Annotated in this window: 32 protein-coding genes and 1 pseudogene (1 of these 33 running past the window's edge); 8 read left to right on the top strand and 25 right to left on the bottom strand. The window is 37.2% G+C overall.

Annotation, left to right across the window (positions count from 1 at the left end; all coding sequences use genetic code 11):
* Nucleotides 1–70: 70 nt before the first annotated feature.
* From AC0KSB_RS09845 to AC0KSB_RS09760, 18 genes and pseudogenes are all read right to left on the bottom strand, one after another.
* On the bottom strand, nt 71–298 hold the full coding sequence (locus tag AC0KSB_RS09845) for a hypothetical protein (RefSeq protein ID WP_472308763.1): 228 nt from the start codon (nt 296–298) through the stop codon (nt 71–73).
* A gap of 6 nt (nt 299–304) precedes the next feature.
* Nucleotides 305–1,396 carry a glycosyltransferase family 4 protein gene (locus tag AC0KSB_RS09840; RefSeq protein ID WP_472308761.1) on the bottom strand — a complete coding sequence of 364 codons (1,092 nt, stop codon included), beginning with the start codon at nt 1,394–1,396 and terminating at the stop codon, nt 305–307.
* Entirely contained in the window at nt 1,393–2,019 is a 627-nt protein-coding gene (locus AC0KSB_RS09835; protein WP_472308759.1) for an acetyltransferase, read from the bottom strand. The genes AC0KSB_RS09840 and AC0KSB_RS09835 overlap by 4 nt, the downstream gene beginning before the upstream one ends.
* A gap of 74 nt (nt 2,020–2,093) precedes the next feature.
* Nucleotides 2,094–2,753 (bottom strand): sugar transferase, encoded by a 660-nt coding sequence (locus AC0KSB_RS09830; RefSeq protein ID WP_472308757.1) that lies wholly within the window; start codon nt 2,751–2,753, stop codon nt 2,094–2,096.
* Nucleotides 2,754–2,762: 9 nt separating this feature from the next.
* Nucleotides 2,763–3,884 (bottom strand): DegT/DnrJ/EryC1/StrS family aminotransferase, encoded by a 1,122-nt coding sequence (locus AC0KSB_RS09825; protein WP_472308755.1) that lies wholly within the window; start codon nt 3,882–3,884, stop codon nt 2,763–2,765.
* Between the two features lie 346 nt (nt 3,885–4,230).
* Nucleotides 4,231–4,848: a winged helix-turn-helix transcriptional regulator gene (locus AC0KSB_RS09820; protein WP_472308753.1), complete on the bottom strand. Its 618-nt coding sequence runs from the start codon at nt 4,846–4,848 to the stop codon at nt 4,231–4,233.
* A gap of 599 nt (nt 4,849–5,447) precedes the next feature.
* On the bottom strand, nt 5,448–6,056 hold the full coding sequence (locus AC0KSB_RS09815; RefSeq protein WP_472308751.1) for an SIS domain-containing protein: 609 nt from the start codon (nt 6,054–6,056) through the stop codon (nt 5,448–5,450).
* A gap of 91 nt (nt 6,057–6,147) precedes the next feature.
* Entirely contained in the window at nt 6,148–7,014 is an 867-nt protein-coding gene (locus AC0KSB_RS09810) for a D-psicose 3-epimerase (protein ID WP_472308749.1), read from the bottom strand.
* Between the two features lie 9 nt (nt 7,015–7,023).
* Entirely contained in the window at nt 7,024–8,028 is a 1,005-nt protein-coding gene (locus AC0KSB_RS09805) for an ABC transporter permease (protein WP_472308747.1), read from the bottom strand.
* The gene (locus AC0KSB_RS09800; protein ID WP_472308745.1) at nt 8,025–9,044 is read right to left on the bottom strand and encodes an ABC transporter permease; all 1,020 of its coding nucleotides are present in this window, start codon (nt 9,042–9,044) and stop codon (nt 8,025–8,027) included. Before AC0KSB_RS09800 ends, AC0KSB_RS09805 begins: the two co-directional genes overlap by 4 nt.
* A gap of 20 nt (nt 9,045–9,064) precedes the next feature.
* A complete protein-coding gene (locus AC0KSB_RS09795; protein WP_472308743.1) occupies nt 9,065–10,600 on the bottom strand; it encodes a sugar ABC transporter ATP-binding protein in 1,536 nt (511 codons plus the stop codon).
* A gap of 101 nt (nt 10,601–10,701) precedes the next feature.
* Nucleotides 10,702–11,853, bottom strand: coding sequence for a substrate-binding domain-containing protein (locus tag AC0KSB_RS09790; RefSeq protein WP_472308741.1), 1,152 nt, complete (start codon nt 11,851–11,853; stop codon nt 10,702–10,704).
* A gap of 154 nt (nt 11,854–12,007) precedes the next feature.
* Nucleotides 12,008–12,571 (bottom strand): 6-phospho-3-hexuloisomerase, encoded by a 564-nt coding sequence (hxlB, locus tag AC0KSB_RS09785; protein WP_472308739.1) that lies wholly within the window; start codon nt 12,569–12,571, stop codon nt 12,008–12,010.
* Between the two features lie 39 nt (nt 12,572–12,610).
* The gene (locus tag AC0KSB_RS09780) at nt 12,611–13,072 is read right to left on the bottom strand and encodes an RpiB/LacA/LacB family sugar-phosphate isomerase (protein ID WP_472308737.1); all 462 of its coding nucleotides are present in this window, start codon (nt 13,070–13,072) and stop codon (nt 12,611–12,613) included.
* Between the two features lie 357 nt (nt 13,073–13,429).
* Entirely contained in the window at nt 13,430–14,437 is a 1,008-nt protein-coding gene (locus AC0KSB_RS09775; RefSeq protein WP_472308735.1) for a LacI family DNA-binding transcriptional regulator, read from the bottom strand.
* Between the two features lie 730 nt (nt 14,438–15,167).
* Nucleotides 15,168–15,257, bottom strand: a pseudogene (locus AC0KSB_RS09770) (prepilin-type N-terminal cleavage/methylation domain-containing protein); the annotation flags it as partial.
* Nucleotides 15,258–15,269: 12 nt separating this feature from the next.
* The gene (locus AC0KSB_RS09765; RefSeq protein WP_472308733.1) at nt 15,270–16,643 is read right to left on the bottom strand and encodes an RNA-binding domain-containing protein; all 1,374 of its coding nucleotides are present in this window, start codon (nt 16,641–16,643) and stop codon (nt 15,270–15,272) included.
* A gap of 363 nt (nt 16,644–17,006) precedes the next feature.
* A complete protein-coding gene (locus AC0KSB_RS09760; protein WP_472308731.1) occupies nt 17,007–20,459 on the bottom strand; it encodes a hypothetical protein in 3,453 nt (1,150 codons plus the stop codon).
* A 709-nt stretch (nt 20,460–21,168) separates the two neighbouring features.
* Here AC0KSB_RS09760 and AC0KSB_RS09755 point away from each other — a divergent pair.
* On the top strand, nt 21,169–21,951 hold the full coding sequence (locus tag AC0KSB_RS09755) for a YlmH family RNA-binding protein (protein ID WP_472308729.1): 783 nt from the start codon (nt 21,169–21,171) through the stop codon (nt 21,949–21,951).
* Between the two features lie 18 nt (nt 21,952–21,969).
* On the opposite strand, the gene AC0KSB_RS09750 is transcribed toward AC0KSB_RS09755, so the two are convergent.
* The 4 genes from AC0KSB_RS09750 to AC0KSB_RS09735 form a co-directional block, all read right to left on the bottom strand.
* A complete protein-coding gene (locus AC0KSB_RS09750; RefSeq protein ID WP_472308727.1) occupies nt 21,970–24,321 on the bottom strand; it encodes a hypothetical protein in 2,352 nt (783 codons plus the stop codon).
* Nucleotides 24,322–24,342: 21 nt separating this feature from the next.
* Complete coding sequence (locus tag AC0KSB_RS09745; protein WP_472308725.1) at nt 24,343–25,368, bottom strand: DUF3137 domain-containing protein; 1,026 nt, start codon at nt 25,366–25,368, stop codon at nt 24,343–24,345.
* Between the two features lie 272 nt (nt 25,369–25,640).
* Entirely contained in the window at nt 25,641–30,119 is a 4,479-nt protein-coding gene (locus tag AC0KSB_RS09740; RefSeq protein WP_472308723.1) for an MBG domain-containing protein, read from the bottom strand.
* A gap of 196 nt (nt 30,120–30,315) precedes the next feature.
* Nucleotides 30,316–31,185: a D-psicose 3-epimerase gene (locus tag AC0KSB_RS09735; protein WP_472308721.1), complete on the bottom strand. Its 870-nt coding sequence runs from the start codon at nt 31,183–31,185 to the stop codon at nt 30,316–30,318.
* Between the two features lie 444 nt (nt 31,186–31,629).
* Here AC0KSB_RS09735 and AC0KSB_RS09730 point away from each other — a divergent pair, with 444 nt between their 5' ends.
* The 7 genes from AC0KSB_RS09730 to AC0KSB_RS09700 all read left to right on the top strand — a co-directional run bounded on the left by AC0KSB_RS09730 (nt 31,630) and on the right by AC0KSB_RS09700 (nt 43,612).
* The gene (locus AC0KSB_RS09730; RefSeq protein ID WP_472308719.1) at nt 31,630–35,517 is read left to right on the top strand and encodes an InlB B-repeat-containing protein; all 3,888 of its coding nucleotides are present in this window, start codon (nt 31,630–31,632) and stop codon (nt 35,515–35,517) included.
* 300 nt (nt 35,518–35,817) lie between these two features.
* Nucleotides 35,818–36,870, top strand: a complete 1,053-nt coding sequence (locus tag AC0KSB_RS09725) for a helix-turn-helix domain-containing protein (RefSeq protein WP_472308717.1) — start codon at nt 35,818–35,820, stop codon at nt 36,868–36,870.
* A 240-nt stretch (nt 36,871–37,110) separates the two neighbouring features.
* Entirely contained in the window at nt 37,111–37,722 is a 612-nt protein-coding gene (locus AC0KSB_RS09720; protein WP_472308715.1) for an MptD family putative ECF transporter S component, read from the top strand.
* A 2-nt stretch (nt 37,723–37,724) separates the two neighbouring features.
* Nucleotides 37,725–38,438, top strand: a complete 714-nt coding sequence (locus tag AC0KSB_RS09715) for an energy-coupling factor transporter transmembrane component T (RefSeq protein ID WP_472308775.1) — start codon at nt 37,725–37,727, stop codon at nt 38,436–38,438.
* A gap of 16 nt (nt 38,439–38,454) precedes the next feature.
* Nucleotides 38,455–39,966 carry an ABC transporter ATP-binding protein gene (locus tag AC0KSB_RS09710; RefSeq protein ID WP_472308713.1) on the top strand — a complete coding sequence of 504 codons (1,512 nt, stop codon included), beginning with the start codon at nt 38,455–38,457 and terminating at the stop codon, nt 39,964–39,966.
* Between the two features lie 120 nt (nt 39,967–40,086).
* Complete coding sequence (locus AC0KSB_RS09705) at nt 40,087–41,874, top strand: ABC transporter ATP-binding protein (RefSeq protein WP_472308711.1); 1,788 nt, start codon at nt 40,087–40,089, stop codon at nt 41,872–41,874.
* A complete protein-coding gene (locus tag AC0KSB_RS09700) occupies nt 41,867–43,612 on the top strand; it encodes an ABC transporter ATP-binding protein (RefSeq protein ID WP_472308709.1) in 1,746 nt (581 codons plus the stop codon). The genes AC0KSB_RS09705 and AC0KSB_RS09700 overlap by 8 nt, the downstream gene beginning before the upstream one ends.
* A gap of 49 nt (nt 43,613–43,661) precedes the next feature.
* Here the strand turns inward: AC0KSB_RS09700 and AC0KSB_RS09695 are convergent, their stop codons facing one another.
* From AC0KSB_RS09695 to AC0KSB_RS09685, 3 genes are all read right to left on the bottom strand, one after another.
* The gene (locus AC0KSB_RS09695; protein WP_472308707.1) at nt 43,662–45,998 is read right to left on the bottom strand and encodes a putative bifunctional diguanylate cyclase/phosphodiesterase; all 2,337 of its coding nucleotides are present in this window, start codon (nt 45,996–45,998) and stop codon (nt 43,662–43,664) included.
* A 174-nt stretch (nt 45,999–46,172) separates the two neighbouring features.
* Nucleotides 46,173–47,585 carry a sedoheptulokinase gene (locus AC0KSB_RS09690; protein WP_472308705.1) on the bottom strand — a complete coding sequence of 471 codons (1,413 nt, stop codon included), beginning with the start codon at nt 47,583–47,585 and terminating at the stop codon, nt 46,173–46,175.
* Nucleotides 47,586–47,679: 94 nt separating this feature from the next.
* On the bottom strand, nt 47,680–47,816 hold the end of the coding sequence (locus tag AC0KSB_RS09685) for a pyruvate formate lyase family protein (RefSeq protein ID WP_472308703.1). It continues 2,467 nt past the right edge of the window; only the last 137 of its 2,604 coding nucleotides appear in the window; the start codon falls outside the window, past its right edge — the gene reads right to left on this strand; the stop codon is at nt 47,680–47,682.

Raw genomic sequence — 47,816 nt, 5'->3', positions numbered from 1 at the left:
GATGAGAGAGAAACAGCAAGAAAAGAAGCGTTAGCAGAACGAGCAGCATACCTGCATGTTGTCACCTGATTCATGCAGATACCGGAAGACAATTTACACCAACTTTTTGGACTTGACTGTCATTCATCTTTAACCAGTTTATTTTTTCATTAAACGTTTTTGGATTTTTTATATTTAATGATTTCCCAAGCTTTAAGTAGTATGCAATTTTCAAATAATGCTTATCCGGCAGAAACCAAAACACATATACAAATAGCTTTTTAAAAAATTTATTTTTAAAAAATTTTTTATATTCCATCTACACTTACCTCACAGCTTTTTTAATTTCTTCTAAATAAGTATCAATTACTATTTTCCTGTCAAACTCCTTCTCTACTTTTGCTCTGCCAGATAAACCCATTCTTTTTTTTTCTTCATAACTTAATGATAAAAATTTCTCTATTTTTTTTATAAGATCTTTACTATTTTGTTGTTGAATCAGATATCCATTAATGCCCTCATCTACAATTTCTCTACACCCACTTCTATTAGTTGTAATAATAGGCCTTCCAGAAGCTGCACTCTCTAATAATACATTAGACATTCCTTCTGGATAATATGTTGGATGAATAGTGCAGTGTGATAACTTGTAAAATTTTCTCACATCTTTTTGCAGCCCATGATAAAATATTATTCCATTATCATTCAGAGCATTCAATTTTTCTTCATAGGCCTCTTCACAAAAGCCAATAACATGAAATTTAGTGTTTGGATACTTTTTCTTTATATATATGGCTGCCTCAATATACTGCTCAATGCCTTTTTGTCTCATAACTCTAGAAATAAACAAAAAGTTTATTGTTTCATCGCAGGGAAAATCTAATACTTTGTAATGCTGTAAGTTAACCCCTGATCCAGGGATTATTTTTTGTTTGCCTTTTATTATTCCTTTTATATTCATAAATTCAGCGTTTTCCTTATTTTGAAAAAAAACACAAGCTGCTTTTTTTAAAGCAATTTTGTATAAAAAAGTAGTTATGTTACTTAGCAAGCCCCTACTGTAAAAAGCAGATCCTAACCCAGTTATGTTTGATATGTACGGGGTCTTTGTAAATCTACACACTATTCCCCCATAAACGTTTGGTTTTATCGTATACGATAAAACCAAAGAGGGTTTAATATTGGTCAATATTTTTTTATATTTAACTATTAATTTAAAATCTACAATAGGATTTGTACCACGCCTACTAATATCTACAACTACAAATTCACAACCTAAACTAACAAGCTCTTTTACAAATTCACCATCAGGTAAGGCTATATACACTTTATTGTTCTTCAGTAATTCTTGGATTAATTCTTTTCTGAATTTATACAATCCGATATCATTATTGGCTAGTATCAAGATTTTTCTCACCTATCTACTCTCCTTGCCGGAACACCTATGTATGTTCCAGATTCAATAATGTCTTTAACAACTACAGCTCCAGCACCGATTTTGCAATCACTGCATATTTTTACATTATTACTTACAACACTACCTATTCCTAGCCATGTTCTTTCGCCAACAGAAACACCACCAGCAATTCTAACGCCGGGAGATACGTGAACATAGTCCTCGATTATGCTGTCATGATCTACACTGGAACTTGTATTAATGATACAGCCCTTACCAATTCTGCTTTCGCTGTTAATCACAGCGCCTGCCATTACTACCGTTCCATTGCCGATTTCCACACTATTACCAATAATTGCGTTAGGATGAATCAGTTTAACTACGGAAACACCTTCAACCGTCAATTTATCTTGTATTTTTTCTCTTGTATAATTATTCCCTATAGCAACAAAGACCACGTCTTCATGCTTATAATTGAAAGCATCAGAAGTTTTTCCGATGACTTCTAATCCCATCAATATTTTTATAGACTCATCATCATCTAGGAATGCTATTTTTCGCCATTTATTCATTTTTATTGCAATGTCAGCAACCACTTTACCATGTCCACTGGCACCGACAATTATAAGTTTTGATTTTACCAAGATTGCATTCCTCCTGTTCTTTTAAATGTGCTATTACAAGCAGCTTTTGATTTTATCTGTTTTAGAAGTATTTCCTATTGATTAAGCTTACTTCCTCTAAATGGCTCCATTGTTGTTGAGGTGTCAGAACTGATCCCGTCTTTTATAAAAACTTTCCTTATAGTAATCAAAATAATTTTCCAATCTCCTATAAAACTTATATTGTCAATGTAATTAATATCAAGATTGAATCTATCTTCCCAGCTAATACAATTTCGACCATTTATTTGAGCAAGACCAGATAAACCAGGCCTCACAGTGTGCCTTCTCTTTTGATGATTATTGTATAGTTCCAAATATTGAATAAGCAACGGTCTTGGCCCTACAATACTCATATCTCCTTTTATAATATTAAACAATTCTGGAAGCTCATCTAAAGAAGTAGATCTAAGTATCTTCCCGAATTTTGTTAACCTAACATTGTCTGGAAGCAACTCTCCGTTCTCATTTCTTTTATCTACCATTGTTCTAAATTTATACATAGTAAAAATTTTTTCGTTCAACCCAGGTCTGTCCTGTTTAAACAAAATAGGACTGCCTAGTTTCAGTTTAACAAGTATTGCAATTGTTATTAAAACAGGACTAAAAACAATAATTGCAAGCAAGGACAAAAAAATGTCCATCGGGCGTTTGAAAAATATTCTATATAAACCTTTTGATATTTTTATTTCGTTATCAGCTTTTCTCTCCGTCATATCTCCCACTTATTTCCATAAACATTTTATAATTTCACAAATCTTTTCAATATCTTCATCCATCATCTTCGTATCAGATGGTAAACACACACCATTTTCAAAAAGATTTTTACTTACAACCCCACCAATATAATCATACTTTTCAAAAAATGGCTGCATATGCATTGGTTTCCAAACAGGCCTTGATTCTATATTCTCAACTTCCAAGGTTTCCATTATTTTTATAGGTCGTATATTGCCTTTTAATGTTATCACACTAAGCCAATAATTTGGTTTATTCCATTCATTAATTGGCATAAAATCTATACCATCTAGCACGCCTAGCTCTCGCTTATAGTAATCAAAGATATATTTCTTTTTAGCTACTCTCTGCTCTAGTACTTTTAGTTGTCCTCTGCCAATACCGGCTACTACATTACTCATACGATAATTAAAGCCTAATTCACTGTGTTGATAGTGCCTTGCTGGATCTCTTGATTGAGTAGCCCAGAATCTTGTTTTTTTGATCTTTTCTTCGTCATCAGAAACAAGCATGCCACCTCCTGATGTAGTGATGATCTTGTTCCCATTAAAAGAAAAAACACCATATTTACCAAAAGTTCCAGTGTGTCTACCCTTATAATAGGTGCCTAAAGATTCAGCAGCATCTTCAATGACTGTGGTTTTGTACTTGTCACAAATATCCATGATTTTATCCATATCAGCAGATAATCCATATAAATGAACAACTATAACAGCTTTTACCTTGTTACCATATTTTTGAAAAGCTTGTTCTAGTGCTTCTGGTGACATGTTCCAGGTTTCATAATCACTATCTATAAATACAGGAGTAGCATTAACATAGATTATTGGATTGGCGGTAGCTGAGAAAGTAAGAGTTGGACAAAAAACAATATCGCCCTCACCGACACCGATAGCCTTAAGTGCAAGATGAATAGCTCCAGTTCCAGAAGTTAAAGCCGCTGCATTTCTTGAACCAACTTTTATAGCAAACTCTTTTTCAAACTCGTCAACATTTGGTCCTAGTGGAGCTATCCAGTTAGTGTCGAAAGCTTCTTGTATGTACTGCAATTCATAACCTTCATCACTCATATGTGGCGAAGAAAGCCAGATTTTTTTATTTTCAGACATTTGTGATTATCCTTCCTTATTTATGAATTTCTTATTTATTTCTTGACTTTTTTCTGCAACACATTGAATGTTGTATTTGAACACTCGTTCTCCACAATTTACGTTCTTTCTATTTTTTGTCATCTCACATTATGTAGCCCGTCTTGAACTATCAAGGATTCCTTTATAGTTTGATTTCTAACCCCCTCGTATTCAATGGAATTAGCATCTGAGTGAGGCTATTTTTCAAAATCTATCGAACTTCTTAGCACTACTTAATAGTTATTGAAAATACCCAGCACTATCCGGCACTACCCGGCACTATCCGGCACTATCCGGCAGTTAAAGCTATTAAAATACAAACTCACTAAAACAGTTCCATCAAACTTATTGGTGTTATATATTTTCTGTACTCTTCGCATAGTCTTTCATAGACTATATCTTGAGATAAAGAAAGGACTGCTGTTTTCCTATGTTTATTTACTTTGATCTTATTTTTCAGGTTTTCCGGACTTTCTTCCTGTTTGACTAAAACTATTGTTGCTGTCGGTTTTTTTGCTTTATACTCGGTAACTGCTTGTTTTATTATTTCTTCTAATTCATCCTCAGGACTTAGGATATAGATGTCTTCATATTGTGAATGCAGTTTTTCCAGGCTGTTAATTATGCGTTGTTTTGTTTCTTCTATTACCTGATAGTGTATTTTGACATATCTGACTGTTTTGAAGGCTTTTTCTGCTATGCCAGCTGGTGTTAACATATAGGCTATGCGGTTTGCTGGAATTAATTCCATTTTTACCAATCCCTGGCGAATCATTTTTTTTAGCAGGAGATTTACCGATCCGAGGGAGAGCCCTGCTTTTTGGGATAGTTCGCGCTGGGAAACGGTGCTGTTTGATTCAATCTCTTGCAGCAATATGTATTCTTTGTCTACCGCTGGTTGTTTTATTTTTGTTTTAGCAGTTTTATCCTGATCAGTATTCATTAAGCCCTCCGATCCTTTGTGATTTCTATCTTTTATAGTTTTCTGCTTTAGTGTTCATCTTTTGAACAGAATTATTTTATCATTTATTGTTTTATATTGCCAATGGTTTTATGCCGGGACACTCTGATAAAATAACAAAAAAGCTTAAAACTACTGTTATCACTACATCCTAGCCGAATATGAATACGACCCTTATCTGACACATGTGTCAATCAAGGTTGTTTCTTGAATCTCTGAAGCCGCCTCTAGGGCAACGAATTTCAGCAGTTGGGCTTTAAATAATGTCTGACACATGTGTCAGACACCTTTTATTCTCAAATCTTTGGGAAAGACTGATATTAGGCTTTTACCAGCGTTTAAATTATTTTATTTGAGTGTCCCTTCGTTTCGCATCACTTGCTTTATTGCAAAAAGTGTCCCTTCGTTTCGCATCGACTCGCTTTATCGACGAAGAGTGTCTCAAAAACCCGCAGTCTTGTGGCAAATCAAAGAGCCCCCGGCGGCCGAGTGTCCCTTTGACAGACGAGCAAAGAGGCGAAGATTTTTTGCTGAAACTTCGCCTCTTTAATAGATGAATTTGAAATCAAAAATGATTTTTCTTATTTTTGTATTGCTTGCTTTAGTTTTGCGCCTACAGCTCCGTGATTATGGTTGAGATAAAATAAGCGTTCGGAAAATTGCGATCCTTTTGTTAGTTCGTCGGCGATGGCGTCAAATATTGATATTATTGCTAGAATGCTGGCGGTTGGCAGCATTTTTTTGTGGTCTGATTCGATCGTATTTAGCTGTAGTACGATATCTGCTGCTTTTGCTAGTGGTGAGTCGATATTGTGTGTTATCGTTATCAGCTTGATTGACTTTTCTTTTATGGATTCGAGCAGATTTGTCAATTCTTCTGTTGCTCCGCCTTTGGAGAGCATGATCAGAACATCGCCTTCGGCGACTGAGCCAAATGCTCCGTGTGCGGCGTCGCCGGGCGAAACGTACCAGGACGGTATATTGGCAACGCAGAGCATGTGTGCGATTTTCCTGGCTGCGATTCCGGATGTGCCCATGCCCATTGTTGCAATACGGCCTTTACATTTTGCTATCATTTTGTAGATATCATTGTATGTTTGTGCATCTATCGTGTGAGCCAGATCTGCTATTTGCTCTGCATTTGCAGTCCACATTTGTTTTGCATTGCTGAAGATATCTTGATTTAACATCTTTGTTTCCTCTTTTTCCTGCGCCTTTTTCTGTGATAAAATAAGCGATTCTATATTGAATATTTGCCGTGTTTATAAAGTTCTTTTTGCTTCAATCAAGCATATATCTTTGAAATGTCAGAGCTTTTTGAGCTGCTATATCCATTTTCTCTTCATCTGCATTGTCTGAAATATCGCGCCATACCTTGATATCACTGCCTACTTCGCCGCCCATTTTGACAAAAGGTTCCATTACTACGGCGCCTTGATAGTTAATATCATGCAGTGCTTCTGCAATTTCTCTCCAGGGGGTTCTGCCTAATCCGGGTACACGTCGATTGCATTCGCCGGTATGTAGATGTCCCAGATATTTGCCTGCGGTTCTGATTGCTCCGCCTATGCTATCTTCTTCGATGTTCATATGGAAGGTATCAAGCATAACTTTCACATTGGGATTATCTACTTCTTTTACAAATTGAACTGCTTCTGCTGCTGTGTTTATCAGATAGCCCTCAAATCGGTTCAGCGATTCCAGACAGTATTCTATGCCTAATTCTTTTGCTGTTTTAGCAACTTTGGCAACGCCTTCGACACTTCTTTGCCAGTCTTCTATTTTGTTTAGCGGCTTGCTGTAGTCAACCGGCCAGTATGAGTACAGACCTCCGCCTATCAACTTGATGCCGCCTTTTTCCATGATTTGCAATAAGTTGGTAAAAAATTTCTCCGCGTTTTTTCTGATCGCCTGATCTGGTGATGCTATGTTCTGATCTTCTTTGGGTCCATAACCGCAGGTTAAAGTAATATTGTTGTCTTCTGCGCATTTTTTTAATTCTTTTATCTGTTCTGTACTGTAATTTGTAAGTGGAGCTGCTGATATTTCCATGATGTCAAAGCCTAATTTTGCGGCCTTTTTAATATAGTAAAGATAATCTGCCTGCCACTCTTTTTCCCAGTAGGCATAATAAATTCCGTGTTTCATTTGTATTCCTCACATTTTTCTAGATTTTTTCTTGTTGAGATAATGGTTTAGTACGAGCACACCAATCAGGGCAACGCCCCAGATCAGGTCGCGATAATAATTACTTATATTGGGGAACATGTTTAAGAAGGAGGATAGCACTTGCAGTATGATTACAGATACGGCTATTCCTGAAACTGAGCCGGATCCTCCATCTGGATTTATGCCACCAAGAACTGCGATCAAGATACTGGTCATGGTATAGCTTGAGCCGAAGTCTGCTTTTGCCGAATTGATTCTGGCAAGACTGATGAGACCTGCTATTGAAGATAGTATTCCTGAGATAATATAGACTTTTATCAGAATCATCTTCCTGTTTATGCCTGCGTATTCGGCGGCTTTGGGATTTGTTCCTACAAGATATGTCCTAATACCAAATTTTGTTTTGTTCATCAGCAAAGTTAAGACTATTGCTACCAGAATAAATATGATAAAAGCAAGTGGTACAAATCCGAAAAGCTGCATATTACCAATATTGGAGAAAGATGTCGGTAGTCTGCTGATGGTTGTTCCTTTGGATACTACTACTCCGATTCCCATGTAAAGCTGGAAGGTTCCCAGTGTTGCCAGCATAGGCGGGATATTAAACTGAGCGATCAGAAGACCGTTGAAAAATCCACATGTTATACCCACGGCAAAAGCTATCAGTACCGAGATAAATATATATGTTGTTTCTTGAGCTGGTGATATACCAGGCAGTATCATTGCTTTCATGAAAGTCGCTGATACGATACCGCTAAGATTGGCAATGTAGACGGTGGATAAATCTATTCCTCCGGAGATCATTGCTACACCTACACCAAGTGATAATAGTCCATATTCTACAAGCTGCTTCATAATTGACTGAATATTGGCAGAAGTCGGGAAATTATCAGGTTTTACGCTTGATGCGACTATCACTATTAAGAACAATGTCAGCAAAAGTCTTATCAGATTGCCGTCTATTTTTTTGAGAATTGATCTCTGGCTGTTCATGCTTTTACAACCCCCTTCTTTTGCCCTTGGCGTTTACTGCGATTGCTTTGCATAACAGAGATACCCGTTCCAACAATAATTATTATGCCGGTAAAAACCCGCTGCCAGTAAACTGGTATACCTATCAGAAGCAGGCTGTTTGTAACCATTACTATGAGAAAAGTGCCAAGCAATGCTCCGCGGAGTGTGCCTACACCGCCGTTCATTCTTGTACCTCCAAGAATAATAGCTGCGATTACTGTCATTTCAGCACCGGAAAATTCTGTAGGCAGATAGAACTGGGTCATAGTGGTATATGTCATTCCTGCTATGGCAGCAACGATGCCACTGGCACAAAAAACTCCGAATCTGATTGCTTTTACCGAAAAACCAGCTCTTTCTGCTGATATTTCATCTCCACCTATGGCAAAAACGCCTCTTCCTACCACAGTGAAATTAAGTATCAGATAGGCGACTATATATAAGCCAATTAGAATAAGGAAAGTAACAGGCATATTTGATCCAAGTCCTGTTTGTGCGTTTTTCACGGTAAATAACGATGATTTGCCAAAATTTTCCATGACAGCTGGCAGTTCCATTCTTTTTGCACCGAATACGCCAAGAAGAATACCGCTGAAAATGGAAGATGTTCCTAAAGTTACTATCAGACTGGGAAATTTATATCTAACTATGATAAAGCCATTAAGTGCCCCCATAAACAGACCAAAAACTCCGGCAAGGAGGAAAAGCCAAAATACCGATCCGCTATAGCCACTGTTTAAAGCGACAGTTGTTGCTCCGTAACTGCTTAATGCTGCGATCATCGGGAATGATACATCCGGCCCTGTGCTGATAAATGCCAGAAAAGCACTGATGGCATACATCGAAGGCACGATCATTGAGCGCAGCAGATCAACAATATTATTGTTGGTGAAAAACTGCCCTGATCGTATTTGTATGAAAATGCTAAGTGCGATAATTATTATCAGAACATAAAATTCTGTTTGCTTAAAAGCTCTTTTGAGTAGTTTATTCATTCTTCTTCACCCCCGGCAGCTTACATCGATGCTTCAGCCAGATTTTGCTGGCTAAGATCATTGTTTGACATTTCCCCTGTTATCTGTCCGCCTTGCATAACCAGGGCACGATTACAGGTGGAGATAATTTCAGATGAATCATCGGACACTATTATGATTGCTTTTCCCGATTCAGCCAGCACCCGCAGCAAAGCATGAATATCGTATTTTGCACCAATGTCCACACCTACAGTCGGTCCGTTAAGTATCAGTATTTCCGGCATGGTTGCCAGCCATCTGGCAAGAACAACCTTCTGCTGATTGCCGCCAGAGAGAGTCTGCACCGGTAATGAATCGTCTTTTGTCGCAATTGATATTTCCTTAATCCACCTGGCTGATTCATCTTCCAGCTTCTTATAATCAAGGCTGCCGCTTTTTTTTGAAAAGTCTGCCAGCTTTGTAACTGTGATATTACGCATGATTGATTGCGGCAGGAATAAGCCCTCAGTCAATCTATCCTCCGGCACAAGTGCAATCCCTAATTTCTGAGCTTTTACCGGATTTTTTATTTCTACCTGTTGACCTTTAACTTTTATTTTGCCGTCAGTAGGTTTAAGCATGCCAAAAAGACTCATTGCAAGTTCAGTTCTACCAGATCCTAATTGACCTGTAATACCAAGGATTTCTCCTTTTTGCAATTTGAAACTTATATCTCTAAATCCCGGAGCACATAAATTATCTACTTCCAGAACGGTTTCTCCTAAGTTGATTTGTTTGGTAGTGTTATTTTCCGGAAATTCTCTTCCTGTCATATGATAAGTGAATTTTTTCTCGTTCATTTCTGCTACAGGACAAGATATTACATTTTCACCATTTCTCAGAATTGTAATGCTGTCAGATATTTCAAAAACCTCGTCCAGCTTATGTGAAACAAATAAAATGGTAACTCCATTTGCTTTGAGATCATTGATTATGGAAAAAAGTCGATTAACTTCTTTTCTGGTCAGAGCAGTAGTTGGTTCGTCCATAATTATCAGCCGGGCATTATCAAGAAGAGCTCTTGAAATTGCGATCAGCTGTTTATCTGCCACAGGCAGAGTTTCTACCAAAGCATCCAGATCAACGTCAAAATTGATTTTACTTACAGCCTCGGCAGCAATCCTTTTAAATTCTTTTCTGTTGACTATTTTTTTCTTGTTTGCGATCACCTGATTTAATGCCAGATTTTCCAGAACAGTCATATTGGGGAAAATTGAGAAATCCTGATAAATAACCTGCACACCTGCTTTGATCGCTTCAGGTGGTGTAAGCGATGAATATTTAACTCCATCAAGCTCTACTTCGCCAGCATCAGGCTTATAAAATCCGGATATAACTTTTATCAGTGTAGATTTACCACAACCGTTCTCTCCTGCCAGACAATGCGTTTCTCCTCTTTTAATCTGAAGATCAACACCTTTTAAAGCACGAACACCGCCAAAAGATTTTTTTATATTACTTACAGAAAGAATATTATCCATTTTCTCCTGCCTTTCTTCCTGATTTTCTCTAAGATGAAAAAGAATCGCCCATCTCATTGGTCTGTTGCCTGAGATAGAAGAGAATCGCCCATCTCATCAATCTGGTGAAAAATAAGATGAGCGGAATCTCTTATATTATCTTTTCAGTTTCAGATTTATCAGAAATCGTATTCGTCCAGATTTTCTGCATTAATAGTAAGATCGCCTGAACCGGTCAGCTGATTAGTTGTACCAGCAACTATATTCATCTTTGTCCAGCCTTCAATACCTAGATCAACACCATCACCTACTGATTCTCCTCTGAGAATTTTTACCGCTAATTCACACATTGCGTATCCTGCTGCAGCTGGATCCCAAAGTTTAATCGCTCTGATTGAACCATTAGAGATATATGTGCTCAATTCATTAGGTGTACCGGTTCCTACTATTGCAACTCTATCTTCGATGCCAAGCTCCTCGGCAGCTCTAGCAAGACCAGGTGCATCAGTAGATGCTGCGCCTAAAACACCTGCTAAATCAGGATTTGCTTTATAAAGTTCTTTGGCACGTTCATATGAAACATCACGACTCTCTTCTGATTCGGCACCAGGATTCTGGTCATTAAGCAAGGTCATATTTGGATATGCTTCTTTCTGATGAGCTACTGCCGCATTCATCCAGTCCATATGCGAAGCTGATGTAGCATAACCAACCATTGTTGTGTATACGCCTTCTTCGTTCATTTCGGCAGCAAGAGCATCCATCAAAGCTGCACCAAACTGATCAGCTGTGAAAGCTTCGATGTTAAAAAGAGTATTTTCCTGTGTTGATGCTTCATGTGTTACAACAACAATTCCTCTTTCCATAGCAGCCTGCAAAGTAGGTTCCAAAGCAGCCGGATCTATAGGTACAACACAAAGAGCATCAACGCCCTGAGCCAACAAATCTTCTACAACCTGTACCTGCGAAGCAGCATCACCAGTTGCCGGACCTCTTTGAATAACATTTAGACTGGTTTCTTCTTTATACTGAAGAACGCCCTCTTCCATTCTGGCAAACCAGGCGGCAGTATTATCTTTAGTAACAACCGCTATTGTCCATTCGGACTCATCTTTATCAGATTTGAAATTAGCTGGGTCAAATAAGTCTGACGAATCATCTCCACCAGCAGGGGTTGTAGAATCATCACCTGAATTATCTGCTGTTGTTGAATTGGAATCCGCTGTAGTACCTGCTGTTGTATCTCCGGTAGAACCGCAAGCGGCAACTGAAATCAGCATAGCCAGCACCAGAATAAATGTTACAAATTTTTTCATCTTCATAGATTTCATGATTTTGTACTCCTTTCAAACTTCGACTTAAATACTTGTCTCCTTGGTTTTTTAGTTGGGTTGGTTTTTTAGTTGGGTTGTTTTTTTAGTTGGTTGAAATTTTTGTCTTGAAAAGCTTGTTGCAATTAACAATCAGCTTTTCTGGAAACTATATTTACTCTACATTTCTGTGACGACTTACCATTTCCTGTCTTGTTATCTGCATCTCTTCTCTCAGCATCATAATCAGCACATCAAATAGAATGAAAAGAGTCTGTTCAAACAGATTCCCCATTAATTGCTGCGACTTAACGAAATCACCTTTTGCCTTATAAGCTTCTGCTGGTATATTTACGATGGTGTCTGCAAGCTTAAGAATATAGCCTTCATTAGAAGCGGTTATTAAAGCAATTGTCGCTTCGCTGTTTTTAGCCATTTGGCAGATGTGATTCTCATGACCTACATCAGCAGATCCACAAGCACAGATCAACAAATCCTCCTTTCCAATAGCAGGTGTAGTATCGTCCCAGATCCAGTGAACGTTTTTGCCAAGATGCATTAGCCTCATTGCAAAAGTCCTAGCAGAAAGACCTTCTCGTCCCGCTCCAAGCACAAATATGTTCTCTTTGCTCTTGATCAGTTCCAGTAGTTCTCTCACGGTTGAATCATTGACAAGATTAAAAACCTGATTCAATTCCGCTAAGACAACACTGGAAATTTCGTTAATTCTCTGATTCATTTCGTTTCTCCTCGCGTGATTCTTTTATTTTTCTTATGATTATGGTTCAGATGTAATTTGCTCATAGTCTGAAATCAGACCCAGACCGTCATCATGATTACCGGCATATTTTGCAAATAACCAAGCTTCAATCATGCGTATTGCTTGAGGAACATCAATCATCCATGCCCCAGTGCAAAGAATATTGCCATTATTATGTTCTTTACTCATCACAGCCGGGAAAATGTCATAGCATAAAGTAGCTCTGATTCCCTTAACTTTGTTCGCAGCCATTGCCATTCCCTGACCTGTACCACAAAAAAGTAATCCGTAATCATATTTGCCAGCAGCTACCGCGTCAGCAACTTTTTTAGCAGAAATAGCATATAGTCCTTCTTTGGAAGAAAAACATCCAAAATCGTCTATGGTATAGCCTCTGCCACGCATAATAGCGAGTATCTCTTCTTTGAAATCATAAGCAGCAAGATCGCAACCTATTACTAGTTTTAATTCTGTTTCCACAATATACCTCCTAAGTTCTTATTTCGCTTCTATGTTGTTCTGTGTTGGGCTTTGTGTTGTTCTGTGTTGTTTTGGCGGGCTTCGGTGTTTTGGCTGTCTTTGTTGGCTTCGTGTGGACTTCGGTGTTTTTGCTGTCTTTGTTCGTGGAACCGGTTCCATGAATGGGAAATAAAAAAGCTTCCTATTTTTGTTTTTGCTTCTTTGTACTATTTATTTTTGTAACCGGTTCCATAGAGATCAAAAAAATTCTTTTCCCTGTTTTGCTTTTACTTTGGTCGAGTATACCTGTTTCGATGTAACTACTAATATGCATTTTGATAAAACTATGAATTTTGCTATTCTGTCTTTTCTGTCATTCTAAAGCTCTTTTATTCGCATCGGAGATTCTACTATTACTTTTTCCGGTGCTTTGTCAGGAAAAGCCATTCGCTTAATTAATAATTCCATTGCTTTTTTGCCAACTATAAAAGCGTCTCTATAAATGTAGTTGAAGTTTATAGACATTATGTCGAGAGCTTCTATTTTGTCAAAACCTATGCAGGATATATCTTTAGGTATGGATTTACCCTCCTCATACAAAGCCTTCAAAAAACCCATACTGGTAAAGTTGTTACATGTAAGCATTGCAGTCGGTGCATCAGGCATCTGCAGGCATTTTTTTGTAATCTCATATGACTTCTTCTTATCATATTCACCATCAAAAATATATTCGGGATTTACTTTTATTCCTGCATCCTTGAGAGCTTGTAGATAACCAGACTGTCTTGTTCTTGGCAAAACCCTGTCCGGCAGAGCGTTAAGCAAACCTATTTTCCTATGCCCTGCTTTTATAAAAGCCATGGTAGCGTCGTATGCGCTTTTAAAATCATCAAAGTAGACTCCATCTACATTTAAATAATCTATTTCTCTATCGACTAAAACAGTCGGAGCATGAAGTTCCTTGATTATATTAGTCAGGAAATTTCTTTCTTCTTGCGAACTATAATCAACTGCTGCTGTATAGATAAGACCTCTGATCCGTTGGTCTTTTAGCATGTTCAAAGCTTTCTTATCCTTCTCAGGAGAATCATCCGAATTGCAACAAATCATAGTAAGATTATTCGCATCGATAATTTCACTGGCTCCTTTAAGAAGTTCTCCAAAAAAAGGGTTGCTAATCTCAGGAACAATTATACCGATAGCAGAAGAGGTTCTTTTTGACAAACTCCTAGCTGTAGCAGAAGGAGAATACTTTCTTTTTTGAATAACAGCCAAAACACGTTCTCTCGTTTGTGGATCAACCGACCCTGAATCATTAAGAACACGCGATACTGTTGCTTTAGACACTTTAGCCTCAGTAGCAATATCTGTGATTGTAACTCTCAAAAGATCTCCCTCCTCTCCATTGGTATAGTGATTGTATTTCTTGTGCCGGTTATATTGTTTATGTGAGCCATAATGGTCGCTCCATTGATTCGAATCATGTTGCTTGTGCGAACCATAATGGTCGCTCCATTGATGCGAATCATATTGCTTGTGCGAACTACAACGCTCATGGAACCGGTTTCTTTATTTGAGTAGAGCTTAAGACAGAAAAGAGCTGTTGTCAAGCATTTTTTTGCGATGATTTATTATATTGTGCATAAAACATAATACAAACATTATTTTATATGGCAAAATCACCAAAAGAAAAAGCTTTCTTGCTTTGAAAATTTTTTTCAATAATATCTTTTGGCAATTACAGTTATTGGAACCGGTTCCTGTTTTGGTACAAAAGCGGGCACGTGATGTTTAATGTTAAAGGGGAAATAAATATAGAGATATTAGCAGATCTCTGGCTTGGAAAAGCTGCTGCTGCCGAAGCCGGGACACTCTGATAAAATAACAAAAAAGCTTAAAACTACTGTTATCAATACATCATAGTCTAATCTGAATACGACCCTTGTCTGACACATGTGTCAATCAAGGTTTTTTCTTGTATCTCTGAAACCGCCTCTAGGGCAACGAATTTCAGCAATTGGGCTTTAAATAATGTCTGACACATGTGTCAGACACCTTTTATTCTCAAATCTTTGGGAAAGACTGATATTAGGTTTTTACCAGCGTTTAAATTATTTTATTTGAGTGTCCCTTCTGCTAATCTTGGAGCAGCTATTACAGCAATAATTCCTAGTATTGCTATCACGATAATTAATTCTATCAAAGCAAATTCTTTTGATTATTTAACATCTTTGTCCTTAATGCTATAATGCGTATTTGTCGTTCTACCCACTCTCTCAAGAATCTCTTTACTTACCATATCTTTCAAAATCTCTCTTGCACGTCTTTCAGCGACATTCAGAACTAATTCTGCCTCTTTTGTTGTAATATGGTTCTCATTTGCCTTCAGATATTCAATAACCTTTTCTTCTTGATGTGATAACGCCGGAATATCATTAATTGCCTCAACGGCATCTATTGCTTCCCTATACAAGCTTACATCTACAAAATCGCCTTTCTCTAAAATCTCTGGTTCTTTCAAACCTCTTGCTTTACAGCTTGATTTTATTCTTCGAATACCGCTGCCCCACTGCTCGATATAGTTCAGTTCTTTAAAAATTCTGGCAATCACTTTATTTCGAATTTCTGACCTTCCTTCAAGAAGATCTGCTTGTGTAATCGTGCTAGGGAAAGCCCCCGGAGAAACAATGTTAACTATATCATCATAGATACCAACTTTGATATCTCGGCCATCATTTGAGTAATCTCGATGCACTACTGCATTAACCAGACTCTCCCTTATAGCCTCTATGGGGAGTTCATACTGATCTTCCCGTTGTAGACCTTTGATTTGGCTACCTAAGCGAATGTGATTTTTAATAAAGTTCTCTGTATTTTCAAGCTGTGTTAATAAATCACCATCATATTCTTTTCTATCCAAAAATACATCCATTGTGGTTCCTTTAAATCGACTGCATTTCATTCTAACGTGTTCAAACTTGCCAAGTAAAATCAGTAGACCATTTGATGGATATAAGATACCATTCTCTTCAATCACCAATTTAAGGTTTTTCATAGCCGACTTGTCTAATGATTTATTTACTTTAGTGAAGCGATCTAATATCGGCGAAAGATCCAAAGCATCAAAATCAACTTCTCTATTGGCTTCTTGATCATAGCTCAAGTTCATCCGTTGCCTTTCGAGCTCAAGAATGTTTTCATAACTGGCTTTTCGATTGGTAGCACCGATGCGGATATAGGTACCTTCACTCTTTCCATACTTCTTTAAATAGTATGGGAGTAGATTACCTCTATATACTTCAATCACTAAAAGCACTTTATTGTCTATTGTTGTTGTGTAAATATCTGGAAGAACATTCGGGTAACAATTGTCATAAATAACGGATGCAACCTTATCCTGCATTTCGAAAATGTCTACATCTGACTTAAGTCCAGTCACATTGCCTTGATCACTGACGCCAATAATGAGCTTGCCTCCTGCTGTGTTAGAAAAAGCAATTACTGTTTTTGCAATTGCTTGATTACCAGGTAGTTCTTCTTTAAATTCAACATTTTTCCCTTCACCACTTTGAATAGCATTCAATAAACTCATTTTAGGCCTCCTTTTATTTAATCTTCGGCACTCTTCGGCACTCTTCGGCACTCTTCGGCATTTTCTGGTATTGTAACATATTCAGAAGACTTCAACTCATCGAATTTTTCGAGTAATTACTCCAATCTACATACTGCATAACAAATTTTTTCCGGACTTTCTTCCTATTTGACTAAAACTATTGTTGCGGCTGGATTTTTTGCTTTATATTGCTAATGGTTTTAAGAATTAAATTCATATCTGTATTGAATTGATTTTATTTATCTTGTTTGCAACACTAAAAGAAGCCTGTTTCCAGGCTTCTTTTAGTGTTTATCATTATAGGTATTATCCAGTGTAAGAACAGTGTTTATTAGGCTGTTTTTATGTCTTTTGTCTTTTTACTATAGCTGATCGCGTTGTTATTATCGCAGCCATTGTTATAACTAAAATAATTATGTACATCTGAGCAGTTTTAGAGTTTTCACCTGCTTTTGTCATTTCTATAGGGTTTGTCTTAATAGTTTCTACTGCCGATGCTATTCCTGCTTCTGCTACAGGTATATCTAGTTGCAAAATTGCATATGGAGAAAAACTATCGGCTGTAAAGGTTATCCATCCATCTTTTATGACCGTTTCTAAAATTTCTACGGTTCCATTTGCTTTCATATGGGCAATTACAGTTTTTGCCGGATCATAATCATCTGGAAGAGGTATTGAAATGGTTACTTTTCCATCTATCGGCTGTACCGACTGGTTTCCTGCTATTGTTAAAAGATCTAGATCAAGTAATAATATCTTCTCAATTTTTCCTGCTTTTGTTATTCCGTTATTATTCTTTACTGCGTCTTCTAATACACGATTGATGGTTTTTTCTATTGTTTCTGCTATTTTTTTCCCTTCTTCTGTTGTTGTGTCAAGTATTTTAACAGAGAGTTTTACCGGCTCAGAATACACTGACTTATCCATTTTTGCAATAATTTCAGGTATTGATTTATCATGGTCTACTGGTAAAATTTCCTCCGTTTCAGAGATTTCAATTTCTGGTCTGCTATATTCAGTTTTTGTGCTTTTGTAAGGTGTAGTTATTAAAGTTGCACCTTTATTTGTTGTAGGCTGGGAAGGTTTTACTTCTTTTTGAACGGGAACTTCAGGCTGATTTTTATTTTCTGTTTCTGGGTTTTTAGGTTTTGTGTTTTTTTCCTCTACTGGTTTTTCTTCAATAATTCTTTGTTCTCCTATATAGAAGTTTTTATGTTCTGATGATCCACCAAAACCGTAAACAGACAAACTTATATTATAGTGTCCTGGTGCTATAATAAGCGGTTCACCATCCCAAAAGCTCTCTAAATCTATACTTACAAATCCATCTTTCATGTGACGCCTATCTGCGGCTATACTATAATATGCTTTTTGGGTTTTTACATCTTCTAGTTTTATTTGAATTATACTGTTCAAGAAGTCTTCTGACGATGTACTTATCTTTATATTGCTACCAATTTGAGTTAGTTTAATATCACTTGGATATGTCCAGTAATCAAAACTCAAAGGGATTCCTGTTTTTATCTCTAACCCTGAATAGTCATATTTATCTGTACTAAGCACTACAGAATAGATAGAAGGAATATAATACCAAATGCTGTTCACTAAATCTTTATAGCTAATTGTCGCCTCGCCAGAAGACAGATCTACAGAATTTATATAGTATTTATAATTATTAATTTTATCTATAATGTGTACTTCCTTAAAACCAGCAATATAATCTGTTATACTGTCTATTTTAATATATAAATCCCCGTTATCTTGCTGTTCGACAATTATATTGTCTGGAATTGTCGGCATTCCTAATTGCAAATCTGAAACACTTAACGATACATCTTGGTAAAAATATGCCGAGATAGTCAGATCAAGCTGATCTCCAAAGGCAAAACTGTTTTTTATAAGATTGCTATTTGCAATATATACATATTCTAAATAGTAATTATCATTTTCTTCATCAAAAGTATAAACTCTTTGAAAATCTAGAGGCAGATCTTCTCCATTATAGTGCATAATTACTTGTTTCATATTCATGAGAAAATCTTTATCATCTGAATAAAATTCAATTTTGAAGTCGTCAGTATTAACACTTGTCGTTACTTCAGCTTCTTTTAAAATCAATTCTTTGTTTATTTCAAATGATCCTTCAATATTTTCATGTCTATTTGATACTATCTGATAATCATATTCGCCTGTATCTGGAAGAACTCTTCTCACAAGATTATATGGAAGAATTATTTTATTATCTATTATTATTTGTTCGTAAAAATATGTTAAAAGAGTATAATTACCATCGATTAAAGTATATATATTTCTTACAGCGTTAACAAAGTCTTCTGCATTTTTTTCATTATCGAGATAAACCACAAGATCCCCGTCTTCATTTTCTTCAAAAATTACCTCAGAAGGATCTATTTCCAGGTAACCATTGGTGATCTCTATTGTACCTGTATAACTTTCATACCCTCCAGATTTAACTTTAATTTGATATTCTCCTGATTTGATTTTATTCTCAAAAATAAAGGATCTGAAAGTTGTATAAGGATTCCTTACTGGATCTAAATTATAAAGATGCAGCTCTGTTTCGATACCATTCTCATCTGTTAGCACAGCAACGTTTAAGTACTTAATAAATTCTTCATCGTCGCTTGCTATAGAAATTATCTGCTGTTTTTCATCATATTCTATTTGAATATCTGCAGGCACAGTTTTTGCTGAAGGTTCTGTATATGTAAAAGTTTCATCTATATAAAAAGTGCCGAAGAAAGTAGTATAAACAAAAATTTCATATTCCCCTGCAGTAATGTCCATCTGTCTGAGACGATTTTTATATTCAATAACATTATTACTGTTAATTATGTTTTTACTATCTATATGAAGGTAGTAATTAGCTGTTTCTGCATGAAAATTTATCGCATATATTGAGTCTACAACTTCTTGCTCATCTGAAATAATTTTCAAACCACCGTTGCCTAAATCTTGTATAGACAAGCTTCCAGACTCACTATAGCCTCTATCTAAAGTCATATCAAAACAAACAGGTTTATATCCTTGGTTGATTATTTTTACTTCATAATTACCTGAAGGCAATCTCATCTGACCAATTGTTTGTGCTGACATATAAATACTGTATTTAAAATCACCCTGAAAATGAGAGTATTCTTTATTTAAGTATTCAATGTTGACTACTTCACCATCTTGATAGAATTCAGCCAATAACGAGTCTGCGTTCATAATATAATTTTGAATATTTTCATGATCTTCATCAAAAAACAAGTGTACGCTTCCATCATAATAGGGAGAATCATTTTGTTTTTGTTCATATCGCTTAAGTGCAGGAGCTTCAAGAAGTTCATATGTTATTTCTAAATCTTCTTTCAAAAACCATAGCGTCTCCTGTTCTGCTCCTGTGTATTCTTCTTTAATCCTTAAAAATATTCTATAAGTTCCTTTATCCAGATTTGCGTTAACTTGAATGCCGCTTTGTGGCGTAAAAATAATTTGCAAATTATTTTCGTCTACTATAACTCCGGTTTCTTCATATTCATGATCTATATAATAATATTGATCTAAATGATCTTCACTAAGATAAATATTGATAGCATAAATTGCATCAAACTGTTCTTTTGATTCAGCCTGAAGTATCCAATTTCTATCTTCATCTACCGTTATAGATATATCTATTTCCTGTGTTATTGGAGCATTATCGTCTGCCAATATAGAAACTGGCAACAAAGATGAAATCAACATACTTACCCCAAGAATAAAAGCTACAAATATCTTTGTCTTTTTGAACATTACTAATTCCTCACTTTTCTTGTCATAAAATTTTATGTTCGTCTCTTAATGAATTAGTTATCGCAAAATATATTCCCCCCCTTACTCTGCACTTTGCATATATATTCATTAAGATACACAGATCAAGTATCAATTTATTGTTTATGATAATGTATCTTAACGAAACTAATTCATATTATTATACGAACACTTCAAGGAAAACTTTAATACAATTTGTTTTTATTTGAATTTCAAAAATTTTATGAGGCTTCGAAATTTTCTGGATTTTTCACAAAAAGGTCATTTTATTTAACAACAAATTTATCGACTTAATATCTATGGTTACAAATAGATAGTGCCAATTATATTTTTTGGTATCTTACCTATTAGCATCAAAGCAGTCTGGAAAAAGAAGATCAGGGACACTCTGATAAAATAACAAAAAAGCTTAAAACTACTGTTATCACTACATCCTAGCCTAATCTGAATACGAGCCTTGTCTGACACATGTGTCCCTTCTGCTAATCTTGGAGCAGCTATTACAGCATTAAGGACTGCTGTTTTCCTGTGCTTATTTACTTTGATCTTATTTTAACTATAGTTACTTTATTATTTTATAGTTACAGTTCAGTCGCTCTCAAATAATAGACCGCATCTAATACATGATATATAATTGATTTTTGAATTATTTTAATATTTTTCAAGTTGGCAATAATGGAGAGTAGTAATAATGGATCATTCTTTTCAGACAAGGGAGATGCGCGAGGTTATTAGTCGGATAAGTGATTTGGCTGATCAGGCTGATAGGCAGGGATTTATCACTTTTTCGGAGTTTCTGGCGCCACCGGAGAGGGCAGCGGCACAGGTCTGGCTGCGTAAGAATAAAGTTGAGCATTCTTTTTATGGTGGCTTTGAGGATGCGGAGCGGCAGATCTGCTTTCTTTTGCCGGATTATAAGAGCGGACAGGCTCTTGAACCTTCGGAAATTGCTGAAATTGTAGGTGCATTAGAGTTGAAAGCAACTGCTAAAGCTGCGTCATTGACTCATCGTGATTTTCTTGGCAGCCTTCTTGGTTTGGGTTTTCGCCGAAGCCAAATAGGGGATATTATGGTAAAAGATAGCTCTGCGGTTGTTGTTTGCTTGTCTTCTATCATGGATTTTATTGAGAATAATCTTTTGAAAATAGGATCTTATTCAGCTGTTATAAATCGTTTTAATCTGCAAGATATTGAGCCGCCTGTCAGAAACAGCGAGCAGATTAAAATCACTGCAGCATCACTTCGTCTTGATAAAGTTGCGGCAGGCGGTTTTGGAACATCACGTACACAAATGGCGGATTATATTCGCAGTGGACAGGTGATGGTAGACTGGTTGGAGGAGACTCGTCCGGATAGAGAAATTCGTCTGGGAATGACGATTTCTTTGCGTGGTCATGGTCGGATTATCATTTCTGGAGATGAAGGTTTTTCCCGTAAAAACAGACATATTTTGATAATTGAACGATTGATTTGATGTTCTTGTACATATTTTTCATTTTTGAACTAGAGACAGACTTTCCCATGACATTGATAGTATAAGTATATTCTCCCCTTCGGCATTTTTCCTGATACTTACATTATGGGTGCGAGTACTTTCTTGAACAATAGGTTCTCCAGTTTCAAAATAAAGCGTATGTGTATGATCAATGGTTACGAAATTGTCTGCTATGTTTCCCGATATATCATATCCATTACTGTAGTGTCCAAAATCTTGTAGCCATTCGCCTGTTACATTTCCTTTATCATCAACGGATAGAGATACCGCTTTGCCATTATATGTTCCAGCATATATGCCACTGATACTTTGACTTTTATCTGGCTGCTCTATATTTTCAGGGTTTTCTGTCGGTTCTTGTGTTGGTTCTTTTGTTTCTTCAACAGGTTGAGTTTCCTGATCTGAAATCAGAATGCGAATAGTGATACGGTCGCTTGCCAAAATCACATCTTCATATTGCTGGTTTACCAACTTGACCTCTGCATAAAAAACTGTGTTTTCTGTCAAATTCCTATATGTATATCTCCCTCCTGAAAGGACTAAATCCTCTTGCTCAGGATTAGTACTTATGCGCCTTCCGTCTCCGAAATCCCAGACAAACTTGTACAACCCAGCAGGTTCAGCTTGTGCATTAAATGAATGCGTGATCTGTGTCTGTCCTGACTCAAGCAACAAAGTCACTTCTCGTTCGCCTTCAAATCTGATACTAAATCGATCATCTGGTGGCACAAGTCCCCTGAGCATAAGCTGCTGATTATACCAGTCATCATCTCCACTGCTGGATAAACGAATGTCTAGCAACTGTTTAAGTGTATCTACATGTATTGTTTTATCATCTCTTTGATGCTCAGGCGTAAAATATCGATCCATACTTATATGTTCCCGTCCAGTATGGATAAGTGCTTCCTGAGTGTATAAAAAAAGTCTATCAAAAAATTGTTCCATGCTCTCTTCCGTACTTTTATGCCGCATCATAAGATTGTAGTTGAGTTCTGGAATTCTATCATCCTCATCAAGAAAAATATTTATCAGATCAGCTTGTTGTTTACGAATAGTTGCAAGCTCCCTCTCCTGAGAAATCCTCTTATCAAAAGTAGCTTTTATAGCTGCCTTTGCTTTTACTTCATCACTATCATATTCAATTATGACCTGCCTGCGCAAAGCTCTCATCTGTTGCCAAAGATCCTCAAAATCATTCTTTTCATTGTTGTATCCCCAGAAAAGATTACCCGAGCCGCCGTCACGATATGCTAAGTATGCCTTTTCAATTTCATTGTTTTTCCAGTAATCAATTTCTCTGCTTATTGCTTTCAAAGGAATTGATAACGCATTATTCAGTATATGATCACTCGAATAGTCAGCCAAATATGCAAGTGCTCCGTCAACATCTCCTGCTGATAATGCCCCTGCCGCACTAGCGGCAGTTCCGGTAAGTCCAGTAGTTGTTTTCAGAACACCCGATTTGACGTGATTGGCAATAACCTCACCTGCATGTTTACAAATATTACTACTGAGTGCAACCAAATCTTTTTCATATAAACTGACTATGACGTCGCCATATTTTTTATTGCCAATAACCATTTTGATGACATCTTCCGTTATTTCGTATATTAATTTTTGGTCATTGCTACCAAAGCCATCGATAAGTAGAGATTTGACCATCGGCTCAACAACAGCATTCAGATCAGTTGCAATATCCTTCCTGATTTCTGATCCTAGCTTTTCCATTGCCCACTGCTGACGACTACGCTGATCAAGATAGTTATCAATTCTTTGTGTTTGAGTCAGCTCAGCTGCTCCAAAAAGCCAATTATGATATGTTTCAATCACAATATAACTCTCTATTAGATTCACTTCTTTTGGCGAAAAGTAAGTCCAAGCATTATCGTCATGATAATGCACAACACATATACCTCCCAGATCACGATCGTCAAGCAAGTTATTTGAATCGAATTTTAGTTTAATAGTAACAGGCTCATCTGTACGCTGCTGATCACCAATAAACTCCACTTGATATATATCACTTAGAGGACTAAAAGCCAGGTCGTCATATTGTATTTGATGCTCTGGTTTTGACAGCCTTATTTGGGTTTTATTTTCGAAAGTATTATCAGGTATTTCAACCAAAATTCCATACTTAAATAAATCACCAATCACAATCCCTTCACCGGAAAAATTCATTTCCACCGGCTTCTTGATTGAATTTTGAGTTGGCCATAATCCTTTTTTACTCACTGATTTATCGGCAAAATTTCTCAAAGCAAAAACAATAAGCAGAACTGCTGCAATAACAAAAATCAAAACAAAAGCCGCTAGAATCAGTTTTATATGTTTTTTATCTTTAGACATCCGGGAAGCTCCTCTCTTTAGTTAATCTTCCTGCACAAAAGTAAAATTCATTTCACTGATGATGTCTTTAATAATTTTAAGGATAAAAAGTATATTTTCTGCATGCTTCGGATCTGCTACTGATTTGAAAGCGCTAAATTCAAAGAGACTCTTTTTTGTTGGTATGGCGATTAATATATTTTTCCCCAGTGCTGCTTCAATTCCCTTTTCTGTTCTAGCATCAGTACTGAGTTGAGAATCAAGTTTAAGTATGACTTTTGCCAGTTCTGCATTTAGTATTTTTGCCACTTTATCAGGATTATCTGCATAAACATTATATATTTGTTCGATATCGGAATCATTAATTGAAACTAGATCGAGCTGAGGACTCCCAAATGGAAATCGCGGCTTTCTTTTTTTACTCAGAAGAATAGTGGCTTTCTGGCTGACAGGAAAGTCCAGTCGTAAAAGCAATCCGCGAAAAGTTCTTGATATTGATTGGTTCTGTGGGTCTGAACCTCGACTTTCACTCAGATTGGCATCTGCTACCGAAAATCTAATACCATCTATTTTTCCCGTTAAATTATTTTGGATTTTAGCCTTGTTATCTTCATAAAACGGCAAAAGCCCCGCTTGGGCAAAGCTTTTTACCGGGAAAGATAAAGCATCCTCTGTATAATCCAGATTCATTTTTGGGCAAATTTGCTCTATTATTTTTATCTTTGCTTTATTTCTAAAACCAGAAAGATGCATGTATGGCACTAAAAACATAACGATTGTAATCGCCATTATGATTATCAGTGGCAAAAAGTCCCAGATTTCATTTACAGTAGAATAGACGTTTCCTGCATCTTGCAAAAAGGCCGCAAGAAGAACCAATCCTGCTGCTGCCGATATAAAAAATCCTACTATCGCTTGACGTTGCCGAAAAATCAACAGCTTGAGATGCGGTTTAATCTCTTTGTCAAAAAAAGTCTTGCTATCGCTGGTTATAATGTTTGAATCCTTGCTTGTATCGTTTGTACTGGCATGATCTTCTTGGGAATTGTTTTGATAATTGATTGACATAGCGCTCTCCTAAATCAAGGCAAAAACTCTTCTTGTTTTTATTATAACGGACAACCTTGCAATAATAAACAGGTTGCCACCTGATAGATTACCTACGATGCATTTAACCTAAAAGAATGAGAAGCTTGAATATCGTGCAAAAGAACTTGAAAAAACCCTTGTCTGAAATATTTGTCAGACAAGGGTTTAATTGACTGCGGCATTTACGCCATAAAATTTGTGACTCTAATAAATAAGCGTCTCCTGCTTCACTTTTTCAGGATAATTTTTTCTCAGCTTTCTTGTTCGCAACTTTTCTTTTTGTAGTTATATTTTACATTTATTAAGATAAACATTCCTGCTGCAAGAGATAGTAGTTTTAGCATATTAGAGCTTTCTCCTGTTTTGGGCAATGCTTCGGGTGCATCTCCTACTATTGCATAGACAGAAAAATGATTTGTCTTAAACTGCAGATACTGTATTCCGTCTCTCTCTACTATTTCTGTTTCAAATGCTGTTATTTCGCCTTCGTCATTTATATATATGACCTGTAGATTATTATAACTTGCGAATTGCGGCGGCAATGGTAGCAATACTGTTATTTCGCCTGTTATTTCGCTATTGTCTACTTTGCCGGTGGTTAATGTTCCGTCATTTCTGACGATTGTCTTGATCAATGAAATGTCAAAGGCCTGTAACAAAACTCTGTTTTCTTCTGAAAGCGTTTCCCGGGCAGAAATTACATATGGTTTGTTTGCCTGTTCCGGTTGCTCCACCTGTTCAACTGCAAGCTCTACGTGGACAAGATCTACATCCTCTTCTTCCATTTCTGGCAGAGTTACACTTTCAAGTACATTTTCTGCTCTTACTCCTGTTACCGTGTTTTGCGTGTTTTGTCTTATCTCTCTGCTGATGATGAAGTTCCCTGCTTCAAAGTTGACTAAGTAATTCTTGCTGCTCTTTAGACTTCCCTGATTTATGGCATACAAGCCTACTATATCTCCAGATTCTCGTGTCAAACTACCACTAAATGAATTTGTTATTGTGTCTTCATAAGCGAGACTTCCTGCTGGGATTGTCCAGGTCAGTGTGGGGTCTTGCTGTCCAAATATTTTATTTATATTTGCGGCTGTTACAGTGATTGGTTTAGGCAGGACGGTCAGATTAGAAGCTGTATAGCCAAGAGTGTAATTACTGTTTGCTGTTAAACTGCCTTGATTTATGGTGTAGCTGCCTACTGTATTTCCGGCGTCTCTTGTCAGGCTACCACTAAATACATTTGCTATTGTGTCTTCATAGGCTAGACTGCCTGCTGGTATTGTCCAGGTCAGTGCTGGATCTGCTGATCCATAAACCTTTGTCTTGCTTTCTGCTGTTACCGTGATTGGTTTGGGTGTAACAGTCAAATTGGCAGCGGTATAGCCAAGAGTGTAATTACTGTTTGCTGCTAAGCTGCCCTGATTTATGGCATAACTGCCTACCGTGTTTCCGGCAGATCTTGTCAGGTTTCCACTGAATACACTTGCTATTGTGTCTTCATAGGCTAAACTGCCTGCTGGTATTGTCCAGGTTAGTGCAGGATCTGCTGATCCATAAACCTTTGTCTTGCTTTCTGCTGTTACTGTGATTGGTTTGGGTGTAACAGTCAAATTGGCAGCTGTATAGCCAAGAGTGTAATTACTGTTTGCTGCTAAGCTGCCCTGATTTATGGCATAGCTGCCTACTGTATTTCCGGCGGATCTTGTCAGACTACCGCTAAATACATTTGCTATTGTGTCTTCATAGGCAAGACTGCCTGCTGGGATCGTCCAGGTTAGTGCTGGATCTGCTGATCCATAAACCTTTGTCTTACTGTCTGCTGTTACTGTGATTGGTTTGGGTGTAACAGTCAAATTGGCAGTGGTATAGCCAAGAGTGTAATTACTGTTTGCTGCTAAGCTACCCTGATTTATGGCATAGCTGCCTACTGTGTTTCCAGTTTCTCTTGTCAGGCTACCGCTAAATACACTTTCTATTGTGTCTTCATAGGCAAGACTGCCTTCTGGGATCGTCCAGGTTAGTGCAGGATCTGCTGATCCATAGACCTTTGTCTTGCTGTCTGCTGTTACTGTGATTGGTTTGGGTGTAACAGTCAAATTGGCAGTGGTATAGCCAAGAGTGTAATTACTGTTTGCTGCTAAGCTGCCCTGATTTATGGCATAGCTGCCTACCGTGTTTCCGGCAGATCTTGTCAGGTTTCCACTGAATACACTTGCTATTGTGTCTTCATAGGCAAGACTGCCTTCTGGGATCGTCCAGGTTAGTGCAGGATCTGCTGATCCATAAACCTTTGTCTTACTGTCTGCTGTTACTGTGATTGGTTTGGGTGTGATTGTCAGATTAGAAGCTATATAAGTGAACATATAATTACTATTTGCTGCTAAACTGCCCTGATTTATGGCATAGCTGCCTACCGTGTTTCCGGCTTCTCTTGTTAGACTACCGCTAAATACACTTGCTATTGTGTCTTCATAGGCGAGACTGCCTACTAGTATTCTCAAGGTTAGTGCAGGATCTGCTGATCCATAGACCTTTGTCTTGCTGTCTGCTGTTACCATGATTGTTTTACGCGTAACGGTCAGATTAGAAGCTGTATAACTGATATTGTAATTACTGTTTGCTGCTAAACTGCCCTGATTTATGGCATAGCTGCCTACTGTATTTCCGGTTTCTCTTGTCAGACTACCACTAAATACACTTTCTATTGTGTCTTCATAGGCAAGACTACCTAATGGCATTTTCCAAGTTAGTGCAGGATCTGCTGATCCATAGACCTTTGTCTTGCTGTCTGCTATCACTGTGATTGGTTTGGGTGTGATTGTCAAAGTTTGTAATGCTTGCGTAGGCAAATAAGCTTCATTGCCGACTTGTGTAGCAATTATAGTTGTTGTCCCTACACCAGTTATTTTTACTTTGCCATTTTCTATGACAGCAACATCAGAATTAGAACTTGCATAAGTTATAGGCAAACCAGAGCTTGCTACTGCATCGGGAGTGTATTCTTCTGCTCCATATACTAATGTTTTTGTCGCATTAAAACTAATGTTTTGTAATGCTTTTGGCATTGTTACAGCAACAACATTTGAATTTTGTGAAATTATTTCTCCATTTCCAGCTCTTACTCTATAATAATAGGTCGCACCTGGAGACAGGTTATCAACAAAACGAGTAGAATTATTACCAACATTTAAATTCTCAATTTCGAAAGTTTCAAAATTACTATCTCTTGAGACATCTAAATAATAATTAGTTGCATCATAAAGAGTCTGCCAGTTTGCGTAAAAAGAAGTTGTTCCTAAAATTGTAGCTGAGGTTGCAATTATTTCCGCCGGCTGCCACTGGGCGGTAACAGTTATATCTTCATTTGGCATAGTCTCTGGAAGTTCGGGACTCCAACCGTTAAACCTATACAAAATTCTGGTAGGAGTTGGGGCAATAACAGGATCACCATAATCTAATACAATGCTGTTTACAGAAGTTCCGCCATTACTATCAAAATTTATACTATATTGATTTGTCGTTTCAAACTCTACCGGATCAGGTATAAATTGAGTATCATTGTCATAAACAAAGACAATATATACTTTATAAGTTGTTCCTGGAAGCAAATCATTAACAACTATCGTCGCTGATCCCATTGCCGGTAAGTTAACAGTTCCGCTAGAAATTGGCAAATTCCCTTCTGCGTTCTGTCCATTGCGAATATTTTCTACTGAAGGCTCAGCTTCAGTTTCAGGAACTACAACATAATAGGCAGTTGCTGGATTTTGAGAATTTAGTGTAAATTGCATTGAATTATTTGTAATATTCTGTACTGGCTGAACACTGTCAAAAACATCCTGCACAATGCTATCTATATCAGCTGCAGCTCCAGCTGCATAATACCAATTAATAGTTTCCGACTCTCCTGGCTGTAAATCATCAAAACGCACATAAAAGGCATAGGAATTATCACCAAAAGTTGCAATAGGAGAGTCAACTGGATTTCTAATTATAATATTTTGCCAACCAAACCGGCTTCCAACTATATTATTCGCTTTGTCTGAATTAGTGAAAAAAAAGACAGCCTCATTCACATTGTCTATCTTTAATGCCTTGGACTGTTCCGAAGCCGCAGATATAGGCACAAAGACGCCATCGATAATATTACCTTTTGTTTTATTGTTGGAATCACTATTACCAACATAATCATCTTGTGTTCCAACCCAGTATCGCAAATTAGTCATGGGTTGGCTGCTTATATTTTTAAATGTTGATGTTACACTAATAAGTGATTTGTTTTCAGGAAGAGTATATATTGTCGTCAACTCAACAGCTTTACCATTAATTGTAAATGTACCAATTGTTTTAATAGTGCCGTAACCACCACCTGCAGTCTGTGTATAAAGACTATAATCAAAAGTCTGATTTTGCAGTGTGGGATTATAAGCAGAAGCTCCATTTATATTCCACCAATTACTGCCGTCTCCGCCTTCACGTATTTCAAAATCAAGCGGATAATCAGAAAAAGTTAATTGTCGCCATTGTCCAATGTTGTTTTGATAGAAAGGCTGCAGCAAATTACCTGATTGATTAATCGAATTTGCCGAGCCTGTACCAAAACGCAAACGCCCGTTGTTCAAAACAACCGGCGATGTAATATTTTCAGCAGCTACCATTATTGGTGCCAACAGTAATAGGATTATCAGTAAAAAAATAATGCTTGAGACCTGTTTTTTTCTAAACCCATCCATAAAATACCCCCTTGCCGTTTTCCCAATTCATGAATAACAAATTATTTTGTTAGCAGAATCAGTGACGACTTTTACATATTTTAACAAATTAAAATATGTGCTTATCATTAATAGTCAAATTATAGCAAAAACAACTCTATAATAGCTATATTTTATTAAAAAAAAGCAATGACTGGGCTTAAATTAAAAGTTAGGTTCAGCTCATAATCTCTTTTGTAAAAGCCAGCAACCTGGTCGCTTCTTTATCCAGTGCAGCTTCGGTTTCATGTTCTATCAAAGAGCGCCATACCTTTATGTCGCGACCTACTTCACCACCCATCATAACAAAAGGTTCTGAGACTATTCTTGCTTGATAATTAATATCTTTGAGTGCTTGGGCTACTTCCTGCCAATTTATATGTCCTCGTCCAGGTGCGGTTCTGTTATTTTCGCCGGTGTGGAAGTGAACCATATATTTGCCTGCATGTCTAATTGCATCGCCAATTGATGCTTCTTCAATATTCATATGATATGTATCAAGCTGCATACCCACCAGAGGATGGTTTACTTTTTTCACAAAATCTACTGCTTCGGCAGCTGTATTTAAGAGAACTGATTCAAATCTATTAACAGCTTCCACACAATAAACAATATTGTATTTATCTGCTGTCGGTAAAATCTTATCCAAAGAATCAATGCTTCTTTTTAGAATTTCGCTTTTGTCATTCACAATGAAATCTGGCGACCCCCAGCCTGCATAGTTTACTCCTGAGATAATCGCACCGTCCATCAAACCTATTTTCTCAAGTATTCCGGTCATATACTTAATACCTCTTTCGCGAATGCTTTTCTCCTCAGAGGCAATATCATAATGTGGATCAAGTCCCATACTGTAAGTGAGCTCTATGCCGCGTTTATCGGCTTCTTTTTTAATTTCTAGACACTTTATTTCAGACATTTCCAGCAAAGGCTGAGCCTGAAACTCTAAAATATCAAAACCCAGATCTGCAACTTTGTTAATATATTTCAAATGATCTGCTGCCCAGTTTTTTTCCCAGAAATTCATGAAAATACCTAGTTTGTTCATGTGATGTGCCTCCTTGTTATTTCTGTTGTCGCTGGCAATATTTAGCTTTTAGCAGATTTTGTTCATGGCAGCTAAAACAGATAAAAAACATTAACATCTTCTTTTTGTAAACACATTTTACTATTAATCGTATGTTTTGTCTGCTTGGATTTTTCGCTCCTTATTGAACAATGAAAAGGGAAAAAAGATATCTCAAAAATTTTGAGTATATCACATGAATTTTTCTTTATAGCATACTTGAAATTTATTTGATGCTTTGATTACTTAATTGCTTACAACTCAATATTATGATAAATTCTAACTATATTCATAATTATTATGCAAAAATTAAAACACGCATTTTTTCAACAAATATTGCTGTAAATATTTTGTTTCAGCAAAAGAACAAAGGCATATTTGTCAATAAAGACTAAAGTAGCAATCACATAACTATAGGGGGATATCATGACTTTTAAGAAGGTTCTATCATTTTTCTTAATAATCTGCTTTTTGTTTTCTATAACACATATTTTACCAAGTGATGTTAGTGCCGACAGTTTAACACCTGAACAGTATGTTGAACTTTTAACTCAAGGCAGTAGCGGCATATCTGATTTTTCTGATATTAATCTGGTAGGTATTAATGGAGTACAGATAGGGTCTTTTGATCAGACAAATTTTGGTGTGATAGGTGGATCTCCTTTGATTATGCCTCAGAGCTCTATGATGCTCTCTACCGGAACTCTCGAGGGATCTGGAACTGATTTGTCCAGCAATGAATATTACTCTGCCGGGGATATTGATGTGTTCAATGAATTAAACGCACATCCAGATTTTTCTTCAAATGCAACTTTGGATGCTGCATCGATATCTTTTAGCTTTAGTGCCGAACCCGGTATTCAATCTGTATTTTTTAGTGTAATTTATCTTACATGCGAAAACCCTGGAGACGAAGAGTATCTTGACGCAGCTGTAGTTATGGTAGATGGAGTAAATTATGCTAAATTTTCTGATGGCAGGTTGCTTTCCTACTACAACGATGATTTTTTGTATGAAAATACATCTGGATCATTTCAGTCTGCTGACGAAACTAAAGGATTTGAAAACATTTCTAAAACTCTGCGAATAACGGCGCCTCTGGATACGTCACTTAGCACGCATACAATCAAAATTGCAATTGCCGACAATAATGACCCTTTTGTTGATTCTGCTATTTTGATTTCTAGAATAACCGGCTCGACATCTACATCAGGTGGTATTTCTGAGGAATCTTTAACTTATTCAGTAAATTATAATGGTAACGGTAGCAGCTCTGGTGCTGTACCTGTTGATAATAATGACTATGAAGCAGGTGATTTGGTAACAGTTTTAGGTAATACGGGTAGTTTGCAGCGTACCGGCTATGCTTTTACGGGCTGGAATACTTCTGCAGACGGAACAGGTAACACTTATTATCCAGCAAGTACTTTTTCTATAGGCAGCTCTGATATTACTTTATTTGCACAATGGCAACCTATTCCAAATACTGCTTATACAGTTCGTCATTATCGTCAGGATGTGGCAGGCAGTGGCTATACTTTATTTGAGACGGAAAATCTTAGTGGTACTACTGATACAACCGCTACTGCTGTGGCTAAGATATATACTGGGTTTGCCGAAAACACTGATCATGCCAGCCGAGTTCCTTCCGGCAATATTGCTGGTGATGGTTCGCTTGAACTGGCACTATACTATGATCGCATTCTTTATGATGTCAGCTTTGTAGGTTTTAATGCTGCTGATCTTGGTACTCAGTCGATAAGATACGACGGTAGTGCTACGGCTCCTACTGCTCCTGTTGTTCCCGGCTATACCTTTAACAACTGGGACAATCCCTTTGATAATATTTCTTCCGATCTGACTGTTAATGCGGTTTATACTGCTAATGCAGATACTGCTTATACAGTTCGTCATTATCGTCAGGATGTGGCAGGCAGTGGCTATACTTTATTTGAGACGGAAAACCTTAGTGGTACCACTGATACTACCGCTACTGCTCTAGCGAAGTCGTATACTGGCTTTGCCGAAAACACTGATCATGCCAGCCGAGTTCCTTCCGGCAATATTGCTGGTGATGGTTCGCTTGAACTGGCATTATACTATGATCGCATTCTTTATGATGTCAGCTTTGTAGGTTTTAATGCTGCTGATCTTGGTACTCAGTCGATAAGATACGGCGGCAGTGCTACGGCTCCTACTGCTCCTGTTGTTCCCGGCTATACCTTTAACAACTGGGACAATCCCTTTGATAATATTTCTTCCGATCTGACTGTCAATGCGGTTTATACTGCTAATGCAGATACTGCTTATACAGTTCGTCATTATCGTCAGGATGTGGCAGGCAGTGGCTATACTTTATTTGAGACGGAAAACCTTAGTGGTACCACTGATACTACCGCTACTGCTCTAGCGAAGTCGTATACTGGCTTTGCCGAAAACACTGATCATGCCAGTCGTGTTCCTTCCGGTAATATTGCTGGTGATGGTTCTTTAGTCTTAAATCTTTACTATGATCGCATTCTTTATGATGTCAGCTTTGTAGGTTTTAATGCTGCTGATCTTGGTACTCAGTCGATAAGATACGGCGGCAGTGCTACGGCTCCTACTGCTCCAGTTGTCCCCGGTTATACCTTCGACAACTGGGACAATCCCTTTGATAATATTTCTTCCGATCTGACTGTCAATGCAGTTTATACCGCTAATGCAAATACAGCTTATACTGTACGTCATTATCGTCAGGATGTGACAGGCAGTGGCTATACTTTATTTGAGACGGAAAACCTTAGTGGTACTACTAATACTATCGCTACTGCTCTAGCTAAGACATATACTGGTTTTACCGAAAACACTGATCATGCCAGTCGTGTTCCTTCCGGTAATATTGCTGGTGATGGTTCGCTTGAACTGGCACTATACTATGATCGCATTCTTTATGATGTCAGCTTTGTAGGTTTTAATGCTGCTGATCTTGGTACTCAGTCGATAAGATACGGCGGCAGTGCTACGGCTCCTACTGCTCCTGTTGTTCCCGGTTATACCTTCGACAGCTGGGATAAGACTTTTGCCAATATATCTTCTAATCTGACTGTTAATGCGGTTTATACGATTAACAGTTATCAGGCTAGTTTTAATAGTAATGGCGGCAGCGCCGTTCAGCCTTTAAACGTTGAGTTTGATTCATTTATTACCAGACCAATAGATCCTATTCGTGCAGCTTTCAAATTTATTGACTGGTACAAAAATGCAAGCTTTACTGAGCGCTGGTCTTTTGTCAATGATAAGATGCCCGCATCAGATATTGTTTTATTTGCAAGGTGGCTGCCAACACCTGCAGCACCGTCTATGACCAGCAGAACCTCTACTTCGATTACGCTTTCGTCTACAGCTGGTGGAATCCTTGAATACAGGATAAATGGTGGTACATGGCAAAGAAGTGCTGAGTTCAAAAATCTTTTGCCGGATACGGAGTATACTTTTGAAGTCAGAGTTGCGGCAGAGGGTTCATTGCCAGCTTCTTATATAAGCGATGCTGTTAAATATCGTACAAATAAGATTATAATGCAAACACCTTCACCCGCTCCAGGAGAAGAACCGGGCGGCGGCTCAGGAAATGAAGACTCTGGTTCAACAGAAGATCCAGAAACAGCAAAACCTGTTGAAGGACCTGTTACCGGAGCAATTGTAGAAGCAGTTGGACAAACATCTTTTGATCCCAATACTGTTTTATCTGTGCAAAGATTAGTTAATATTATTGTTAAAGCTGAATCAGCTCCGGCAAAAGTTAATCTGGTTATTAAAACCGAGGGCAAAGAAATTGCTGAATTGTTCGATATAAAGCTTCTCATTGAAGATCAGCCAATACAGCCTAATGGTATTATCCGGATTCGCATTCCTCTTTCTGAGTCACTTTTGGCAATTGCTGACCAACTTGAGATTCATTATATAGATAATGAGGGTAATTATGAAGTTATGCCTAGTTTTGTTGAAGATGGCTTTATTGTTTTTGAAACTGACCATTTGAGCTACTATGCTATCATTGCTCCTTTATCTGCTGCCGAACCAGATGATACTGAGCAGACTATCGTCACAACACCTGGGCAAACTGAGCCTGTCGAAAATGATCCTACTGAACAGGAGAGTGTTGCCGAATCAGCCGAAGAGACTGCTGGCGAAAAACCAGAAATTGTTAGTGAAGCTATTGGTAAAACCGGCGAGACTGCAGATAAAATGCTGCAAGGGATGGCTCTGCTGCTGCTTTCTGCAACGGCATTTGCTGCTCTGAGTTTCTTTAAGAGAAAAAAATCTGAGATTTAATTGCAACAGCTAACTGATGTTAACAAATGAGTGAGCGGATAATCCCTGATTCTGACTGCAATGCAGTCATAATCAGGGATTTTTTCATAATCGCTGTGTTGCACCTAGTTTCACAGCAATAGTAAATTGATATGGATTCTGTGCCCTTCTGCTTAGACTAAAAAGATAACATTGTTATTTCGGAACTAATATGATAAATTTATATTAGTTTCATTAGGCTAACTTGTTTTAAGTTTTGTTAGCTAAATTAACCGTCGCTAAAAGCCATAATTTACAGATGTTAATTTGGGGAGGTTTTTTGTGGAAACGCTTATGGATAAAGCAATAAAAATTGATTTTGGCAATAATGTTATTGTTTCATCTGTGTGTACTGATCATACTCTTTATAAAATGATCAGCGAGAGTGGTGAAGGGGCAATGAGGCTTTATCATGTTTTCCCTGGTGTTGATCTTATCTATAATGATTTCCATATGGATTACTGTGTTTCAAAATTCAAGGCGGATTTACCTCTTATAGGAATTGATTTTTGCCGTGAGGGGCGAATTGAATGGGAAATGAGTGATGGTTCTTTTCTTTATCTGAAAGAGGGGGATTTGCAAATTTCTTCCAAACGCGATCATTCCAGAAGCTTTGGCTTTCCTGTCAGCCATTACCATGGTATTACTATAGGAATTTATCCAGATCATGTTGATGCAGCGACAAAGACGTTGTTTGAATCAATGAATATAAGCATTGAAGATATATATAAGCGGTTTTGTGATACTGATAAACCTTTTGTTTACCAATCAGAAGATATCATAAAATACCTTTTTGATGGCTTATACGCTATAAATTATTCTAGTGCTTTTCATTTTAATACTCATGGTAATTGTCCTGCTGATAATAACGTAATAAAATCTTCTCTTTCAATAAAGTCTCAAAATCCTGTTTCTTTTTTTCAGATAAAAATTATGGAGCTGCTGGTCATACTAAATTCACTTGAGCACCAGAGTCAGGAACATTCAAGTTATTTTCCGAAAAACCAGGTGAAGATTATTAAAGAAATTGCTGCTTTAATCACATCTGAACCTGACAGGCATTATACTATTCAAAATTTATCTGAGAAATTCAATATTGCTCCTACTACCTTAAAGATTTGTTTTAAGGGAGTATATGGCTCTCCTATTGGTCAGTATCTGAAAAAATATCGAATAAGTCTGGCTGCTAAATTATTAAGAGATACAGATGAAAGCATCGCTTGTATCTCTGGTAAAGTAGGTTATGACAACCAGAGCAAATTTGCAGCCGCCTTCAGAGCAGTTATGAATCTTTCGCCAAAAGAATATCGCAAATCCGTTGTCTTTTTGGATTAGGTTTAGTCCTTTTGGAGTTGTCCCAAAAGGATAATTTTTGTATATTTAGCTCGTTATAAGTTAGCTTCAGTTAACTGCATCTTTTATTATTTGATATTTGCTTTCAAGCTTATACTTTTAGTTTTCATCTTTTAACTGATTCTATTGATCAATCTATTGGTTCAATTGGTTCTGTCGCCTCTCTTTGAGCCAATTAAACCGGTAGATTATTTATTAGCATTTTGCTCAGGGGGTTTTGAAATGAGTTTGCAGCAAAATAAGGATTTGGCAAAAGACAGCAAGCTGAAAACTAGAGATTTGATTAATGTTGGTATTTTTACCGCTATATATTTCGTCGTGTTTTTTGTTACAGGAATGTTGGGGTATATTCCTGTTTTGATGTTGGTAATTCCTTTTTTGTGTCCTTTTGTGGCAGGAATACCTTTTATGCTTTTTCTAACCAGAGTTGAAAAGTTTGGTATGATTACTATAATGGGCGCTATTCTTTCAGCTTTAATGCTTTTTACAGGTCATCCCTGGGTAGTTGTACCTCTTGGAATTTGTATTGCTTTTATTAGTGATCTTATTTTCCGCATGGGCAATTATAGAAAATGGAAGCATATTTTAATAGGTTATGTTGTTTTTAGTCAATGGCTGATTGGTTTAATGGCACCGCTCTTTTTTATGCGGGAAACTTATTTTGCCACAATCAGAGCCGGTTACGGTGATACTTATGCGGATACTTTACTTGCGATTACACCGCTTTGGGTTTTCTTTCTAATGTTTTTATTTATCGCACTTGGTGGTTTTTTTGGTGCATATCTGGGTAGGTCTGTCTTGAAAAAACATTTTCGTAAAGCAGGTATTGTTTGAACATGATTACTTTTGGTGCTTCTGATCGGAAATTTTCCCACCTAGATCCACGCACTAAACTAATTTTAGTGTTGATTGTTAATGTAATTATGCTTGCAGGTGCTTTTGACGGCAAGGCAGGCATAATTCGTCTTTCGTTTGCTTTTTTACCATTATTGATGCTTTTATCGGAAAAGAAAATCAAGACGGCTTTGATTTATTTGCTTCTGATTATAATTGCTCTTCCTGTTGAGTTTTTCGTTATCCATCGTACCTCCGGACTTGCTAATCTTCTGTTGGTCATATTAGCTGGGATTATTTCAAGATTTATTCCCGGTCTGATGATGGGATATTATTTTGTTACAACTACAACGATTAGTGAGATGGTTGCTGCTTTGGAGCGCATGCGTTTGCCTAGGCAATTTATTATTCCTTTTGTAGTTATGGTTAGATTTATACCTACAGTAAGCGAGGAACATGCTGCGATTTCTGATGCTATGCGTATGAGGGGAATTCGTCTTGGTAGTGGTAATCTTATTAATATTCTGGAATATAGAATGGTTCCTTTAATGATATCTACAGTGAAAATAGGTGAAGAACTTTCTGCATCTGCACTTACAAGAGGTTTGGGAGTTTCTGCCAAAAGAACAAATATTTGTAAAATTGGCTTTTCGCCGGCAGATTTTATGCTGATATTTATAGCAGTAGTTGGGTTTATTGGTTGGTCGGTTTTATAAACAAGGATGTGCTTATATGATAGAACTTAAAAATATTAACTACACTTATAACAATCAGGATAGAATGGCTGGTGTGCAAAATATTAACCTTAAAATAGAGACTGGTCAGGTTGTTTTGCTTTGCGGAAAATCAGGATGCGGCAAGACCACCTTGACCAGATTGATCAACGGTCTTATCCCTAATTTTTATAGTGGTAAATTGAGCGGTGAAGTTTTTGTAAAAGGCAAAAGTCTCCTTGATCTTTCTTTGCAGGAAATTTCTAAAATTGTTGGTTCAGTTTTTCAAAATCCAAGAAGTCAGTTTTTTAATCTGGATACGGACAGCGAGATTGTTTTTGCTTGTGAAAATCATGGGTTGCCGGAAGAAATAATATTGCAGCGGCTGGAACAAACCATTATAGATTTTCGTATTGAAAAACTTCGAAACCGAAGTTTATTTGCGCTTTCCGGCGGTGAAAAACAAAAAATAGCTTGTGCCTCTGTTAATGCTTCTGATCCTGATATTATTGTACTTGACGAACCTTCTTCCAATTTGGATTCTCTGGCAACTTTGGATTTGGCCAAAATCATCGCCAGGTGGAAAAAGCAGGGCAAAACAATTATCATAGCAGAACATCGCCTTTATTATTTGAGTGATATTGTTGATCGCATTATTTATATGGAAGATGGAAATATAATAAAAGATTTTTGTCCTTCAGAGCTATCTTTGATGGGTTATGATACGCTTACTGCAATGGGATTAAGAGCTACTACAATAGCTAATATTTGTTCTGATTGCAAGTGTATGCAAGATGATCTTTGTATACAAAAAGCAGACTCAGAGCTGCAGTTTCAAGATTTTTGTTTTTCTTATAAAAGTCAGAGGCATAATGTCTCTGCGCTTGATATTAAGCAGCTTACTTTGCCTAAGGGCAGTGCTGTTGCCGTGATAGGCTATAACGGAGCAGGCAAGTCTACTTTTGCAAGATGCCTTACAGGCATTTCGCGTAATAAAGGTATATTAACAATTTCAGGCAGCAAAGCAAAAAAACTAAAAACCAGAGACAGACTTAACTGTGCTTATATGGTAATGCAGGATGTAAATCACCAATTATTTACCGAAAGTGTTCTCGATGAGATTCTTTTGAGTATGAAGACAGAGGATTCAAAAACGGCTAATGATATTATGAACTGGCTTAATTTGTCCGATTTGGCTGATTCACATCCTATGAGCTTATCAGGTGGACAAAAACAACGTGTTTCTATAGCCAGTGCAGTTGCTTCTGATCGAGATATAATTCTTTTTGATGAGCCTACCAGCGGGCTTGATTTTGTTCATATGCAAGAAGTTGCTGCCTTAATCCTAAAGCTTAGGAATTCAGATAAAACACAGTTTATTATATCTCATGATCCAGAGCTTATCCTGTCCTGCTGTAATTATGTAATAGAATTGAATATGGGCTGTGTTCAAGATATATATTCTCTCAACCAAAGCAGCAAAAACAAGTTGTTGCAGTTCTTTTTCCCTGAACAAAAACTTATTGTCTGATTGGATTCAAACCGTCTTTTCGGGGTAGCAGATTGATTTTACCTCCTCCATAATGATCTTGTTAGCCAAGCCTAACAAGATATTTTAACACTTTTGATTTGTATTATTATGGAGGTTTTTATGAAATCACAATCCTGGTTGTCTGCTGTTCTAAAGTTCGCGGCACCTTGCAAGGGCAAAATGACAACAGCTGTTATTTTTGAGATTATAAGCGTTGCCTGTGGGTTTATCCCTTATCTTGCTGTATATAATCTGATAATTCTTTTTTTTGAGGGCAGAGCGTCTGCCGATAATGTTATTCTTCCTTTAGCAGTCTGTTTTGCCGGCTATTTTGGGAAAATCTTTTTCCATGCTATAGCTACAACATTTTCTCATGTTTCAGCTTATGGCATTTTGGAAAACATACGTCTTTGTATGATAAACAAACTGGAAAAAGCACCCTTGGGGTCAGTTCTGTCCAAAACAGCCGGAGATTTGAAGAGTTCGATTGTGGATCGTGTTGAAACTATTGAATTGCCTCTGGCTCATCTGATTCCAGAAGGTATATCAAATATTTTTGTTCCGCTGGCCGTGCTTATATACATGCTTTATATAGACTGGCGAATGGCTTTGGCTTCTCTGTTAACTATTCCGATTGCATTTTTTATCTACAGCTTTATGTTAACTAGCTTTAATCAGAAATACGCTGATTATATGGAGGCAAGCAATCATGTTAACAGTGTCATTGTCGAATATGTTGAAGGTATCGAAGTGATCAAAGCTTTTGGCAGATCAGGGTCATCTTATGAGAAATTCAGTAATGCGGTAAATAGTTTTAAGGAATATACTCTGGAGTGGTTTCGCAGCACCTGGAAAGGCATGACTCTTGCCGGAGCTATTTTGCCGGCAACTTTAACGGCTGCCGTGCCAGCTGGCTTATTACTATATTATTATAATCTGGTTGAGCTTCCACAAATTGTCATGTGCATGATTTTATCAATGGGGATTGTTTTACCCTTATCGTCCTTTACCACATTTGTTAATTATATTAAATCTATTCAGTTCGCTCTTGATGATGTATCAGATATACTTAATCTGGAAGAACTGGAGGACAGGTCTGAATACGCTGATTTCTCTGATTACAATATAAAATTTGATAGTATTTCCTTTTCTTACAACGCGGGAAAAGAGGTTGTGAGTAATCTTAGCCTGGATATACCTCAAGGAAGCTATGTCGCTTTGGTAGGTCCTTCTGGGAGTGGTAAATCTACTGTTGCCAGATTATTGGCAAGATACTGGGATATAAATGAAGGAAGCATTAAAATAGGCGGTGTTGACAGTAAAAGTATACCTTTGGCTCAACTTGCAAGTATTATCAGCTTTGTCACACAAGATAATTATCTGTTTAATTGTTCGTTAAAAGAAAATATTCGCATAGGAAATCCTAATGCCAGTGATAAAGAGGTTATGGCAGCGGCGAAAGCGGCTTTATGTGATGATTTTATAAGCAAACTGGATAAAGGTTATGACACGGAAGCCGGCGAAGCTGGTAATAAGCTTTCTGGCGGGGAAAAGCAAAGAATAGCTATTGCCAGAGCTATTCTTAAAGATTCTCCTGTTATCATTCTTGATGAGGCGACTGCTTTTACCGATCCGGAAAACGAGGGCAAAATACAAAAATCAATTATGGCTTTGACAGGCAAGGATCAGGGGCAAGGCAAAAAAACTTTAATCGTTATTGCCCACCGCCTTTCTACTATCAGGGAGGCTGACAAAATAATTGTTCTTGATCAGGGGCAAATATCAGCTGCAGGTAATCATAGCGAATTACTTACTAATAGCAAATTGTACCGGGAACTCTGGGAGTCGCATACAGGTTCTAAAGACTGGTCTGCAACTTCAAGTCAGGAGGTTATGAATAATGTTTAAATCAGTAAAACGTCTTATATCATGGACAGAGCACTGCAGGAAAAGGGTTACAACAGGTTATGTTTTCTCTTTTTTCGGTTCTATTTTCATGACAATGCCTATTATGATAAGTGCTTTTGCCCTTAATCTTATAATCAACGATTATCAGGGAATCAGCAGTTTGGATTTCTATTGGATTCCGCTGTCTGCTCTTCTCATGATTGCAGCTATTCTGGGCAAATTTATCTTTTCTTATTTTCGGGCTGTTTTTCAGGACAGTGTTGCTTATGAGAGAACTGCTGATGAAAGAATTGTCATTGGTGATATCCTCAAAAGAGTGCCATTTGGCTTTTTTGCCAAAAATTCAACTGGTGAGATATCTGCTGCGGTCACTACAGATTTGTCTTACTTCGAGATGTATTCGATGAAAATGCTGGATACAGTTGTTAATGGCTATATTGAAATTGCCGTTATGACAATATTTATTTTCTTTTTTAATCCAGTTATAGGTGTAATTGCTCTTTCAGGAGTTCTCCTGTCTGCTCTTGCTCTTCATGGTATGGCTATAACCAGCCGTAAAAATTCCGATGCTCATCAGGAAGTCCAGGATGATATGATTTCAGCTGTAATCGAATATATCCGCGGTATCACTTTGATTAAAGCATATGGTAATACAGGTTCTGCACAGCAACAGATACGACAGACTTTTAAGAGGCACAAAAAGATTAATATCCGCATTGAAAAATATTTCGCTTTATTTAATGCTTTTCACCTGCTTTCACTTAAGGCAGCATCTGTAGGGATAATTTTTGCCAGTGTTTTCTTAACGCTAAATGGTCAGATGAGCATGGCTATCATGCTGATGATGAGTGTTTTTTCTTTTATTATGTTTAACGGTGTAGAGGCAATTAATAATGCCACACATGTTCTAAAAATGCTGGATGTGGCAATGGATAAAATCGACAAAATAAAAGCCGCGGAGTTTATAGATGAGGATAGTAAAAATATCAAGCTGAAAAATCATGATATAGTATTTAATAATGTCACTTTTTCATATGAAAAACAGTCTGTTCTTAGAAATGTGAGTTGTATTTTACCACAAGGTAAAACAACAGCTATAGTCGGCCCCTCCGGCAGCGGCAAAACAACTATGGTTAATCTGATTTCTCGTTTTTACGATATTGACAGTGGCACAATATCTATCGGCGGGCATGATATACGCAATATAAATTGTGATTCGCTGCTGCAGAATATCAGTATGGTCTTTCAAAAAGTGTATTTGTTTAATGATACTATAGAAAATAATATTCGCTTCGGAAAACCAGATGCAACCGAAGAAGAAGTAATTGCAGCAGCTAAGGCCGCCTGTTGCCATGACTTTATTCTGAATATGCCTAACGGATATAAATCCGCAATTGGTGATGGTGGCTGCACGTTATCCGGTGGTGAAAAACAAAGAATTTCTATAGCTCGTGCTATTTTGAAAAATTCGCCTATAGTTATACTTGATGAAGCAACGGCAAGTATAGACCCGGAAAATGAGAGACTGGTGCAAAGAGCTATCAGTAATCTGGTAACGGGAAAAACAATCATTATTATTGCTCACAGATTAGCAACAATAAAAAATGCCGACCAAATTCTGGTTTTGAACGAGGGCAATCTAGAAAATAGCGGAAGCCATAAAGAGCTTTTGGACACGGAAGGAATTTATAAAAGATTCTGGGAAATCCGCCGACAGGCCGAGGCATGGCAGATATAAAAACTCTTAACTGTTCAGTTAATTAAAGGACTTAATCTATGTACAGTCATTAACTTTTATCTTTCAACAGCTTCATTGCATCATCTTCTTTTAGCGGTCGGCTGAAGAGATATCCTTGCATTATGTCGCAATTATGATCTATTAGATATTGTTTTTGTTCTTGATTTTCTACGCCCTCTGCTACTACTTTTAAATTTAATTTATGGGCAAAATTGATGATCTCGCCGCTGACGAGGTCATCTTTATTTTTGTTGTTGATGCGGCTTATAAAATAGCGGTCTATTTTAAGATTGTGTACGTTTAATTCTTTTAATCTGAAGAAAGATGAGTAGCCGGTGCCAAAATCGTCCAGAGCTATTTTAATATTGTTTTTTGCTAGCTCTTCAAGTCTACTGTTAATAATACCAAAATCATCAAGCAGGATTGATTCGGTTATCTCAAGTTCTAAATTTGATATTTGCATATTTGAATCCTGTGCAATTTTGAGCACGGTTCGGGCAAAGTCTTCATCAATCAGTTGTGCTCCCGATATATTAACTGCCATTTTAAGGTTTTTATATCCCTTTTTATCTAGTTGTGCAGAAAAAAGGCAAGCTTGTCTTAATATCATATTACCCAGCGGAATAATCAATTGATTTTTCTCTGCTATATCTATAAATTCTAAAGGTGATATTAAACCGTAAGTATCTGAATTAAATCTTGCCAGCGCCTCGAATCCGACAATGGTATTGTTTTCTAATTCGAGCTGTGGCTGATAATTAAGGAATAGTTTTTTGCTATCTCTTTTTTTAATAACCATTCTTAATTCTGATTCTATTATTTCCTCTCTTTTAATTTTTTCTTCCATTTGACTGTCAAAAAAGGTAAAGCGGCAATTATTTTTGATTTTTTCTACATGACTAATTGAAATAAGCACATCCTTTAATAATTGACTGGCAGTTTTATATTTTTCTGTTATCTCAAGAATGCCGATTTCTATTGATATATATTTATTGACTTCATTTATGGGGAAAGGTTCATCAAATTTCTGGCAGATCTTCCCTGCCAAAATTACAAGTTCTTCCTGATCTTTATAATCTTTTGCATAAAAGATAAAGCGATCAGCAGCAAATCGGAAAACTTTGATTTTTTCATTACAAAGATCTTTTAACATTCTTGCTACTTCTTTTAATATCAAATCTCCCTGATTGTATCCATAAGTCATATTGATTATGCGGAAATTACTGCAATTGGCTAGTAACACAGCTCTTTTTTTATCACTAAAGTTTTTCAGATCATTGCCAATAAAACCCGTAAAATATTCTGCATTAGGTAGACCTGTTAATTTGTCATAATAAGCCATATTTATTAATCGCTTATCCTTGTTGTACGTCATAGAAAAAGCATAAATAATAAGGGCAAATATAATAATAAGGGCTGTAATTGATATCATTATGAACTGACTGGTAAAAGTCTGATTGCCGACAAGCGAATGGCCTATAACAAGAGTACCTATTCTTTCCGTTTCAATTGTAACCGGCACAAAGAGATAGTGGGTGCCTTTATTTAATCTCCCGTATCCATAAACAGTCTCGTCTGTATTACCATCTGCTCGGCTGATTGTATAGTCTGTATGCTCCGAAGATGTGTTTATAACAGTTGTTTTCCCTTTTTTATAATTGCTTTCTATGAGCGAAATCATATCTGGATCTGAAATAGTCACACCAATATCTCTTTGATTGGTGCTTTCAACGATTCTATATTCTTCATTCATAAAAAGAACATGTTCTACTTCTATATCACTATATATCTCTGCTATCAATTTGCTCATTCTAAATTCATTGAGGAATTCATTTACTTTATCAGCCGCAACACCAATCTGAACAATCTTGCCATCGTCCATCTTAAAATATCCATATTTATAAAGCACCCCGGTAACTACATTTGCACGAATAGGTTCAACATAACTCGTGTCCGATCTTTTACTAAATTCATATACAGGGTGGCCTTCATAAGACACGAACCCTCTTACACTGGGAGTACTTGAGTATAGAAGTTCAGCTTCTTTATTATAGATATTGATCTCGTCTACCTGCAGTACTCTGGCAGCATCAACCAAAGCCCGATGACTGTTTACGGCAGTATATATTCCAGTCGCCTGACTTGCTATAAGAATCTTATCCTCAAGCAAATCATTTACTACCCTGTCTGCCTGATATGCCTTTTGTATACTGCTTACATAACCTCTGGCAAGATTAGCAGATAATTCCTGCACCTGTTCGAAATAGTGATTATTGGCTATTCTTATTACAGAGTATCCCAAAACAAGGAATACTATTGCAACTGCTATCAGCAATACGATATACTTCTTGAAGTCAATCGGTTTAATATCCTGCTCTTTTTTCATAACCGCACCCAAGATGATACTGCTTTAACCTGACAAAAACACTCTGTTTTCACATTCACTACTTATCAGAAATTCTTAAAGCCCTGTAGGGATATGTTAACATAATAACTATTCGCAGAAAAACTATTTTTCAGATATATTTAATTTTTTAAACCATTTTTGTGTATTGTCTGATCAAGGTTCATCTTCAAACTTTATCAGTTTCTGGGCATCTTCTATCTTTTCATAAAAACCAATTCCGGTAAGTGCTGTAAGTCCACTGCCATAGGCAGCCTCTTCACTGTGAGCAGGAATATGAAGCTCAAGGCCAAAACGTCTGGTTGCAATCTTCTGAAGTACAAGGCTTTTACGTAAAGCATTACCAGAACCAATAAGAGTTGTTATTGACGGCTTATCCGAAAGCAGATTGTAATTATCGTGGAGCTCTTCTATGATACCTTCCAGAATTCCTACTGTTAAATGCCGGGCATCAAAATTATGCGAACCTATATTACCGATAGAAGCCCTTTCCTCAGGATTGACTCTGGTACCATTAAATCTTGTATTAACGGTAAGCTTATCTTCAAGATCATCAAAAGACTCCGACAATGTATCCATGTATTTATATAAAGAAATTTCATCCAATCCGGCCATACTTAATACAGACCGGTAAAATTTCTCTAACAAAGCATATGACTTGCCACCACAAAGTGCTGCTCCGACAACAATTTGTTGATTTGCTGTTAAAGGCCTTAATTCCAGACTTGAATTAAGTACAGATTTTGCGTCTGCTCCATCTGCTTCTGACATCGGCTTTTCTTTTGCCGTCAAAGTCTGAGCCAGCAGAGAAATTTGTCCGCTTGTGCCAACATTCAACACCAGACTGCTGGACATATCCCTGACCGAGCCTATAAAACTTGCCTGATTATCTCCTATTGGTGTTATAACAGGTATTCCCTCTGAAGTATTTCCTAAAATATCAAATCCAGAAGTAACTTCTGGAAAAAAGCTTGCTTTTAGCTCACATTTTTCTATTGCGGCAAAATCAAATTGCTTATTCCGGAGATCATAAAGACCTATACTGGCGGCATCAGATGAATGTATTAAAGGAGTGGTACGTCCTGTAAGACGCATAGCAATATAATCATGAATTGTACAAAATTTAACTGCATCGGACGGAATAAGTTTTTTCCTGACATTATAAGCATGAGTTACAGCGCCAAACCCTGTAGAAAGATTATAGCCACTAGTTTCCGAAAGTGCTGCCGCATAGGAAGTTTCGTCAGTGAGTATAAGATCACCGCGTCCGTCCTGCCATGAATAGAGAGGGCTTACTGCTTCACCACTTTTATTAACATAAACTATTCCGTGCATTTGTCCGGTCAAACCTATCGCTTGTATAGGCCGGTGATCATTTATCAGACGATTAACAAGCTGCTTTGCCTTTGCCCAAATAACAGAAGCGTCCTGCAGGGCTTCCCATGATTTACCGGTTGTTATCTGTGCATCATTATCCAGGGTTACCGTCTCCAGGACAGCTCCTGATTCGCCATGTAAAACGACTGCACATATTGAAGTTGTTCCAAAATCAATTCCTAAAACTTTCATGACCTACTCCTGACCAGATTTTTGAATATCTGCATATAACAGCATCAAAATTTTTATACGTCTGACTTCAAAGTTGATAGACCTTCATTTACTTTTATGATATCACAGATGACTGTGGATCGAGGCGCACAATAATATCTTGCTGAATTGCTGGTGAAAGATCTAAAAAATTCACGAAGGTTCCATGAATACGCATGATATAGACTCCTCCGGGAGCATATTTTTCAGGTT

This window comes from Ercella succinigenes, from assembly GCF_900002895.1.
Note: the sequence above shows the minus strand (reverse complement) of the source record. Positions and strands in the feature narration are given on the sequence as shown.

Excerpts from the sequence above, each read along its gene's own strand:
- AC0KSB_RS09740 (WP_472308723.1), bottom strand. The coding sequence starts at position 30,119 with ATGGATGGGTTTAGAAAAAAACAGGTCTCAAGCATTATTTTTTTACTG.
- AC0KSB_RS09745 (WP_472308725.1), bottom strand. The coding sequence starts at position 25,368 with ATGTCAATCAATTATCAAAACAATTCCCAAGAAGATCATGCCAGTACA.
- AC0KSB_RS09755 (WP_472308729.1), top strand. The coding sequence starts at position 21,169 with ATGGATCATTCTTTTCAGACAAGGGAGATGCGCGAGGTTATTAGTCGG.
- AC0KSB_RS09730 (WP_472308719.1), top strand. The coding sequence starts at position 31,630 with ATGACTTTTAAGAAGGTTCTATCATTTTTCTTAATAATCTGCTTTTTG.
- AC0KSB_RS09830 (WP_472308757.1), bottom strand. The coding sequence starts at position 2,753 with ATGACGGAGAGAAAAGCTGATAACGAAATAAAAATATCAAAAGGTTTA.
- AC0KSB_RS09760 (WP_472308731.1), bottom strand. The coding sequence starts at position 20,459 with ATGTTCAAAAAGACAAAGATATTTGTAGCTTTTATTCTTGGGGTAAGT.
- AC0KSB_RS09765 (WP_472308733.1), bottom strand. The coding sequence starts at position 16,643 with ATGAGTTTATTGAATGCTATTCAAAGTGGTGAAGGGAAAAATGTTGAA.
- AC0KSB_RS09805 (WP_472308747.1), bottom strand. The coding sequence starts at position 8,028 with ATGAACAGCCAGAGATCAATTCTCAAAAAAATAGACGGCAATCTGATA.
- AC0KSB_RS09815 (WP_472308751.1), bottom strand. The coding sequence starts at position 6,056 with ATGTTAAATCAAGATATCTTCAGCAATGCAAAACAAATGTGGACTGCA.
- AC0KSB_RS09690 (WP_472308705.1), bottom strand. The coding sequence starts at position 47,585 with ATGAAAGTTTTAGGAATTGATTTTGGAACAACTTCAATATGTGCAGTC.
- AC0KSB_RS09705 (WP_472308711.1), top strand. The coding sequence starts at position 40,087 with ATGAAATCACAATCCTGGTTGTCTGCTGTTCTAAAGTTCGCGGCACCT.
- AC0KSB_RS09720 (WP_472308715.1), top strand. The coding sequence starts at position 37,111 with ATGAGTTTGCAGCAAAATAAGGATTTGGCAAAAGACAGCAAGCTGAAA.
- AC0KSB_RS09810 (WP_472308749.1), bottom strand. The coding sequence starts at position 7,014 with ATGAAACACGGAATTTATTATGCCTACTGGGAAAAAGAGTGGCAGGCA.
- AC0KSB_RS09710 (WP_472308713.1), top strand. The coding sequence starts at position 38,455 with ATGATAGAACTTAAAAATATTAACTACACTTATAACAATCAGGATAGA.
- AC0KSB_RS09825 (WP_472308755.1), bottom strand. The coding sequence starts at position 3,884 with ATGTCTGAAAATAAAAAAATCTGGCTTTCTTCGCCACATATGAGTGAT.
- AC0KSB_RS09750 (WP_472308727.1), bottom strand. The coding sequence starts at position 24,321 with ATGTCTAAAGATAAAAAACATATAAAACTGATTCTAGCGGCTTTTGTT.
- hxlB (WP_472308739.1), bottom strand. The coding sequence starts at position 12,571 with ATGAATCAGAGAATTAACGAAATTTCCAGTGTTGTCTTAGCGGAATTG.
- AC0KSB_RS09700 (WP_472308709.1), top strand. The coding sequence starts at position 41,867 with ATGTTTAAATCAGTAAAACGTCTTATATCATGGACAGAGCACTGCAGG.
- AC0KSB_RS09735 (WP_472308721.1), bottom strand. The coding sequence starts at position 31,185 with ATGAACAAACTAGGTATTTTCATGAATTTCTGGGAAAAAAACTGGGCA.
- AC0KSB_RS09845 (WP_472308763.1), bottom strand. The coding sequence starts at position 298 with ATGGAATATAAAAAATTTTTTAAAAATAAATTTTTTAAAAAGCTATTT.
- AC0KSB_RS09795 (WP_472308743.1), bottom strand. The coding sequence starts at position 10,600 with ATGAGATGGGCGATTCTTTTTCATCTTAGAGAAAATCAGGAAGAAAGG.
- AC0KSB_RS09790 (WP_472308741.1), bottom strand. The coding sequence starts at position 11,853 with ATGAAATCTATGAAGATGAAAAAATTTGTAACATTTATTCTGGTGCTG.
- AC0KSB_RS09820 (WP_472308753.1), bottom strand. The coding sequence starts at position 4,848 with ATGAATACTGATCAGGATAAAACTGCTAAAACAAAAATAAAACAACCA.
- AC0KSB_RS09695 (WP_472308707.1), bottom strand. The coding sequence starts at position 45,998 with ATGAAAAAAGAGCAGGATATTAAACCGATTGACTTCAAGAAGTATATC.
- AC0KSB_RS09800 (WP_472308745.1), bottom strand. The coding sequence starts at position 9,044 with ATGAATAAACTACTCAAAAGAGCTTTTAAGCAAACAGAATTTTATGTT.
- AC0KSB_RS09715 (WP_472308775.1), top strand. The coding sequence starts at position 37,725 with ATGATTACTTTTGGTGCTTCTGATCGGAAATTTTCCCACCTAGATCCA.